At 46.0% G+C, this 57,671-nt stretch carries 41 protein-coding genes and 1 pseudogene; 32 read left to right on the top strand and 10 right to left on the bottom strand.

The window, feature by feature from the left end:
• Positions 1-470 precede the first annotated feature (470 nt).
• From rplM to ispF, 8 genes and pseudogenes are all read left to right on the top strand, one after another.
• Positions 471-932, top strand: a complete 462-nt coding sequence (gene rplM / locus NQ518_RS11595; RefSeq protein ID WP_004347914.1) for a 50S ribosomal protein L13 — start codon at positions 471-473, stop codon at positions 930-932.
• Positions 933-941: 9 nt separating this feature from the next.
• A complete protein-coding gene (gene rpsI / locus NQ518_RS11590) occupies positions 942-1,328 on the top strand; it encodes a 30S ribosomal protein S9 (RefSeq protein WP_004347912.1) in 387 nt (128 codons plus the stop codon).
• A gap of 269 nt (positions 1,329-1,597) precedes the next feature.
• Positions 1,598-2,488, top strand: coding sequence for a 30S ribosomal protein S2 (gene rpsB / locus NQ518_RS11585; protein WP_004347911.1), 891 nt, complete (start codon positions 1,598-1,600; stop codon positions 2,486-2,488).
• Positions 2,489-2,614: 126 nt separating this feature from the next.
• Complete coding sequence (gene tsf, locus NQ518_RS11580) at positions 2,615-3,607, top strand: translation elongation factor Ts (protein ID WP_227961765.1); 993 nt, start codon at positions 2,615-2,617, stop codon at positions 3,605-3,607.
• A 169-nt stretch (positions 3,608-3,776) separates the two neighbouring features.
• Positions 3,777-4,394 (top strand): fumarylacetoacetate hydrolase family protein, encoded by a 618-nt coding sequence (locus tag NQ518_RS11575; RefSeq protein ID WP_227961767.1) that lies wholly within the window; start codon positions 3,777-3,779, stop codon positions 4,392-4,394.
• 17 nt (positions 4,395-4,411) lie between these two features.
• Positions 4,412-7,457 (top strand): annotated as a pseudogene (gene porU, locus NQ518_RS11570) (type IX secretion system sortase PorU).
• Positions 7,458-7,505: 48 nt separating this feature from the next.
• Positions 7,506-8,684, top strand: coding sequence for a type IX secretion system outer membrane channel protein PorV (porV, locus tag NQ518_RS11565; RefSeq protein ID WP_374211117.1), 1,179 nt, complete (start codon positions 7,506-7,508; stop codon positions 8,682-8,684).
• Positions 8,685-8,894: 210 nt separating this feature from the next.
• Complete coding sequence (gene ispF, locus NQ518_RS11560; RefSeq protein WP_227206971.1) at positions 8,895-9,380, top strand: 2-C-methyl-D-erythritol 2,4-cyclodiphosphate synthase; 486 nt, start codon at positions 8,895-8,897, stop codon at positions 9,378-9,380.
• A gap of 134 nt (positions 9,381-9,514) precedes the next feature.
• Here ispF and NQ518_RS11555 read toward each other — a convergent pair whose 3' ends face one another.
• A complete protein-coding gene (locus NQ518_RS11555) occupies positions 9,515-10,081 on the bottom strand; it encodes an RNA polymerase sigma-70 factor (protein WP_227961769.1) in 567 nt (188 codons plus the stop codon).
• Between the two features lie 739 nt (positions 10,082-10,820).
• On the opposite strand from NQ518_RS11555, the gene NQ518_RS11550 reads away from it, so the two are divergent.
• The 5 genes from NQ518_RS11550 (at position 10,821) to NQ518_RS11530 (ending at position 19,237) form a co-directional block, all read left to right on the top strand.
• On the top strand, positions 10,821-11,843 hold the full coding sequence (locus NQ518_RS11550) for a FecR family protein (RefSeq protein WP_227961771.1): 1,023 nt from the start codon (positions 10,821-10,823) through the stop codon (positions 11,841-11,843).
• 149 nt (positions 11,844-11,992) lie between these two features.
• Positions 11,993-15,286, top strand: a complete 3,294-nt coding sequence (locus tag NQ518_RS11545; protein ID WP_227961772.1) for a SusC/RagA family TonB-linked outer membrane protein — start codon at positions 11,993-11,995, stop codon at positions 15,284-15,286.
• A gap of 6 nt (positions 15,287-15,292) precedes the next feature.
• The gene (locus NQ518_RS11540; RefSeq protein WP_227961774.1) at positions 15,293-16,924 is read left to right on the top strand and encodes a RagB/SusD family nutrient uptake outer membrane protein; all 1,632 of its coding nucleotides are present in this window, start codon (positions 15,293-15,295) and stop codon (positions 16,922-16,924) included.
• Positions 16,925-16,945: 21 nt separating this feature from the next.
• Positions 16,946-18,064, top strand: coding sequence for a glycoside hydrolase family 18 (locus tag NQ518_RS11535; protein WP_227961777.1), 1,119 nt, complete (start codon positions 16,946-16,948; stop codon positions 18,062-18,064).
• Positions 18,065-18,094: 30 nt separating this feature from the next.
• Positions 18,095-19,237 (top strand): DUF1735 and LamG domain-containing protein, encoded by a 1,143-nt coding sequence (locus NQ518_RS11530; RefSeq protein ID WP_227961779.1) that lies wholly within the window; start codon positions 18,095-18,097, stop codon positions 19,235-19,237.
• Positions 19,238-19,784: 547 nt separating this feature from the next.
• Here the strand turns inward: NQ518_RS11530 and NQ518_RS11525 are convergent.
• Positions 19,785-20,177, bottom strand: a complete 393-nt coding sequence (locus tag NQ518_RS11525) for a hypothetical protein (RefSeq protein ID WP_227206986.1) — start codon at positions 20,175-20,177, stop codon at positions 19,785-19,787.
• 370 nt (positions 20,178-20,547) lie between these two features.
• Here NQ518_RS11525 and NQ518_RS11520 point away from each other — a divergent pair, with 370 nt between their 5' ends.
• The 9 genes from NQ518_RS11520 (at position 20,548) to NQ518_RS11480 (ending at position 31,036) form a co-directional block, all read left to right on the top strand.
• Positions 20,548-21,435: an NAD kinase gene (locus tag NQ518_RS11520; RefSeq protein ID WP_227961781.1), complete on the top strand. Its 888-nt coding sequence runs from the start codon at positions 20,548-20,550 to the stop codon at positions 21,433-21,435.
• 19 nt (positions 21,436-21,454) lie between these two features.
• A complete protein-coding gene (locus NQ518_RS11515) occupies positions 21,455-23,125 on the top strand; it encodes an ABC transporter ATP-binding protein (protein WP_227961783.1) in 1,671 nt (556 codons plus the stop codon).
• Between the two features lie 6 nt (positions 23,126-23,131).
• Positions 23,132-23,686: a TlpA family protein disulfide reductase gene (locus tag NQ518_RS11510; RefSeq protein WP_227961785.1), complete on the top strand. Its 555-nt coding sequence runs from the start codon at positions 23,132-23,134 to the stop codon at positions 23,684-23,686.
• The gene (locus tag NQ518_RS11505; protein ID WP_008123530.1) at positions 23,683-24,402 is read left to right on the top strand and encodes an ABC transporter ATP-binding protein; all 720 of its coding nucleotides are present in this window, start codon (positions 23,683-23,685) and stop codon (positions 24,400-24,402) included. Before NQ518_RS11510 ends, NQ518_RS11505 begins: the two co-directional genes overlap by 4 nt.
• A 19-nt stretch (positions 24,403-24,421) precedes the next feature.
• Positions 24,422-25,684, top strand: a complete 1,263-nt coding sequence (locus NQ518_RS11500) for an ABC transporter permease (RefSeq protein WP_227961787.1) — start codon at positions 24,422-24,424, stop codon at positions 25,682-25,684.
• A gap of 3 nt (positions 25,685-25,687) precedes the next feature.
• Positions 25,688-26,932, top strand: coding sequence for an ABC transporter permease (locus NQ518_RS11495; RefSeq protein WP_227961788.1), 1,245 nt, complete (start codon positions 25,688-25,690; stop codon positions 26,930-26,932).
• 93 nt (positions 26,933-27,025) lie between these two features.
• Entirely contained in the window at positions 27,026-28,129 is a 1,104-nt protein-coding gene (locus NQ518_RS11490; protein WP_227961790.1) for an efflux RND transporter periplasmic adaptor subunit, read from the top strand.
• Positions 28,130-28,718: 589 nt separating this feature from the next.
• Positions 28,719-29,990, top strand: coding sequence for a glycosyltransferase family 4 protein (locus tag NQ518_RS11485; protein ID WP_227961792.1), 1,272 nt, complete (start codon positions 28,719-28,721; stop codon positions 29,988-29,990).
• Positions 29,991-30,259: 269 nt separating this feature from the next.
• Positions 30,260-31,036: a glycosyltransferase family 2 protein gene (locus NQ518_RS11480; protein WP_227207002.1), complete on the top strand. Its 777-nt coding sequence runs from the start codon at positions 30,260-30,262 to the stop codon at positions 31,034-31,036.
• Between the two features lie 654 nt (positions 31,037-31,690).
• On the opposite strand, the gene NQ518_RS11475 is transcribed toward NQ518_RS11480, so the two are convergent.
• The 6 genes from NQ518_RS11475 to NQ518_RS11450 form a co-directional block, all read right to left on the bottom strand.
• Positions 31,691-33,163: an alpha-amylase gene (locus NQ518_RS11475; protein ID WP_227205210.1), complete on the bottom strand. Its 1,473-nt coding sequence runs from the start codon at positions 33,161-33,163 to the stop codon at positions 31,691-31,693.
• Between the two features lie 489 nt (positions 33,164-33,652).
• Positions 33,653-34,603 (bottom strand): M23 family metallopeptidase, encoded by a 951-nt coding sequence (locus tag NQ518_RS11470; RefSeq protein WP_227205212.1) that lies wholly within the window; start codon positions 34,601-34,603, stop codon positions 33,653-33,655.
• Positions 34,604-34,796: 193 nt separating this feature from the next.
• On the bottom strand, positions 34,797-36,899 hold the full coding sequence (gene recG, locus NQ518_RS11465; protein ID WP_227205214.1) for an ATP-dependent DNA helicase RecG: 2,103 nt from the start codon (positions 36,897-36,899) through the stop codon (positions 34,797-34,799).
• Between the two features lie 20 nt (positions 36,900-36,919).
• Positions 36,920-37,681: a 2-C-methyl-D-erythritol 4-phosphate cytidylyltransferase gene (locus tag NQ518_RS11460; RefSeq protein ID WP_227205216.1), complete on the bottom strand. Its 762-nt coding sequence runs from the start codon at positions 37,679-37,681 to the stop codon at positions 36,920-36,922.
• Positions 37,682-37,746: 65 nt separating this feature from the next.
• The gene (locus NQ518_RS11455) at positions 37,747-38,313 is read right to left on the bottom strand and encodes a DJ-1 family glyoxalase III (protein ID WP_227205218.1); all 567 of its coding nucleotides are present in this window, start codon (positions 38,311-38,313) and stop codon (positions 37,747-37,749) included.
• Between the two features lie 932 nt (positions 38,314-39,245).
• Positions 39,246-40,286: a porin gene (locus tag NQ518_RS11450; RefSeq protein WP_227205220.1), complete on the bottom strand. Its 1,041-nt coding sequence runs from the start codon at positions 40,284-40,286 to the stop codon at positions 39,246-39,248.
• A gap of 231 nt (positions 40,287-40,517) precedes the next feature.
• Between NQ518_RS11450 and NQ518_RS11445 the strand changes: the two genes are divergently transcribed.
• The 7 genes from NQ518_RS11445 (at position 40,518) to miaB (ending at position 50,374) form a co-directional block, all read left to right on the top strand.
• Positions 40,518-41,408, top strand: a complete 891-nt coding sequence (locus NQ518_RS11445) for a leucine-rich repeat domain-containing protein (protein WP_227961794.1) — start codon at positions 40,518-40,520, stop codon at positions 41,406-41,408.
• A gap of 53 nt (positions 41,409-41,461) precedes the next feature.
• On the top strand, positions 41,462-43,519 hold the full coding sequence (locus NQ518_RS11440; RefSeq protein ID WP_227961796.1) for an RNA degradosome polyphosphate kinase: 2,058 nt from the start codon (positions 41,462-41,464) through the stop codon (positions 43,517-43,519).
• A 47-nt stretch (positions 43,520-43,566) separates the two neighbouring features.
• Positions 43,567-44,466: a Ppx/GppA phosphatase family protein gene (locus NQ518_RS11435; protein ID WP_040563452.1), complete on the top strand. Its 900-nt coding sequence runs from the start codon at positions 43,567-43,569 to the stop codon at positions 44,464-44,466.
• A 221-nt stretch (positions 44,467-44,687) separates the two neighbouring features.
• A complete protein-coding gene (rnr, locus tag NQ518_RS11430) occupies positions 44,688-46,883 on the top strand; it encodes a ribonuclease R (RefSeq protein WP_227961798.1) in 2,196 nt (731 codons plus the stop codon).
• 91 nt (positions 46,884-46,974) lie between these two features.
• Positions 46,975-48,360: a Gfo/Idh/MocA family protein gene (locus tag NQ518_RS11425; protein ID WP_227205328.1), complete on the top strand. Its 1,386-nt coding sequence runs from the start codon at positions 46,975-46,977 to the stop codon at positions 48,358-48,360.
• Between the two features lie 41 nt (positions 48,361-48,401).
• Positions 48,402-48,869 (top strand): PH domain-containing protein, encoded by a 468-nt coding sequence (locus tag NQ518_RS11420; RefSeq protein ID WP_227205228.1) that lies wholly within the window; start codon positions 48,402-48,404, stop codon positions 48,867-48,869.
• Between the two features lie 155 nt (positions 48,870-49,024).
• Complete coding sequence (gene miaB, locus NQ518_RS11415; RefSeq protein WP_227205230.1) at positions 49,025-50,374, top strand: tRNA (N6-isopentenyl adenosine(37)-C2)-methylthiotransferase MiaB; 1,350 nt, start codon at positions 49,025-49,027, stop codon at positions 50,372-50,374.
• A gap of 423 nt (positions 50,375-50,797) precedes the next feature.
• Here miaB and cysS read toward each other — a convergent pair whose 3' ends face one another.
• Positions 50,798-52,288, bottom strand: coding sequence for a cysteine--tRNA ligase (gene cysS, locus NQ518_RS11410; RefSeq protein WP_227205232.1), 1,491 nt, complete (start codon positions 52,286-52,288; stop codon positions 50,798-50,800).
• Positions 52,289-52,658: 370 nt separating this feature from the next.
• A complete protein-coding gene (locus NQ518_RS11405; protein ID WP_227205234.1) occupies positions 52,659-53,453 on the bottom strand; it encodes a Cof-type HAD-IIB family hydrolase in 795 nt (264 codons plus the stop codon).
• A gap of 265 nt (positions 53,454-53,718) precedes the next feature.
• Here NQ518_RS11405 and pncB point away from each other — a divergent pair, with 265 nt between their 5' ends.
• From pncB to NQ518_RS11390, 3 genes are all read left to right on the top strand, one after another.
• Positions 53,719-54,939 (top strand): nicotinate phosphoribosyltransferase, encoded by a 1,221-nt coding sequence (gene pncB, locus NQ518_RS11400; protein WP_102696193.1) that lies wholly within the window; start codon positions 53,719-53,721, stop codon positions 54,937-54,939.
• 564 nt (positions 54,940-55,503) lie between these two features.
• Positions 55,504-56,523 (top strand): NAD-dependent epimerase/dehydratase family protein, encoded by a 1,020-nt coding sequence (locus NQ518_RS11395; RefSeq protein ID WP_227205236.1) that lies wholly within the window; start codon positions 55,504-55,506, stop codon positions 56,521-56,523.
• 13 nt (positions 56,524-56,536) lie between these two features.
• The gene (locus NQ518_RS11390; protein WP_227205238.1) at positions 56,537-57,499 is read left to right on the top strand and encodes a phosphatase PAP2 family protein; all 963 of its coding nucleotides are present in this window, start codon (positions 56,537-56,539) and stop codon (positions 57,497-57,499) included.
• Positions 57,500-57,671 lie beyond the last annotated feature (172 nt).

The following is a 57,671-nucleotide window of genomic DNA, read 5'->3' as shown; positions in this document are numbered from 1 at the left end:
GACTAATTTCGTCGTTTCGGGGGTTAAAAACACTTTTTTCAGGCTAAACAGCTCTTTGTTTTCATCCGCCAAGCCTATTGTTTTTCTCCAGAATGAAAATTCAGAAGGGTTGCTTTTGGGCCTTTTTTTGGTAAAAATAATTGAAGTTTTCTGTCTGTACCCCCTTCGTTTCACTTTATTCTTGGGTATTCTACCAATTTCTCCAATAAGACGATTTTAACCCAAGTGGATAGCGTTAATAAATCGTAATATAATTAATAAATTATAAAATAATAGCTGTTGAGAGAGTCTAATGTTGGCTATGTTTATAGATATGTGTATTTTTGCAGACCGATTATTTCGGGGATGAACTTAGAGTCCCCTGTGCGGATGTGTTAATAGTGGTGCTTTTGGCCGAGCATCACGGTTAGTGAATCGTTCGTACATGAGTGAAATAAAAACGTTTTTTAGTAGTAAAATTTAAATTTTTAATGGACACATTAAGTTACAAGACTATTTCCGTCAACAGGGAAACAGCTCAAAAAGAGTGGGTCGTAGTAGACGCAACCGACCAGATTGTTGGTCGCCTTTGCTCAAAGGTCGCTAAGTTGCTGCGTGGCAAGTACAAGCCAACTTTCACTCCTCATGTTGATTGTGGAGACAATGTCATCATCATCAATGCCGAGAAAATTAAGTTCTCTGGCAAGAAAGAAACAGACAAACTTTATACACGTTATACCGGTTATCCTGGTGGACAGCGTTTCAACACCCCTGCTGAGCTTCGTACTCGCAAGAATGGTGTTGACAAGATTGTTCGTCATGCCGTGAAAGGTATGCTGCCAAAGGGTCCGTTGGGACGTTCTTTGCTGAGCAACCTGTATGTATTCGAAGGCGCTGAGCACGACAAGGCTGCACAGAAGCCTAAGGCTATCGATATTAACCAGTATAAATAATAAGGAAAGATGGAAGTAATCAATGCAATAGGCCGCCGCAAGAGCGCCATCGCTCGCGTATACCTCACTGAAGGTACCGGCAAAATAACGATTAACAAAAAAGATATTGAAACCTATTTCCCATCAGCTATCTTGCGTTACGTGGTTAAACAGCCATTGGAAACACTTGAGGTTGAAGGAAAATATGACATCAAGGCCAACCTTGATGGTGGCGGATTCACAGGTCAGAGCCAGGCACTTCGCCTCGCCATTGCCCGTGCACTCGTCAAGTTGAATGCTGAAGATAAGAAGGTGTTGAAGGACAATGGATTCTTGACACGTGACAGCCGTGCTGTTGAGCGTAAGAAGCCAGGACAGCCCAAGGCCCGTCGTCGCTTCCAGTTCAGTAAGCGTTAATGAGGAGAGTAGTTGACAAGTTCACGAGTAGACAAGTTGACGAGGTGATACTTCTAAACTTGTAAACGATTAACTCGTACACTTACAAGCTATCCACTCGTAAACTTGTAAACTGTACACTTGTAAACTTGTAAACTTGTAAACTATCAACTCGTAAACTGATCACCCGTTTAGTATCTAAATCCTCGAGATTTCCCATGCGTGGCGAACTACTCGAAGATTGGTTCTAATCAACTAAAAAGAAAGTAAACAATTTAAAGAAAAGAAAAATGTCAAGAACAAATTTTGACCAATTATTGCAGGCAGGTAGCCACTTCGGACACCTCCGTCGCAAATGGAATCCAGCCATGGCTCCTTATATCTTCATGGAGCGCAATGGCATTCACATCATCGACCTGAACAAAACGGTTGCAAAGATAGACGAAGCAGCCGAAGCTTTGAAACAGATTGCGAAGTCTGGTAGGAAGGTTTTGTTTGTCGCTACTAAAAAACAAGCTAAGGACATCGTAGCCGAGAAGGCTGCATCTGTAAACATGCCATACGTGAACGAGCGTTGGGCTGGTGGTACACTCACCAACTTCCCAACCATTCGTAAGGCTGTGAAGAAAATGACAAACATCGACAAGTTGATGGCTGATGGCACATTCGAAAACATCTCCAAGCGTGAGTTGCTTCAGATTACACGCCAACGCGCCAAGTTGGAGAAGAACTTGGGTTCTATTGCCGACCTTACACGCTTGCCTTCTGCACTGTTCGTTGTAGACGTATGCAAGGAACACATCGCCGTGAAGGAAGCCAATCGCTTGGGCATCCCCGTGTTCGCTATCGTTGACACCAACTCAGATCCTAAGAACATCGACTTCGTGATTCCCGCAAATGATGATGCAAAAGATTCTGTAGAAGTAATCTTGACTGCTTGCTGCCAAGCCATCGCTGAGGGTTTGGAGGAGCGCAAGGCTGAAAAGGCTGATGAGAAGGCTGCTGCAGAGCAACAAGAGGAAGCTGCAGAGGCTAAGCCAAAGCGTGCTCGCAAAGCTCGCAAGCAGACCGAAGAGGCTGAGAAGGCTGAAGGAACAGAGGAAGTAGCTGAAAAGGCTGAGCCTGCAAAGGAAGAAAACAAGGAAGCTGAAGCTAAAGAAGAAGCTCCTGCTGCTGAATAATCATATTGAATAGAGAAGAACGAAGGGGGAAAGGTATGTTCTTTACATATCTGGTGGTCTCTTCATTCTTCTCTGTCATTTTTTATAAAAGAATAATATTAACCCAATAAATAAGATTTTTATATTATGGCTGTAACAATTGCTGATATACAAAAGCTTCGTAAAATGACCGGCGCTGGTTTGGCTGATTGCAAGAAAGCGTTGACCGAAGCTGCTGGTGACATGGACAAGGCTGTTGAGTTGGTTCGTGAACGCGGACTGGCTATCGCTGCCAAGCGTTCTGATCGTGAGACCTCAAACGGTTGTGTGCTTGTGAAAGTTGACAAAGACTTCGCTGCAATGATTGCTTTGAAGTGCGAAACCGACTTCGTGGCTAACGGCAAGGACTTCATCGAGTGTACACAAAACATCCTCGACGCTGCCGTTGCTGCTAAGGCCAAGACCATCGATGAAATCCTTACTTTGAAGCTCGCAGATGGAAAAGATGTTGCCACAACTGTTAAACTTCGTTCTGGTATCACAGGCGAGAAGATGGAGTTAGATGGCTATCGTTTCCTCGAAGGAGAAAATATCGAGGCATACAACCACATGAACAAAAACATCTTGTGCACGATGGTTCAGACCAACAAACCTGCTGAAGAGCAGGCTCACAACATCGCCATGCAGGTTGCTGCGATGAACCCTGTGGCCTTGAATGAAGAAAGTGTTTCGCAAGAAGTGAAAGATGCTGAGTACAAGGTGGCTGTAGAGAAGACCAAAGAAGAGCAGATTGAGAAGGCTGTCACAGCAGCATTGAAGAAAGCTGGCTTCAACTTGTATATCGCTGAGAGCGAGGAACACATGGAGGAAGGCCTCCGCAAGGGTGAGATTACCGCTGAGCAAGCAGAAGAGATTCGTAAGATTAAGGCTGAAACAGCAGCTGACAAGAAGGAGAATCTGCAAGAAAACATGATTCAGAATATAGCTAAAGGCCGTATGAACAAGTTCTTCAAGGAAAACTGCTTGTTGAACCAAGAATATATCCAGGACAGCAAAATCACTGTTTCTGAATATCTGAAACAGGCTGACAAGGATTTGGAAATCGTCGACTTCAAGCGTTTTAGCTTGCGTGCTGATTAAGAAATAGCTTCCAAGGAAGGAAGTTTTTTGACATAGAAAAGTCCGGTTGAATACCTCTCAATCGGGCTTTTTGCGTTTATCTTCGCTACTTATTCTAATTTGTAGTATCTTTGCAGCATACCCCAGTGTAGCTGGAGATGTTGGAGAATCAATAGAAAAAATCAAAGGGATGAAGATATTTGCCGTTGGAATGAATTACGCACAGCACAATAAAGAGCTGTTGGGAACGTTATCAAAACCAGAGAATCCTGTGATTTTCATGAAGCCTGACTCGGCTTTGCTCAAAGATCATAAGCCGTTCTTCATTCCCGATGACTTGGGGAGGATAGAATACGAGGCCGAAGTGGTCGTGCGGATCTGTCGATTAGGAAAGACTATCTCTGAGCGATTTGCCCATCGTTATTATGATGCTGTTACCTTAGGCATAGACTTCACCGCCCGTGAGCTGCAACAAAAATTACGCTTAGCAGGGCAGCCTTGGGAGCTATCCAAAGGATTTGATGGTGCGGCAGCCTTGGGTGACTGGGTAGATGTAGGCAAGTTTCGCGACGTGCAGACGCTCAATTACCATCTTGATATCAATGGAAAGACAGTGCTAGAAGGGTTCACGGGCGACATGTTGTATAAGATTGATGAGCTGATTGCTTATATCAGTCGGTATTTCACCTTGAAGACTGGCGATATCTTGTACACCGGTACACCTGCGGGAACGGGAGTGGTGAAGGTAAACGACCATTTGGAAGGGTATCTGGCAGACCGGAAAGTGCTTGAAATGAATTGTAAATAAACACAGAATTAGAACGCGTGTTGAGAGGAATCAAATTTCTTGTTATTAGTTTTTTGTCGCTTTTGTGCTTGAGTGTTTCTGCTCAAGAGCGTTTCTTTAACTTGACGGCAGCTGACGTGAAGATAGATTCACGGTTGCCTCATTTCTCCTATTCCTTTGCGCTGGGCGATCAATACGTTGACTCTTCCTATGCCGTTTCTATTCTCTACCCCGAATTCATAGACATGACGTCGGCCGATATTGCACGATACAGACAGCTTTCTGATGCGCCCTTGCTAGCTATGCCACCTATCCGACAGCGGTTGGCTTTGGATAGAAAGAAAGGTTCTTTGGAGGTAGACTTCTGCCCTTTGGTGTTTCGTGACGGCAAATATCAAATCTTGGTCAGCTTCATGCTGCGATTAGAAGCCCAGCCACGCAAACAATCGCTGCGACATGCCGCAGTTCAGACAAGAGCAGGCGGTACAAGTCGTTATGCGGCTCACTCGGTATTGGCATCAGGCAAGTGGGCAAAGATACGTGTACCCGCATCGGGCGTGTACCGATTGACGGATGACTTGATTCGTAAAGCCGGCTTTACAGATATTAATAAGGTGAATAATAGATCATGACAGTGGAAATGAGGCGGGTGCGGTGTATGAGATTGATAGAAAAGGCACGACTGATTCGGTCAAGATATCCACAAACTCCGGTGGTCCAATTCGCTTAGATTATATTTCTTTTACATGGCAGAAGCCTCTGCCGGCACCACAACTCAAAGGAACCTCCTTCCCTGTCCCTGAATATGTTTACAACATTACAAACCAAGACTTGCATGGAGATGGCTTCGCCGACATGGTCATCATCATTCCTACCAGTCAAAAACTTCGCACGCAGGCCGAACGTTTGAAGGCTTTCCACGAACAAAACGATGGCATGCGAGTACGCATCGTGCCGGCTGATGAACTTTACAACGAGTTCTCGAGCGGCACTCCTGATGCCAATGCCTACCGCAGATACCTCAAGATGTTGTACGATCGGGCACAAACCGAAGCTGACATGCCTAAATATCTGTTGCTGTTTGGCGATTGTGTCTGGGATAACCGAATGCTGACGGCCAACTGTCGCAACCTCAATCCTGACGATTACCTGCTTTGTTTTGAAAGCGAAAATTCGTTCAACGCCCTTCATTGCTATGTAGACGATGGCTTTTTTTGCGCTTTGGACGACGGAGAAGGTTTGAATACCAATTTCTCTGATAAGCAAGATGTCGCCGTGGGTCGTTTTCCTGTGAAGACAGAAGCCGAGGCCAAAGTGATGGTTGATAAAGTTATCAACTATGTGAAAAACCAAAATGGCGGCGCATGGCAAAACACTTTGGTGTTCATGGGCGATGATGGCGAGAACAATCTGCACATGGATGACATCAATGCCACGGCCGATACCATCTCAACACAATATCCCGGCTATTTGGTTAAGAAAATCATGTGGGATGCATACGTTCGCGAAACTTCGTCTACCGGACATGCCTACCCAGAGGTAACTCGACTGATTAAGCAGCAACAGGCGGCTGGAGCCCTCATCATGGATTACGGTGGACATGGGTCAGAAATACAGATTTCCCATGAAAAGGTATTGAATTTAAGTGATTTCCAGTCGTTCAATAATCCTAATCTTCCCTTGTGGGTCACTGCTTCGTGTGACATCATGCCTTTTGATGGCGTGGTTCCAACCATTGGTGAGGCAGCTGTACTCAATCCAAAGGGCGGCGCTTTGGCTTTCTTTGGCACAACTCGTACCGTTTGGGCTTATTACAACGCCCAGATCAACACCTCTTTCCTGCGGCATGTGTTGAGCAAGGACCGTGCTGGGAAACCGATTACGATAGGTGAAGCTCAACGCTTGGCCAAGAATGAGATGATTGATACCGGACGCGACTTGACCGACAACAAACTGCAATATTCATTGTTGGGCGATCCAGCCGTGGCACTTCATCAGCCCACCTTCAAGGTGGTTGTCGATTCTATCAATGGCTCGCCCGTGTCAATCGATGTCAAAACTTCTCTCAAGGCTGGCGGAATAGCTAAAGTGACGGGGCATGTAGAGCACGCTGCCGACTTCAATGGAACGGTAACTGTAACCGTTCGGGATAGTCAGGAAAAAATTGTTGGCCGAATGAACGATGCGGCTGACATCACCAGTCCATTTACCTATTACGATCGCACCAAGACATTGTTCAACGGATCTGGCAACGTTGTAGGCGGAAGGTTTACGTTGACCTTTGCCATTCCGCAAGACATTAATTACACGGATGGCACAGGACTAATGAATTTGTATGCCTTGAGTGATGATCATCAGTTGAAGGCGCACGGTACCAGCGAGGCGTTCACGATTGGTGGCACGGCCGATGTGGCCAACGATTCCATTGGGCCGTCTATTTACTGTTACCTCAACTCGCCGTCGTTCACCAATGGCGATAAGGTGAACAGCACGCCTTATTTCGTTGCGAAAATAACCGATGAGAACGGAATCAATAGCGCCGGAAGCGGCATTGGGCACGACTTGCAGTTGATTATCGATGGAGAAATGTCAAAAACGTATAACCTCAACGATCATTTCGTGTACGACTTTGGCAGTTATACCACCGGAACCACGCATTACAACATCCCCGAATTGGCTCCTGGTCCGCACAAGTTGCAATTCAGAGCATGGGATGTTCTGAACAATTCTTCGACCGCAGAACTGACATTCCATGTCGTCAAGGGCATGCAACCCAATCTGTTTTCGGTCGATTGCACGAACAATCCCGCACGCACCACTACGACCTTCATCATCAACCACGACAGGGTAGGCACACAGGTGGATGTGGAAATTGACGTGTTTGACATGAGTGGCCGCCAACTATGGAAGCATCAGGAACGTGGCGTGAGTACTAATGATGCTTATACTGTTGACTGGGACTTGATAGTTGATAGTGGGGCACGCTTGCAAACCGGCGTTTATCTCTATCGTGTGTTGCTCTCCTCTGAGGGCAGTCAGAAGGTTTCCAAAGCGAAGAAACTCATCGTGATAGGCAATAATTAACCATCCCGTGCGTTTTTAATCAATAACAGAAAAGAGTTACTGAACAGAATGAAAACATTTCCAAGAATATTTTGCATGTTGCTGTTTGTCTGCTTCGTCCTTTCATTGTCGGCACAAGACAAACGAAACATGTTTAATCCAGTCCACTCATCGGTCACCTCACAAATGATTGCACCCGATGCTCGCTCAGCCGGTATGGGTGATGTGGGTGCGGCTACCGACCCCGACGTGGTTTCGCAATATTGGAACCCAGCCAAATATCCCTTCACCATCAGTCGTGCCGGTGTGGCACTCAACTACACGCCATGGCTCCGACAGTTGGTCAACGACATCGATTTAGCCTATTTGGCAGGCTACTATCGCATTGGTGACTATAGTGCCGTGTCTGGTTCGCTGCGCTATTTCTCACTGGGCGAGGTGACAACCAATGTTGACAGAGATGGCAAAGGGGGTGGGATGACCATCAACCCATACGAAATGTCATTGGATGTAGCCTACTCGTTGATGTTGAGTGAGCGTTTTTCATTAGGCGCAGCCGTGCGTTGGATTTATTCTGACTTAACTTACGACTTTAAGGATGAAACCACTCCTGGCTCGGCTTTCGCCGCAGACATCTCGGCCTATTATCAAAATTATATCAACCTTGGGGAACGTGAAAGCCAGTTGGGCATCGGTCTCAACATCTCAAACATCGGTAGTAAGATAACTTTTGGTGGCAGCGACAACAGTGAGTTCATTCCCACCAACATGCGATTGGGTGCTTCTCTGATGATTCCCATCGATGAATATAACCGATTTACCTTGGCAGCCGATGCCAACAAATTGTTGGTACCCACCTACCCAAAACAGAATGAGGGCGAGAGTACGGAGGACTATCAGGAGCGTGTGCAGAAAGAATATTATGACGTGTCGAGCATCAGCGGCATCTTCAAAAGCTTCAGCGATGCCCCCAATGGTGCGAAAGAAGAGTTGCAGGAAATACAATGGAGCGTAGGTGCCGAGTATGTTTATCACGATCAGTTCGCCTTGCGGGCAGGCTATCATCATCAAGCGGAGAATAAAGGTAACCTAAAATACTTTACGGTGGGTGCCGGTTTCAAGATGAGTGTGTTCTCGTTGGATGCAGGTTACGTGATTGCCATGGCGAAGAGTAACCCGCTTGATCAGACCCTTCGCTTCTCATTGAACTTTGATATGGATGGGATTAAAGACTTGTTTAAGAGATAAACAGCCTCTCCCCCAACCCCTCCCCAAAGGGGAGGGGAGTGATTAGCAGGGCTATCAACTTGTAAACTAGTAATCTAGGAGCCTAGAAAATCTAGAACATCTAGGAAATCTAGGAAAACTAGATAAACTAGAAAAACTAGACAACTAGAAATCTAGATAACTTGTCAACTCGTAAACTCGTAAACTTGTCAACTAAAAAACTTCTACCTTATGTTTCCTATTTTTCGTGTTGGTTTTGGCTATGATGTCCACAAATTAGTGGAAGGGCGCGACCTTTGGCTCGGTGGCATCAAGATAGAGCATTCGATGGGACTGTTGGGACACAGCGATGCCGATGTCTTGATTCATGCCATTTGCGATGCTTTGCTTGGAGCAGCCAACATGCGTGACATCGGTTACCACTTCCCCGACACCTCTGATGAAACCCTCAACATGGACAGCAAGGTGATTTTGCAGAAAACCATGGCACTCATCGCCACCAAAGGGTATCGACTCGGTAATGTTGATGCCACCGTTTGTGCCGAACAGCCCAAGATTAATCCCCATATACCCGCCATGAAGAGTTGTTTGGCCAAGCTGATGCAAACCGATGAAGACAACATCTCCATCAAGGCTACCACCAGCGAGCGCATGGGTTTTGTGGGTCGTCAGGAGGGAATGGCTGCATACGCTACCGTGTTGATAGTGAAGGCATAAGCGTTGGCATCATTGGTCAACGCTTCTATGAGGCAAGTGGTTGTGCGGTTTAGCTGGGCTATGAGTGCTTGCAGTTCTTAGCAGCATCCATGAGCAAGGGCGTGCCTGATGGGGATGAACACCTTTGTTTCTCTTTACGAAACAAGGAAATGAAACACGACCGCCACCGTCACAACTCGCCTGATTTGCGCCAGTGCAGCCGAAATATGCGTTTCGACGGTGCGTTTACTGATGTGCAAGGCTTGTGCGATTTCCTGATTTGTCATGCCTTGCAATCGGCTCATGGTGAATACTCTGCGCCGCTGATCGGGCATTTTGCTGATAACATTTTCGAGAATCGCCTTGAGTTCTTCACTGAAAATCATTTCTTCCAAAGAATTTTCTTCGGGTATACCCGCCTCCGGGTAAGCTCTTAAATTGTGTTCATGCACTTTCTGTTTGAGGGCATTCAGTGTGCAGTTGCGTGCCATAGCGAACAAATAGGCATCCCAATTGTCAACAATACCTATTTTATCGCGTTGAATCCACAATTTAAGAAAGATATCCTGCGCAATGTCTTCAGCCTCATTTTCGTCTTTGATGATGGCATAAACGAAATTTCTCACCTTGGCATAATAACGTGTAAATAGCATATCGTATGCTTTTAAGCATTCGATATCCTGGGGGTTGGTTTGCCCTACCGTTATTATTTTCTTAGACATTGAAAGGTGATTATAAGTATTCTTTTGCGCAAATATACGATAAAAAACAACATCTTAAAAAATATTACATTGATTTTACAAACCCTTCGTGTTGAAAAGCAACTGCTTGGCCGGCGTGATGAGTTGCTGCCAAACGAGCCGTCGGTAATAGTGTAAATCTTCGTGTGTTGCCTAAATTCCGCATGAAAAGTTAATTTTTTATCACAAAAACATCCGTAAAAACGGGCAGTTCAAACTTTCAATCTAGAAAAAATTAATAGGCAAACGGCATGCAAAAAATGAGTTGAACGGGTAAGAAAATTCAACTTTTGGCGCAAAAGCAATGAGTTTTCTGCTCAACCTACATGACTTTGATGAGCAATCTACATGCACTAACCTGTAAAAAGCATGCAAATAACATCCTTAACGCAATGCTTTTGCCCTAAAAAGGTATGAAATGCAAGTCCAAAACGGCCGCAAAAATTCATAATATGTTGAGTAGTAGATCAATACAAAATTTACAAATGCTTGGCGAATTTGTGCCCCAATAAGCAACTGTTTACAAATACGCAAAATATGAAGAGGTTCTTTGTCAAAATAAAATCAAATGAGTTACTAGGATGATGTTCAGCTTTTATCTTCACAAGAAGCACCCTTTTGTGGTACCGAAAGGCTGTAGTTTATCGGCAAACAGATGTTTAACATCTTTTAACTGCGTGTGTTGACCGTTATTATTGTCTATTGAGTAAAACCCTAAATCATGAACAAGGAAACCGCATACAAAATCATTAGATATTTTTCAGATGGACTCATTCCGTCTCGCTATCGCCAACAAATGATGGCGTGGCTCATTGACGAGGCCGACAGAGAGGTGAAAAACGAAGCCTTGAAGCGCGTTTGGGATGAAACCGATGACGTGATGAATGCCGACGCCATGTCGCAATCGGTTCTGCGAAATCAAGCTCTTCGTTCTCATTACGGCCATCAGGAGCGTGCTCGCCAAATACGTTTGAAGGTATTGAAGTATGCGGCTGTTATCTTCTTACCCATTGCTTTATGTTTGGGTACGTGGCTGATGGCTTCTAACCAGATGGCTTCTCAAGCCATGCTCACCGAATGTCATGTGGAAAACGGGCAAACTAAAGTCTTGCGTTTGTCCGATGGAACCCAGGTACGCCTCAACGCAGGTTCTTCTTTGTTTTATCCCCAACGCTTTAATCGTTTTTTTTCTCGGCGTGATGTCTACTTAGACGGAGAGGCACATTTTGACGTTGCTAAAAATAGCAGTCAGCCTTTTATCGTACATGTGGGCAATTTGAAGGTAAAGGTACTGGGAACCCATTTTAACGTGAAGGCCTACCCTGCCGAAGAACTGGTTACCACAACCTTGGAACAAGGAAAGGTGAAAGTTTATGAAGACAAAATCGCCATGACGCTGTTGCCCAATGAACAGGCGGTGTACAATCGCATCAGTGGTAAAATGACGAAGCGTAGCGTGGACAGCGGGAAGTACAATCAATGGATGAACGGTAGATTGTTGTTCGACCAAACGCCTTTGAAAGTGATTATTGCTGATTTGCAGCGTCGATACAATGTCTGTATCAAGGCCACTCCGGCTGTTGATTTGTCACAGCAATTCACCATGGCTTTCAGGGCTGATGAAGGCATTGACGACGTGATGAAAGTGCTGACGACAATATCTGGAAACTTAGATTATATTCATCAACAACATACAATTACACTTAATGTGAAGAAAGGAGGACACAAAGCAGGCAATATGTAATAATAACATGTGAATATTGAGGCCGCATCGGGGTGATGGCATGAAGAGCAATCACGGATGCGCACGATTAAAGAATCTATATTAAAACTATCAATTTATTTTATTTACACAAAGTAATGAAACCTAAGGCTAAAAAAACACTGTTAACGATGATGCCATTCAGCAAAACTTTTTTGGTTGGCGCATTGTTATTTATTTCATCAGCAGGGTTCGCACAAAATCAAGTCATCAAGTTGCAGCAACGCAAAGCAACGCTGAAGACTCTGATTACTGCTATTGAAAAACAGACCAACAAATCAGTGGACTATGGACAAAATGTCATCAATTTGAAGAAGGTAGTCCAAGTAAGTTCTAACAAGATGAAGTTGTCCGATCTTTTACAAGAACTTTTCAAGGGCACCAATGTCGATTACACCATTACCGACCACCACATCTTGATTAGTGAGAAACCCAAAGCTAAAGTAAGCACTTCTGCGCAAGACCAGGCTACCATCAAGGTGACAGGACAAGTGACAGATGCGAATGGCGAATCGCTCCCAGGTGTTACGGTGAGAGTGAAGGGCAGCAAGACTGCAACTGCAACCGATATTGATGGAAACTATAGCCTCAATGTTCGTAGCAATGACATACTTGAATTCTCGTATGTTGGATTTGCTACTCGCGAATTCAAAGCTTCTGATATCACCTCTACTACCGTCTTAAACGAAAGTTCTAAACAACTGGGTGAAGTGGTAGTAACGGCTCTTGGTATCAAGCGCGAAGAGAAGGCTTTGAGCTACAATGTACAACAAGTAAAGAGTGAAGAACTGACTCGTAACAAGGATGCCAACTTTGTCAACTCGCTCAATGGTAAAGTGGCAGGTGTAAGCATTACCAAAAGTGCCAGTGGTGTGGGTGGTGCCACGCGTGTGGTTATGCGTGGTGCTAAATCTATTGAAGGCAGCAACAATGTGTTGTATGTAATAGATGGTATCCCCTTGTTCAACTTCAATGGAGGTTCAGATAGTGGTGTTTTAGGAGAGGGACGTGTCAGCAGTGAAGGCATTGCCGACTTTAATCCCGAAGATATTGAGAGTATCAACGTTTTGGCGGGTCCTTCTGCCGCTGCCTTGTATGGTAGTAATGCAGCGAATGGCGCTATCCTCATTACCACTAAAAAGGGTAAAGAAGGAAAAATGGAGATATCCTTCTCGTCAGCAGCCGATTTCAGCTCTCCCTTACTCATGCCTAAGTTCCAAAACACTTATGGCAACAAAGCAGGCTCTTACGAGAGCTGGGGTGAAAAGCTTGCAACGCCCAGTTCATACGACCCTGCAAAAGACTTCTTCCGCACAGGTACTAACTTTATCAACTCATTGACCCTAAACACAGGTAATGAGTATAATCAAACCTTTGCATCGGTAGCTTCAACTAATTCAAAGGGCATTGTGCCAAATAATACCTACGACCGATTGAACTTTACAGTTCGTAATTCTTCAAAACTCTTTGGTGGTAAGGTTCAATTAGACTTAGGCGCATCGTACATCAAGCAAAAAGACAACAATATGGTATCGCAAGGTGAGTATTGGAATCCTATTGTGGCTGCTTATCTGTTCCCACGTGGCGAGTCGTTTGATGCCATCAAAACGTTTGAGCGTTACGACAATACACGAAACTTCCCATTGCAGTATTGGCCAATATTAGATGGTAAATTTGCCAATCAAAACCCTTACTGGACAGCTTATCGTAATTTAGCTCCTGATGATAAAGACAGATATATGTTTAATGCAGGTCTCACTTATCACGTTTTAGATTGGTTGGATCTTGCTGGTCGTGTTCGTTTTGACAGAACTTTTATGACGAGCGAACGAAAGATTTATGCTTCTTCATACGATGTGTTTGCTAAGTCAAAGGGCGCATACGAATACTATAATTATAAAGATCATCAGACCTATGTTGACTTTATTGCCAGTATCAACAAACGTTTTGGCGATTTTAGCTTAGCTTCCAACATTGGTTACAGCTATTCAGATTATGGCTCACTCACCAGAGGCTATGGTGGTAACCTGACGTTGGTACCCAATAAGTTCTCTTTGACGAACATCGACCCTACCGATAGTAAGATTCGCGAGGAAGGTGGCGACAGCAAGGTGCGCAATGTGGCAGCCTTTGCCAGTGCTGAATTAGGCTACAAGAGCATGCTCTACCTTACTTTGACAGGCAGAAATGACTGGAATTCGCGCTTGGTTAATTCTTCCGAAGAGTCGTTCTTCTATCCATCGGTTGGTTTGTCAGGCATCATTTCTGAAATGGTAAAATTACCCAAAGCCATTTCTTACCTCAAAGTAAGAGGTTCGTTCACCGAAGTAGGTTCGCCAGTATCACGTTCGGGTATGACACCGGGAACCATCACAACACCTATTTTGGGCGGTAGTTTGAAATCAACCGACATTTATCCGTTTACCGATTATAAGGCAGAACGTACAAAGTCGTATGAGCTTGGTTTGACGGCACGCTTATTCAAAAAGCTATCCTTCGACTTCACTTGGTACAAATCGAACACCTACAACCAAACGTTTATCGGTGAATTGCCCGAAAGCTCTGGTTATAAAGCCGTATATCTACAAGCAGGAAATGTGGAGAACCGCGGTGTGGAGATGACCTTGGGTTATCACGACAACTTTGGCGAGTTGGGTTGGAACTCTTCGCTCACCTACTCGCACAACAACAACGAAATTATTGAGATGGTGAAGGATTATACTCACCCCATGAGTCCCAAACCTATTAACATTCCTCAAGTTTCCAAAGACAATGGTCGTGTTATCTTAAAGGTTGGAGGTTCTATCAACGATATCTACGCAAATAAGTTCTTGGCTAAAGATAATCAAGGCTTTATCAATGTCACCTCTTCAGGTGGCTTCAACGTAGAGAATGTAGAGCCCGTGTACCTCGGTAAGACCACACCAGATTTTACGATGGGTTGGAACAACTCATTTACTTATAAAGGTTTCGGACTAAGCTTCTTGATCAATGCACGTGTGGGTGGTGTTGTTACTTCTTCTACGCAAGCATTGCTCGATAAGTTTGGTGTGTCGCAAGCCTCTGCCGATGCACGTGATGCTGGTGGTGTGCTAATTCCAGAACAGGGGATGTTCGATGCCAAAAACTATTATAACTTGATAGGCACAGGCGAAACAGCCTTGGCTGGCTATTATACCTATAGTGCAACCAATGTTAGATTGCAAGAGTTAACTTTCAGTTACAAGTTTAATTCTCGTTGGTTCAATAATGTAGTGAAAGATTTAACACTCTCGTTTGTGGCTAACAATCCTTGGATGATTTATTGCAAGGCACCTTTCGATCCAGAGGTGACTCCTTCTACAGGAACTTATGGACAAGGAAACGATTACTTCATGCAGCCCAGTCTGAAGAGTTATGGATTTAGTGTAAAATTTAAATTCTAATCAACTATGAAATTTCTAAGATATAAACAATATATGATAGGTTTATTGGCTTTGTCACTGTTTGCTTCGTGCGACTTTGAGAAAATCAATACCAACGAGTTCGAGATGCTTCCCGAAGAAGGTAAAATGGACGGTATCTCTGTCGGTGGTCCTATAACAGCTTTGCAAAAGTGCGTAGTGCCTGTTGGCACACAAGACGATGGAACGAATGTTGCCAACGAATATCAAGTAGCTTATCATTTGGCTGCCGATTGTTGGAGTGGTTACTTTGCTCAAAACAACAACTGGAACAGCGGTCGTAACAACTTAACTTATTTCTTGATGGACGGTTGGGTATCGGCATCGTACACTTCGGCTTATACCAAAGTGATACCGTTGTGGCAAGACATCAAGATAAAGACCGAGAAAGATTTCCCAGAGGCTTATGCTTTGGCACAAATTCTTAAAGTATCTACTTGGCATAAGGCTACCGATATGTTCGGTCCAATTCCTTACAAAGAGGCAGGAAAAGGTCTTATTAGTGTGCCTTACAACAGTCAGGCAGACGTGTACAAATGTATGTTTGAAGATTTGACGAATGCCATTGGCGTGCTGACAAATGCTCTCGAGCATGGTACTACCAAATTGTTGCCCAATGCTGATGCCGTATATGGAGGCAATGTGAAGAAATGGATAGTTTATGCCAACTCTTTAATGCTTCGCTTGGCAATGCGTGTATATTATGCCGATGAGGCCATGTCAAAGAAGTATGTACTGCAAGCGGTGAACAATCCTTACGGTGTGATGCAGTCTAAGGACGATGAAGCCAAGATGGAAAAGGGTGCAGGACTTACCTTTATCAACAATATTGAGATTTTATCGAACCAATACAACGAGTGCCGCATGGGTTCTTCAATGCAGGCTTATTTAGGTGGATATGAAGATCCACGACTTCCTAAGTACTTTACAGAGTCTGAAGCTTATTACGCTCAGGAGTTGGGACAATACGGAAAATACCTGGCAGTGCCAACTGGTAATATAGCTTCGCAGAACGATGTGTTTAAAATGGCATCAAGACCTAATGTAACCAAGACAACCGCCACTTATTGGATGCGCGCATCTGAAGTGTATTTCCTTTTGGCGGAAGCAGCGTTACATGGCATTTCTGTCAACGGTACTGCTGAAGACTTGTATCGCAAGGGTATTGCCATGTCGTTCGAGGAGAATGGCATTCCTGCCAATGAGGTAGACAGCTATATGAACTCTGGTCGTACACCGATGGAGTATAGTCTGAACATGTGGCGTCCCAACGTAAATGTTTCTGAACCTTCTGTTACAAATGCTACCGTAAAATGGGGTGGCAGTAACGAAGAGAAGTTAGAGAAAATCATGATCCAAAAATGGATTGCATTATATCCTAACGGACAAGAAGCTTGGAGTGAATATCGTCGTACGGGCTATCCAAAGCTGCACAAGGTAATGGCGAATTACAGCAACGGTGAGGTTGATACCAATATCGGTATTCGCAGAATGCGTTACCCTGCCAATAGGGCTACATCTGATGAGGACAAGCAGAACTTGGACAAAGCGCGTCAGATGCTACGTGACGGACAGGATAAAGCTGGTACTCGCCTGTGGTGGGATAATAAGAATAAATAATATACTTAAAATCGAAAAATAATGAAACGTTTTAAATATCATCAACTATTTCTCGCTCTTGCGATAGGAATGTTCATGACCTCCTGTAGTGATATGGTAGAACCCGAAGCAAAAGAGTTTGACCATGTGGGTGGTTATAACACCATGAACAACGCAAAGAGCGAACAATATTATGCTGATTTAAGAGCTTATAAGAAAACGGCTAATAATTATGGTCGTCCTGTAGCATTTGGTTGGTATTCTAACTGGTCGCCAGCAGGCACTTACCGTAGAGGCTACCTTAGTTCAATGCCAGACAGTATGGACATTGTATCTATGTGGAGTGGTGCCCCAAACAGATTTGAAATCACACCTGCACAGAAGGCTGACAAAGAATTTGTGCAAAAAGTGAAAGGAACCAAACTGCTGGAGGTAACCCTACTTTCTTATATCGGAAAAGGTAGAACTCCTGATTATGTATACCACGAAGTAGAGAAAAAAGCAGAACAAGAAGGCTGGAACAAAGACGAAGCGCGGCTGAACGAGGCAAAGAAACAGGCACGTTGGAAGTTCTGGGGCTACAATGGTGTACGTGGTTCAGAGAGCCATAAACAGGCGTTGGCAAAGTTTGCGAAAGCACTCTGCGACTCGTTGGTAGCTAACGATTGGGATGGTTATGACATCGACTGGGAAATTGGAAGTGGTGTCTTTGACATGGATGGAACTTTAGAAACCAATGAAGACTTAATTTATTTGATTAAGGAAATGAATAAGTATATTGGTCCTAAGAGTGACCCGGAGGGCAATGGCCACAAACTAATTTGTATTGACGGACAATTCCATGGTCTAACCAAAGCCTTGGATGGCTATGTTGATTATTGGATTGCACAATCGTATGGCTGGGTGCCCAGTTTGGATTACTATGATTTCGATACCAAAAAACTGATTATCACAGAGAATTTTGAATCCAACTTTAGTAGTGGTGGTAAGCTATTGAAGCAGGCAGCCTTGATGCCAACCAACGGATGTAAAGGAGGTGTAGGTGCTTATCGTTTTGACAACGACTATGACAATACGCCTAATTACAAGTGGATGCGCCAAGCTATTCAGATTAACCAGAAGGTTTATAATGAATGGAAAGCTAACCAAAAGAAAAAGTAAGTTTAGAGAATCATCAAAAATGAGATAACAATGAAAAACAAACATATATGCCGTTCTCTTTTAATGGGAGGGTTAGCCCTCTTGTTAGGAGCATGCAATAATGAGAGCGAAAATGATTTGCTCGCTGAAAAGGTTTACTTCGAGAGCAGTGAATATCAGGTAACGATGAAAGAAGAAAAAGATGTGATGGATGTAAATATCACCTCTCGTCTTAGTAATCTTCTGTCGTCGGATGTGAATGTATCGTATGAGGTAGCAGAAGAGTCATTGGTAAAAGAGTATAATGCGAAGCATGGTACTGGCTATTTACCGTTCAATGCACAAAATGCGAAAATAAACACACCGCAAGCTGTGATTGAAGCAGGTGCTACGCACGCCAAACCTGTAGTGCTTACCCTGTCTGGATTGAATAGTCTTGAAGCAGGAAAGTCTTATATCTTGCCTGTTCGAGTGAAATCAAGTAGTGTTCCAACAGTTGCTGGTGAGGATATAGAATATGTTATTTTAGCAAAACCAATCTTAATTAACAAGGTAGGCACGTTTACAAGTCACTATATTTCTGTAAAATTCCCAGCAGGAACTTTCTTTAAATCGTTTACCTATGAGGCTTTAGTTTATTCTTCTGGCTGGGGATCTAATAATACCATCATGGGTTGCGAAGGTATCATGATATTACGCGTTGGTGACGAAGGCGGCGGCATTAGTAGAGGTATTTTGCAAATTGCAGGAAACCAGCATTATGAATCGCCTGACAAGCTGCCCGCTAACCAGTGGTGTCATGTCGCCATTACTTACGATCAGCCTTCTGGAAAAACAGTTCTGTACTTGAATGGTGCCAAATGGGCAGAGTCTACTTGGAACATTGCTGGCTTCGATCCTAATAAGGATGTCGGCTTTAACATTGGTAAACTGGCAGGATTCCCATGGGGAGAACGTCCATTCCGTGGTTATATGAGCGAAATGAGAGTATGGAGCGTGGCCCGTACCGAGAAGCAAATCAAACAATTCATGTTAGGAGTTGATCCTAAGTCTGATGGACTTGAATTGTATTATAAGCTTGATGGCTCTGAGAAAGTAGAGGGCAATATTATCAAGGACGCAGCCAAAAACTTGGATGGTAAGACAAACGGTATTAATATCACTACCTTAGATGAACCTATCTCCATCAAATAATTTTTGAGAGTGATATAAAATGTAAATAAAAGGAGGTGTGCGACCATGCGTACACCTCCTTTTATTTCTATGCCCCAAAGGCATTATAGTACTCATATAAGTGGGCTTAGTAAGCATCCTATATTCGTAGTTTGTGTGAAGAATTTTTCGCAGCTAACCTGCTTGTTGTGCCTTAGATGCGATTCATGTCAGACCGTTAAAAATATGTTGCTCGCCAATCTCAATGATATTGATCCCCAAACTCAATGCTATTGGACATCAAACTCAATGACTTTGGACACTAAACTCGATGCTATTGGATATCACCCCCAAAAACAATACTAAAATAGGAAATATAGAATTGAGGTTTTTAGTTGACGATTTAACGAGTTGTCTAGATTTACTAGTTTTGCTAGTTTTGCTAGTTTTGCTAGAAATACTAGTTTTCCTAGAATTCCTAGTTGGTTAGTTTACAAGTTGAAAGCCTCACTCCCTACCCCTCCCCGAGGGGAGAGAGGTTGGGGGTGAGGCTGTAGAGGGGTTGGGGGTGAGGCTGTTCGTTCCCAGTCTACCTGTTACAATCGGCTGTCCAGGTCTCCTTACCCTTTACATAAAGGATATGAAGTTTAGACTCGTCAATCTTGATTCCCTTCAAACCATCCGAGCCTATGCTCACGAAGGTGTTGTCATCTTTTTTCGAAAACTTGATGTTGGTCAGGTCGGGAATGCCGTTGTTGAAGTGAAACGAATACCTGTTCCCCAGTTTGACAACAGTCACTTTGCCGTCATTGGCTGAAATTTTCTTATCTGTTTTGAGGTTTACATACGATATTTTTCCTTTATAAACGTCTGTGAACACTTCGGCCTCTGCTGGATCAGTGTCATCACTACAAGCTGCAAATCCCACTGATAAAAGCAGGGCACATAAGAAAATGGATAATGTTTTTAATGTTGTTTTCATAACTTAATTGTTTTAATTGTCGTTACAAATATAGGGAAAATAGAGCAAAAGTTCAAAATAATTTACATTCTTTATCACAGAATACTCTGTATTTCTGACAAATTGGTGGTTTTAATCCCTGGAATTAGTTTTCAGTCAAATTTGTTCACATATAAAAAGTGAGGCGCACACCTGGTGAATGTATCTGAATATCGTTCATGAACCGTCAACTATGATGCCTCGAAAAAGATAATCTGTTTTCTACCGTTTCATCGCTTTTTTCAATATAAATATGTATTTTTGCAAGGTATAGCCTGTGCGGCTTTGGGCATGTCAGTCATTACTTTTTACTTGACTGCTGTGTCAGGGACAGATAAAACGATACGCAATCATGTCAGAACAGAAATTAAGATTTGCCCTTTTTGGCAACGAATACCAACCTGAGAAAACAGCCTTCTTCCTGCGAATTATCGAGGAGTTGCAGGCATACGATGCTCACGTGAGCATTGATAGCACGTTTTACGACTTTTTAAGCCAAGATGTTCATTTCAAATCGGAGACCGTACAGCGGTTTGAAGGACAAAACTTCGATGCCGATTTTGTGATTTCCGTGGGTGGAGACGGCACCTTTCTCAAGGCTGCCCGACGTGTGGGCATCAAACAAATTCCGCTGATAGGGGTGAATACTGGCAGACTCGGTTTTCTTGCCAACATCCTTCCAAGTGAGTTAAAGGAAGCCGTTGCTGACATTTACGCCCACCATTACGAGTTAGAGAGGCATTCGGTCATTCAATTAGAAACCAACGGAGAACCCTTAGACATCAACCCTTACGCCCTCAACGACATTGCAATCCTGAAGCGTGACAATGCGGCGATGATTACCATCCGTGCTTGCGTGAACGATGACTACTTGGTAACCTACCAAGCCGATGGTTTAGTAATTGCGACACCTACGGGTAGTACGGCATACAACTTGTCAAATGGCGGCCCAATTATGGTGCCATCGACCAGCAATTTGTGTCTCACACCTGTGGCTCCACACAGTCTGAACATTCGTCCTATCGTGATTAACGACAACAATGTCATTACCCTCACGGTAGAATCGCGCTCACACAACTTCCTCGCTGCCATTGACGGTCGCTCCACAAAGTTAGGTGAGCATACGCAACTGACTATTCGAAAAGCTCCTTTTGCAACCCTTTTCGTCAAACGATTTGGTCAACGTTACTTCTCAACCCTGCGTGAAAAGATGATGTGGGGGGCAGACACAAGGGGATAACACATAGACACAGCAGCTTATGAACATCCGACAATGGTTTAAGATACCTACCCCCAAATATTCCGCCAGGGTTATTTTCAAATGGCTTTGGCGTGCTTGGCGTGGCAATCAGTTGCAAGCTATCCTCAATGCCGCCATTGGTTTGCTCTCCGTAGTGGTGAGCTTAGCACAAGTGTGGGCGGTACAGCATGCCATTGACGTGGCGTCTGGACACGCTGAAGGGTCTATCTACTGGTCTGTAGGGGTGATGGCACTGCTCATTCTTTGCGGATTCGCCCTGCGCATCTGTTCCATTTGGGTGCGCAACATCTTGGGCATCAAGGCGCAAAACCGTATGCAGCAACGCATGCTCGACCGTATTTTGCGGTCGGAATGGACGGGAAAAGAGTCGCATCACTCAGGCGATGTTCTCAATAGATTAGAGCAGGATGTAGGCACGGTGGTAAGTTTTCTAACCGAAACTATTCCTAATACCATTTCGGTAGTGGCAATGTTTGTGGGCGCTTTCCTGTATCTTTTTTCTATGGACAAAGTACTTGCCTTCGTCATCGTAGGCATTATTCCTGTGTTTGTGCTGTTAAGTAAGCTGTATATTGGACAGATGCGAAGGCTCACCCGACAGGTACGCGACTCGGATAGCAAGGTGCAAAGTGTGCTGCAAGAGACCATTCAGCACCGTATGCTCATCAAGACTTTGGAGAGCGACAGTGTGATGGTGGATCGATTGGAAAGCACACAGAGCGAACTTCGGCATCGGGTGGTAAAGCGAACGGCATTTAGTGTGGTATCAAACTTTATCTTGAACGCAGGATTCTCTGTGGGTTATCTCATTGCTTTCTTATGGGCAGCCTTGCGAATGGCTGACCAAACGCTGACTTTCGGAGGCATGACAGCGTTCTTGCAATTAGTAAATCGTATCCAAGGACCAGCGCGCGACCTCACTCGCTTAGCACCTGTGTTTGTCGGAGTCTTTACGGCCGCCGAGCGATTGATGGAACTTGAGGAGAATCCTTTGGAGGAACAAGGCGACCCTATCCCTCTAACGGCACCGTGTGGAGTGCGCTTGGAACACATTACCTACGCATACGACGATGGCGACAGTAATGTGATTGAGCAGTTAGATTTTGATTTTTACCCTGGTTCGTGCACGGCTGTCTTGGGCGAAACGGGCGCAGGAAAGACCACACTGATACGACTCATCTTGGCTCTGTTGCACCCCAATGAGGGGAAAGTCATCCTATACAATCAACAAGAGCAAAAGGAATTGTCGCCCCTGATGCGCTGCAACTTTGTGTATGTGCCACAAGGAAACACGCTGATGAGTGGCACGATTCGCGACAACTTGCGATTGGGCAAGCTCAACGCTACGGAAGAGGAAATAAAAGCGGCATTGGAAATGAGTTGCGCCTCGTTTGTTATGGAGCTTCCTGACGGCTTAGACACCGTTTGTACGGAAGCAGGAGGCGGATTAAGCGAAGGACAGGCACAGCGTATCAGCATTGCCCGAGCCTTGTTGCGCAACCGTCCAATCATGCTGTTCGATGAGGCTACCAGTGCTTTAGACCCCGAGACGGAGCGACAGCTCTTGCATAACATTCTCTCTAATCACGACAAAACCGTGATATTCATTACTCACAGACCTGCCGTAGTAGACTACTGCGACCAAACGTTACATCTACAAAAACAATAATTGATTATGAAAAGAATTGTATTTCTCACATTTTGCTTGTTCTGCACAGTTGCAACATTGTTGGCACAAGATGATGATGCCAAGTATGCCACTCAGCTTTTAGAGGTTGGAACGACAGCACCAACCCTTTCACTGCCCACCATCAACGGCGAGACCTTATCACTAAACGACTTCCGAGGGAAGTATGTAGTGTTGGAATTTTGGGCATCTTGGTGTCCCGATTGCCGAAAAATCACACCGAAAGTGGAAGAGTTGGGAGCAAAATATGCCGACCATGGCGTGGCTTTCATACACGTTTCGTTTGATACCAAGAAAGAGGCATGGACTCAGTATGTACAGCAAAATTGGAAAAACAAGCAAGCATACCATGTTTGTAACTTTGAGAAGATGAAAGAATCGAAAGTGGCAAAGGATTTTCACATCAAGTGGATTCCCTCCTTCTATCTTATCAATCCAGAAGGAAAGATTGTCATGAGAACGGTGATGGTGGAAAAAATCGAGAAAAAATTAGCCGAGCTGGTGCAACTTTCAAAGCCATGCTGTCGTCTAAAAGCCAAATGATACATCTCAAAGACATCAACAAGACCTATTTTGGCGCACAGCCCTTGCACGTTCTCAAGGGCATCACGCTTGACATAGAGGAAGGCGAATTTGTCTCTATCATGGGCGCATCGGGCTCGGGGAAGTCTACCTTATTAAATATATTAGGCATCCTCGACAATTATGACAGTGGCGAATATGTGCTGTCGGGTACGCTCATCAAGAACCTGAGCGAAAGGCGTGCCGCCGAATACCGCAACAAGATGATTGGCTTCATCTTTCAGTCGTTCAATCTCATTGGCTTCAAGACAGCGGTAGAAAACGTGGAGTTGCCCTTGTTCTACCAAGGAGTAAGTCGCAAAACACGCCGTCAGCAAGCCCTTGAATATCTTGACAGATTAGGATTGGCGCAATGGGCAGACCACTATCCTAACGAGATGTCGGGCGGACAGAAACAACGTGTTGCCATTGCCCGCGCGCTGATTACCAAACCACAGATTATCTTAGCCGACGAACCGACGGGAGCTTTGGACTCGAAAACCAGCGTGGAGGTGATGCAACTGCTCAAATCGCTCAACCAAGACGAACACATGACCATTGTCGTGGTAACGCACGAGAGCGGTGTCGCCAACGAGACAAACAAGATTATCCATATCAAGGACGGACTGATAGGACGCATTGAGGAGAATCTCGACCATAACTCAAGTCCGTTCGGGACAGGAGGTATCATGAAATAATGCTTAAAATAAGTCGAACATGAGAGACATCTTAACAGAAATATGGGCGACCGCACGACGCAATAAATTGCGCACTACCCTCACTGGATTTGCCGTTGCGTGGGGTATCTTCATGCTCATATTTCTGTTGGGAGCAGGCAACGGACTGATTAATGCCACGCAACAGAACTCGCATAGATACCTCAATACCTCCATGGTGATATTTGGTGGACAAACTTCAAAGGCACACAAAGGACTAAAGGAGGGGCGCAGGATAGAGTTGAACGACCGTGATATGGAAATCACCGAAGAGCGTTTCAGCGACAATGTGGAAGAGGTAGGTGCCGAACTTGACCATGGCAACACTACCATGAGCCATGGAAAAGAGTACACTGCCGCTAACATCAGTGGCGTATATCCCAACGATTACATCATCAACAAGCGTGATATGATCTATGGGAGATTTATTAATAAGATAGATATCAGAGACCGCAGGAAGTCGATTGTTATCAGTGATGACATGGCAAAGGAGCTTTCACCCACGGGAAACGTGGCAGATATGCTGGGAAAAATCGTGAGGATAGAAGACTTGGCGTTTCACATTGTGGGTATTTATCAAGTAGACAAAAGCATGATGGGTACCGATGCGTTCATCCCTTTCACTACCTATCGCACTATATATAATGTGGGTGACAAGACAGGCAACATCGTTTTCTCATTCAAAGGCTTGGAGACAGAACAGCAAAACGAAGCTTTCGAGCAGCGTTACCGTGCCAATCTCAACGGCAATCACGGTGCTGCGCCCGATGATGAGGAGGCGGTTTGGATATGGAACCGATTCACGCAAGCCATGCAGATGAACACAGGAATGGGCATGTTGCGCACGGCATTATGGATAGTGGGCATCTTTACCCTGCTCAGTGGCATCGTCGGAGTTTCCAACATCATGCTCATCACGGTGAAAGAACGCACCCACGAGTTCGGTATCCGCAAGGCTATCGGTGCCACACCATGGTCTATTCTGCGGCTCATCATCATTGAGAGCATCATCATCACCACCTTTTTCGGATACATCGGCATGGTGTTAGGCATTGCAGCCAATGAATACATGAATGCCACCATTGGCAACATGAAGGTTGATTCGGGCATGTTTACCACCACCATGTTTGTTAATCCCACCGTTGGACTTGACGTTTGTATCAACGCCACGCTACTGATGGTGGTGGCAGGCACTATCGCTGGACTCATACCTGCACGCAAGGCGGCACGCGTAAGACCCATTGAAGCACTAAGAGCAGAATAAGCCATGAAGTTTGATATCGACACATACAAAGAGATTATCGAGACACTCTCTCGCAACAAGAGCCGCTCTTTCCTCACTGGCTTTGGTGTTTTCTGGGGCATCTTCATGCTCATGGGACTCATCGGAGGTGGACAAGGGTTCAGAGAGTTGCTCAATCGAGTGTTCGAAGGCTTTGCTACCAACTCCTCAGTCATCTTCGCTCAACCCACTACCAAGCCATACGACGGCTATCGGAAGGGACGACAATGGACATTAGAATATAAAGATGTGGAGCGTATTAAGGCGAACGTTCGCGACTTAGACATCGTTACACCGGGATTGTCGCAATGGGGTGGAAACGCTGTGTTTGGCGACAAGAAGAGCAACTGCAACATCAAAGGCCTGATGGCGGATTACGCCAAGGTGGAAACACCGCACATGTACTACGGCAGATACCTCAACGAAATGGACATGCAGCAACGCAGGAAGGTGTGCATACTTGGCAAGAAAGTGTACAAGAACTTGTTTCCAGGCGGTGGAGACCCTTGCGGTCAGCTCATTAGAATAGACTCTATCTACTACAGTGTCGTAGGAGTAGACTACAGCGCAGGTAACATGAACATCAACGGGTCGGCAGAAGAGAGCGTCGTCATACCGCTCCCACTGATGCAACAAGCCTATAATTTGGGACAAACCGTACACGTTATTTGTGTTACAGGGCGTCCCGGGGTTAAAATGAGCAAAGTAGCACAACCCATGAGGGATGTCATCGCCCGTGCGCACCACATTGATCCGACCGATGAAAAGGGCATCACGGTGTTCAATACCGAAGTGATGTACGGCATGGTTGACAGTCTCTTTGCCGGTGTCAACTTCTTGGTATGGCTCATAGGCATCGGCACTTTGCTGGCTGGAGCTATCGGTGTGTCCAACATCATGATGGTAACGGTGCGCGAACGAACCACAGAAATCGGCATCAGGCGTGCCATTGGTGCCACGCCACGCACCATTTTGGGACAGATTATCGCAGAGAGCATCATCCTGATAGCGGTAGCTGGCATGAGTGGAATACTCTTTGCCGTCATCATTCTGCAGTTGGCAGAGATGGGTACCACCACTGATGGCTTTACTGCTGCACACTTCCAAGTAAACTTCTGGACTGCCGTGGGTGCTGTTATCATGCTGTCTATCCTTGGCGTTTTGGCAGGATTGGCACCTGCACTGAGAGCCATGTCCATCAAACCAGTGGATGCCATGCGAGACGAATAACCCGAACAAGAAAACAGATTATAAAACCTATTCATGATATACACTGCCGACCGCAGAACGAGTTGCGCATTGTGAACCATACATTACACCATTATGAAAAAGAATATCAAATTTATCGTTGCAGGCGTTATCGCCCTCATCTTCATCGGAACATTTGTTTTCCTATGGTTCAAGTCACGCCCTCAACCCGAGGTTTACGACGAGTTTACACCCAAGATATCGAACCTAAAGAAGGTAACTGTCATCACTGGCAAGATAGAACCTCGCAACGAGGTGAACGTGAAGCCGCAGATTTCGGGTATCATCACCGAGATTATGAAAGAAGCGGGCGAGATGGTGCAGGCTGGAGAGATTATCGCAAAGGTAAAAGTGGTGCCTGATATGAACCAATTGTCAAACGCACAGTCACGCGTTCGCTTGGCGCAAATCAACGTGAAGCAAGCGAAAGTGAACTACGACCGTGAGAAGAAGCTCTACGACAAAGGATTAGTAGCAGGCGATGAGTACGACAAGATACGGCAAGCCTACCAGCAATCCCAGGAGGAAGTGAAGGCTGCACAAGACAATTTAGAGGTGGTTCGCGACGGTGTGTCGAAGAATAATGCCAACACCAGCAGCACACTCATTCGCTCCACCATTAGCGGTTTGATTCTTGATGTACCTGTAAAAGTGGGCAACACGGTCATCTTGAGCAACACTTTCAACGACGGAACCACCATTGCCACGGTAGCCAACATGGGCGACCTTATCTTCCGAGGCAACATCGACGAGACGGAAGTGGGACAACTGTCTGTGGGCATGCCCATGAAGATTACTATCGGAGCCTTGCAGGACAACACCTTACAGGCGTCACTCGAATATGTTTCGCCCAAAGCCGTTGAGCAAAACGGCGCCAACCAATTTGAGATTAAAGCCGCCATTCGTAACATCCAGGGCAAGAAGATACGCAGTGGGTACAGTGCCAATGCCGAGATTGTGCTGGCAAGTGCGCAAAACGTGTTGACTGTTCCCGAGAGTGCCATCGAGTTTAGTGGAAAACAAACCTATGTGTATGTCGTCAAGGGAGATGAAGACAATAAGACTTACGAGCGACGAAAGGTTGAAACGGGCATGAGCGACGGTCTGAACATCGAGATAAAAAGCGGCTTGAACAAGAACGAAAAGGTGCGCGGACCCAAGAAAGTAAAGGAAGATTAAGATGAATCAACCGTGCCTTGCTATCTTATGCGCACGGTCTTGCAATGTCATTCGTTTGTAAGTGATGTTGAATGCTGCTACAAAAAGCTTTATAAAAAACGTAAGTAAAAAAAATACGCTGCAACTCTCAACGAGCTGCAGCGTATAGTATGTTTAACTAAAAATCTTTTCTCAGTAAATGAAAACCTCACGGCCTTCATTGTTACCTGTTAAACAATCTGTTTAATTTACCTTAAACCTAATAACTAAAAACCTAAATCTATTACTACTAACCTAAACAATCTATTAACCTTTTTGGTACTGCAAAGGTAGGCAGATTTACCACTCGTTCCAAATAAGTGAGCCATTTTAGTGTTCAAAATGCCTCTTTCTTGACCTATGTCAATATTTTGTGTCCGCACACAACGTACAAAATCAAGCTTCTTCTACCCTTTCGTTGTAACCAAACAGGTATCACTTTCGCCACGCACATACGATGAAAATGGGCAGAATGGCGCAAGTTCAAGGATGAAATAGGCTAAAAATAGGCGAAACACTTGTTGGTGTTTCCGATTTAGCGTACCTTTACATCAGAATCAAAACGACCTATATGCGCGTTCTTATAGTGAACACCAGCGAGAAAACGGGTGGCGCCGCAGTGGCTTCCAACCGATTGATGCAGGCCTTGAATCAGTCGGGTGTCAAGGCCAAGATGCTGGTCAAGGATAAAGAAACCGACCATCTCACCGTTACGCAGTTGCCCCATCAAGCACTGAAAAGGTTGCATTTTCTATGGGAACGCTGGTGTATATTTTGGCATTTGCATTTCAGTAAACGTCATTTATTCCATGTTGATGTAGCCAACGTGGGTACTGATATCACGTCGTTGCCCGAATTTCAAGAGGCTGATATCATTCATTTGGAGTGGATTAACCAAGGAATGTTGTCGCTGCGCAACATTCAAAAGATTCTCGAGAGTGGCAAACCAGTGGTTTGGACTATGCATGACATGTGGCCGGCAACGGGTATTTGTCACCTTACCCTGGCGTGCCAGAACTTTCAAACGCAGTGTGGCAACTGCATGTATCTGCCTCATCATGGCTCAGATGGCGACCTCTCGCACAGGGTGTGGAAACGAAAACAAAAGGTATATGCATCGGGCAACATCCATTTTGTGGCATGTAGCAACTGGCTTGCCGCACAGGCAAAGGCAAGCGGACTATTGCAAAACCATATGGTGACAACCATTCCGAATCCTATCGACACCCACCTCTTTACGCCTAACGATAAGGTAGCGGCTGCCAGGCGGTTGGGATTGCCCAGCGATCAACAGCTTGTTTTGTTCGCGTCACAGCGCATTACGAACGAAAATAAGGGCATTCAGTACCTCATCGAGGCCTGTCAACAATTGGTAGCTGCTCACCCTGAAATGAAAAACAAGGTGGGATTGGTGATGTTGGGCGGTCATGCGGAAGAGTTGAAAGACGCTTTTAGCTTGCCAACTTATTCGCTCGGATATGTCAACGACACGAAGAAAATAGTGGACGTGTACAATGCTGTGGACGTTTTTGTGCTGCCTTCGCTCTCAGAAAATCTTCCCAATACCATCATGGAGGCCATGTCGTGTGGTGTACCCTGTGTTGGTTTTGACGTGGGGGGCATTCCCGAGATGATTGATCATTTGCAAAACGGCTATGTGGCCCGCTACAAAGATGCCGCATCGTTGGCCGAAGGCATCGCGTGGATATTAGACAAAGATACCAATGGTGCCGAACTGAGCAGGCGGTGCATCCATAAAGTGCAAACTGCTTATGCGCAACAGCATGTGGCAAAGCGCTATCTGGAGGTTTACGGAGAGGCAATGGAGGAAGGCAGAAGGTAATGAGCTGGAGTTATTGGGAGTTAGTTGGTGTTAATTGGAGTTATCGGACATTAGACTTTCTGCACGGAAAAACTATTGTCTGTTAACTCCCGTTCACTCCCTCGTAACTCCCATTAACTCCCAAAACAAAAAGAGAGCGGAGTTATCAGGAGTTATTTGGAGTTAATGGTAGTTATCGGACATTAGACTTTCTCAATAAAAAAACTATCGTCTGTTAACTCCCGTTCACTCCTTCGTAACTCCCAGTAACTCCCTAAACAAAAAAAGATATGATAAAATTCAGTGTCATCACATGCACCTATCAGGCAGAAAAAGAATTGCAAAGAACGCTTGACAGTGTGCTGAAACAGAGATATAAAGAGGTAGAACACTTGATTGTTGATGGTGCTTCTACGGATCAAACGGTGAAAATGGCAAAGCGTTACGCCGCACTTTCTGCCGAGATGGAAACCGGACACGAGGTGGTGGTGGCTTCAGAACCAGACCATGGTTTGTATGATGCCATGAACAAAGGCTTGCAGAGGGCTACGGGCGACTATGTGTTGTTTCTCAATGCCGGCGACAGCTTTCCGACAAACGACACGCTGGAACTTGTGGCTGGTAGCGTGGGCGCATACGATGTCTTGCCCGCCGTGTTGTATGGTGATACCCATATTGTTGATGACAAGGGCGAGTTTGTGCGCCGTCGACGCTTGACGCCACCGCGCCATCTCACCTGGCGTTCGTTCTTACACGGCATGCTGGTGTGCCATCAGGCTTTTTATGCACGCACCGACATTGCCAAGGTTACGCCTTACCTGACGAAGTATCGCTATTCTGCCGATGTTGATTGGTGCATACGAATCATGAAAGAGGCCGCCCGTAGGCACTTGCCATTGCGCAATGTGCAGGCAGTGGTGGTAAATTTTCTGGATGGCGGCATGACCAATCAAAACCACCAAGCATCGCTCAAAGAGCGTTTTCACGTCATGGCGTCGCATTATGGCTACCTGCCAACCCTCGTGATGCACGGCTGGTTTGTGATTAGAAGTGCCTTCAAACGGTGAAATTGGGGTGAAGCTGCATGGTGACAGCTGGACAATTGGCAGCTCACTGGTAGTTTCATCGCCATGCTGACCTGACTACATAAGAACTCGTTTTGTTGATTTATTTCAAAATTTTCAAGTTTTGAAATAGAAAAAAATTATCCGCTGATGGTGACTTTTTGGTGGTCTATCAAGCTAAAAAGTCATACTTTACAGCATCAAATCAGGCAGTTTATCGTGTTATTTGTATGTTTTAGCCATGCTATTGGCATGCTATTGGAACGCAATAGCATGCATATTAGGTTTCAATAAGCATGCTTTTGGAGGGAAACCAATAACAAATTTGACGGATAAAGCGAGGTAAAACATATAACACATTATACATCAACTAATTATAAAAGTCGCTCATATTTTGCGTATTTGCCATCAACCTTGCGGTTGGTTGCAAATAAGCTCGTATTTCGAGGGCATGTAAAATTATTTCTTAGTTGCTCAATCAGGTTTTCCATATCAGCAGTTGGTGGGGTGTGATTTATCACGTTCCGCCGCTATCCGCGGATACAGGAAATGAAAATGGGAAATGGAAAAATGGGCATCACACTCCCAAAATTTCCCATTTCCCATAATCATGGATGCCCTCTATAGGTTAGATGGCTGATAAACCACCAGCAAAAACTATTCTGGAACCCACACCGAGACATTCCCAGCCGGACAGGTAAAGTTGCCCCAACCATTCTCATCAATCTGAATCTTGTGCTCGAATCTGCCCAACAAATCGTAGAATTTCTGCCCAGCATAAGCCTTGCCTACTTCCATGGGTTTCTCGTATTGGTCCTTGTTGCTCATCACCACGGCACATCCCCGGTTATATCCATCACCCTCGCGTGTCCAACCAAGGCAGTTGGCGTCTTCAAAATAATCGCGCTGCGTGCCATAAGCATTTTCTTTTCGGGCTTTCAACAGACCGTCAATGCCATCAACCTTATCCAAGAAAATCTCATAATCGTTGCCATCCTGCCCCTTATCCGTATAATGTGCACCAAACAAATCGGGATAAAACACGCAAGGATAACCGTCTTGTCGTAACAAAATGAGAGCATAAGCCAAAGGCTTGAACCATGCTTCTACCGGTGCTTCCAACGCCTGAAGAGGTTGGGTGTCGTGATTGTCGACCACAGTAACTGCCTTGTCGGGGCGGGCTGACAACAGGGTTTCATCAAAGATGCGTCGCAAATCGTAATCACCGCCACTGTTGGAGGCAATATGGAAGTTTTGCTGCAGCGATGCATCGAACAGGCTCATGCATCCATCCGTAGCCTTCAGATAATCGAGCATCAAGGGAAGCAAACCTGGTGTCCAGTATTCACCCACGGCAAAAATATCCTTTCCTGTATTCGAGCGCAATAAATTCAGCCACTCTTTATAGAATTCAGGCGATTGATGCTTCACGGCATCCAGTCGCACACCATCGAAAAACACTTGGTCGTGATACCATTTTGCCCAGTCGTTCAGTTCCTTGCGAACATAGGGATTTCGGTGCTCAATGTCGTTGTACATCAAATAGTCGTAGTTGCCTTTCTCTGAACCAACAACAGTTTCCCACCCATCGCCATGGTCGTTGATGATTTGGAAGATGCCTTTGTCTTGCCCTACCGCATAATCTACGCCGGAAAAACATGTGAAATCCCACTTAAATTTAGAATATTTGTCGCCACGACCCGGGAAAGTAAACTTGGTATAGCTTTCAATTTCGAAAGGGGCTGATATGTTTTTTTGACGGTTGTTGGGATCTACTTTCACCACATGAAAGTGTTCGGTTTCATCACCACCAGCCTTGTGATTGAGCACCACATCGACCATCACCGAGACATCCTTGCTCTGTAGGGTCTTGCAAGCATCGATGTATTCGTCCTTGGTACCATATTTCGTAGCAATAGTTCCTTTCTGATCAAATTCTCCTAGGTCAAACAAGTCATAAGGATCGTAGCCAACAGAGTTGTCACCACCAGCTGCCTTGTATGCTGGGGGAAACCACACCATGGTGATTCCTAACTCTTGAAGCTGATCAGAAATCTCTTTCATGTGTTTGTAAAACACGCCGTTTCCTTCTGTGTACCAGTGGAAACCTTGCAAAATAGTTTGATTCATACCTTTATCTGTTTATGTAAAGCGTTTATTTAAAATGACGTGTTGGTTGGAAAAAGTCGTTGTTTGAACGGGCGCGATGTTGATTTGACCTTTTGCAAATGATGGGGTTTTAAACGTTTTCATTCACTCGGATGGGTTGTTTGGTTGGCATCCTATTTAAAAAGATGCACAAAAAAACCCTTCATGTGGATTGAAAAGCCGTCATAATGTCGTCGTTTTGTGGATTGTACCATACAAAGGTATACATAATACAGCAATGTTCTCGTACAAATTATATTAATTTAACCCGATTGATTCACTATTTTTTCGATGAATCTGTTAAGCAATAGAGGGCAATGTTTCCTGCGATGAAATAAAAAAAACAGCTCTTTCTTGCTAGAAAGAACTGTATTCGTTACGTTTTCTTGTGCTTTTATATCGGCCAGACGATATGACCATTTTTGCTCAAGTGAACGTTAAATTGTTGTTTGTCTGTATCGTATTCCGATGTTAAGAATATCTCAAGATGCTTCCTGGCTTAAGCTTCGCTGATTTACTGATATGACTCAGCCTACAAATCTGCTCAACCGTTACACCGCGTTTGCGCGCAATCGAGGAGAGAGTTTCGCCTGCCACCACCTTATGGTATTGTACCTGAGTAGGGTTGACCATGTCATTATCGTCCTTTTTGTAGGCTAATTCGCCACGAACCTCTTCAGGTGTATATCTTCCGTTTCTTACTACACCACGCAAACGGGTAGCTTCTGATGACTCACGTTGATAGGAAGAGTTTCTGAATGTGTAGAAATCGCCTGTGACATCTTGAGCCCGGAAGTCAAACAAGAGTGCGGGATTCAGAGCCACACCGCATAATCTCGTTTCGAAATGAAGATGAGATCCGGTACTTCTACCCGTGTTCCCTCCCAGTCCTATCACGTCGCCAGCTCGTACTTCTTGATTCTCTTGCACTAATTGTTTTGACAAGTGACCGTAGATAGTCTCCAATCCGTTGTTGTGTCGGATGACGATATAGTTGCCATATCCACGTGCCTCATAACGAACAATCCGCACTTTGCCACTGAAGGCAGCACGGATAGTGTCTCCAATGTACACCTTAATGTCCAAGCCTTTGTGTTGACGTCCCCAACGAGTACCGAAGTTACTCGTCACAACCCGGCTGGGTGTGGGCATGTGGAAGTGGCGAAGATCTATCTTGAATGAATCGGGAAGAGCTGTCGCACGGTGTGCATAACGGTTATTCCATTCGTCATACAGTTGGGCAGCAGGTGACTCTGTGTTTTCTTTTTCGATGATGCTATGCAGCAAAAGCGTATCTACGGCTTTCATCTTCCGGTCTACGGGAGCCTGTTTGGCAAGTAAATCTTGCGCTGTTGCTGATTGTGCGATTGCCCCAAAGACTGCAATAAAAGCAAATGTTTTTATCTTGTTTATAAATGCCATACAAATTTTGTTAGTTTTAGGTCTCCCAAAAGAGCTAATCAAAAATGTTTTTTAAAGATTTACCAGATGCTGTAAGAAATCCTTCAACTTTAAAAAATGGTTGTGCAAATATAACGATTATATTGCAAAGTTGTTACGTTATTAACAGAATTTATAACGACTTTAACTAACTTGTAATAAATACAAACAGCTACTAAGATATTGATGCCCAATTGATATTGGTCTTTCTCAGCTCGTTGAGCCTGTTCCAAAGCAGACTGTATTCCGTCTTTTCGCAAAGCGGGTCTGCCTCTATAATCTTCTGTGCTTCGTCACGAGCGAGTTGAATGATTTGTCCATCGCGTGCAATGTCAGCTATCTTGAGGTCGAAGGCGATGCCGCTTTGCTGCGTACCCTCCAGGTCTCCCGGTCCACGGAGCTTCAAATCGGCCTCTGCAATCTGAAAACCATCGCACGTTTCACACATGATGTCAATGCGTCTGCGGGTTTCTTTCGACAACTTGTGACTGGTTACCAAGATGCAATAACTCTGATCGGCACCTCGTCCCACACGTCCTCTGAGCTGATGAAGCTGTGAAAGACCAAACCGTTGGGCATCGAGAATCACCATGACCGAGGCGTTTGGCACGTCAACACCCACCTCTATCACCGTCGTAGCCACCAGAATTTGGGTTTCTCCACGACTGAACTTCTGCATTTCAGCATCCTTTTCTTTCGGCTTCATCTTGCCATGCACCTTGCTGAGTTTAAAGTCTGGGAAGATCGTACATAGCGATTCGAACCCTGCTTCCAGGTTTTTCAGATCAATTTTCTCGCTCTCAGTGATCAGCGGAAAGACGATATATACCTGTCGACCCTGTTGGATTTGCTTCCGTATGCCTTGGTACAGACTCGTCATCTGATTGTCATATTGATGAATAGTCTGTATGGGTTTACGCCCGGGAGGCAATTCATCGATGACACTTACGTCCAGATCGCCATAAATGGTCATGGCCAAAGTGCGTGGAATGGGTGTCGCCGTCATGACAAGGATATGGGGTGGTCGTTCGCTCTTGCCCCACAATTTGGCTCTTTGTGCCACGCCAAACCGGTGTTGCTCGTCGACTACGGCCATGCCCAAGTGTGAAAATCGCACGTTATCTTCGATAACTGCATGCGTTCCTACCAAGATATGAACCTCTCCAGTGAGCAATCCGTGGAACACTTCGTTGCGTTTTTTGCCTTTCACCATACCCGTGAGCAGTTCCACGCGCACATCCATTCCTCCCAAAAACTTCTTAATGGTGGTGAAATGTTGTTCGGCCAGAATCTCCGTTGGAGCCATCATGCACGCCTGATAACCGTTGTCAATGGCTATGAGCATGGACATCAGGGCCACCAGCGTCTTGCCCGAACCCACGTCACCCTGCACCAACCGGTTCATTTGTCGGCCGGTTGTCATGTCCTTACGTATCTCATGCATCACCCGTTTCTGTGCGTTTGTCAACTCAAAAGGCAGGTTATTCTTGTAAAAGTGATGAAACTGCGGTCCCACATGGTTGAAAACGTAGCCCTTGTACTTGCGTTTTCGGTCGTTGGCATAGCGCAGAATGTTGAGTTGAACGTAAAACAATTCCTCAAACTTGAGCCGTAGTTGGGCGCGCTGCACGTCATCAAGACTCTTTGGATAATGAATCTTTGCCATGGCTTCGGCGCGTGAAATAAGATGCAGAGGCCCCGTGATGTATGGAGGAAGCGTTTCGGGTAGGTCGTTCTCGCCGAGCTTATCAACCAGCGTCTTGGTGAGTTTCTCAATGGCATGCGACTGCAATCCCGACTTTTTCATGCGCTCTGTGGTCATGTAATAGGGTTGCATGCCCATTTCAGACAGCTGGATGTCGGCAACTTTGTCGATGTCAGGATGCGCAAACTGATATCTCCCGCCATAGATGGTTGGCCTACCAAAAACGATGTATTCTTCGTTTACCTTATAATTCTTGTAAACATACTGTGTGCCTTGAAACCAAACAAGGTCGGCAATGCCAGTGCCATCACTGAAATGAGCCACCACCCGCTTCTTCCTCGGGCTCATGGTGAACTCTTCAAAGCTCAGAATCTTGCCTTTGAGTTGTACGAAAGGCAGGTCGCCTTGCAAGTCGATGATGCGGTAGATGCGGCTTCTGTCAACGTATTTGTAAGGATAATACTCGAGCAAATCGCCCCAGGTAGCGATGTTGGCCTCTTTCTCCAATATCGCCTTACGCTTGGGTCCAACCCCTGGTAGGTATTTGATGTCTTGCTCGAGTATGGATGACATGGTTTCAATGAAATAAGCATTTACCCTCTATGGTCAGCGTCCGTTGGCTCTTGTGCAGACTGCTTGCCGCCGCACTTCCCTATTTCCCCAGCGTTAGCGTTGGGCGTTTGGCCGTGCTGAAGCATGGCTTCGGCCAAAACGAGGTCAAAGGGAGTGGTGATTTTGATGTTCTCCCGGTTGCCGTCTACCATGCTGACGCTGTGCCCGAGCGCCTCAATCACCGAGGCATCGTCGGTGAACGACTCCTGGTCAGGTTGCCCGAAAGCTTGCTTGGCCAATGCGATTTCAAAGACTTGAGGCGTCTGTACAATGCGATACTCGCTGCGCAGCACGTTCTTTCCGCCTCCTTGTCCGTCAATGTGGCGCAGGGTGTCGGTCACGGGTAGTGTGGGGATGACGGCCTTTTCGGCTCGGGCTGTCTCAAAACAACGCTCGATAACTTCGACCGACACGAACGGACGAACACCATCATGGAAGCCTACCACGCCATCGGCATCATCGGGAATGGCCGCCAAACCGTTCTGACAGGATTCATAGCGCGTGCTTCCTCCATCTGCAATGGTGTGCGCGAGGTCAAAGTGGTGGCGCTCACACAATGCTCTCCATTGCGCCTGTTGTTCGCGAGGCAACACCACGATGACGTTCAGCTCTTTGCTGTATTGGTAAAAACGCTCGATGGTGCGCATCAGAACAGGTTTCCCACCAATGGGCAGAAACTGTTTCGGCGTGTCGCTTCCCATGCGAAGGCCTTTCCCTCCGGCAACAATGATGATGTAGTTCATGAGTTCATGAGTTCGTAAGTTTATGAGTTGCTGAGTTTATGAGTTTATGAGTTGGTGAGTTTTCCTCACCGCCCCATCAAATGATCGTATAGCATCTGTTGCTGCAACTCCTTGGTCTTCGCTTCACCCACGAACATCTTCAGGATTTCGTACGCGTATGGGAACGTCGCAGCGGGACCCTCTCCCGTGATGATGTTGCCGTCGATGGTGAACAATTCGGCCGTGTATTCAGCACCTTCGAGGTACTTCTCGAAACCTGGATAGCATGTCGCCTTGCGTCCTTTCAGCAGTCCTAAGCTGCCTAAAACCATCGGTGCGGCACAGATGGCACCAATATGTTTGCCTTTGGCGTTATGGGCCAGCAGTGCTTCTCTCACACCCGCATGCTCATTCAGGTTGGTTGCGCCGGGCATACCACCGGGAAGCATCAGCATGTCGGCATCGTCAAAGTTGTGCATGTCTTCAAATTTCACGTCGGCTTTGATGGTTACGCCATGAGAAGATTCCACCCACTCGGAGCCTGTAACGCTCACTGTCTGAACTTCAACGCCGGCTCTGCGGAAAATGTCTACGGGTGCCAAGGCTTCAACTTCTTCGAAACCATTGGCCAAAAATTCATATACTTTTGCCATATCTGTGATGTTTTGGAGCCTTTCGGCCCTTTTGTAAGTTTTTTAATAATTGTCATTGCAAATATAATAAAAATATTTCAATGCAGCGCATCACACGTCTTGTCATTTGGGAATGATTGACGCAGGTTAACGTTGTTTTAGATTCATCATCCTTTCTTTCAAACACGCAGCGACATCTCCATGCGCCGTTGTAAAATAGGGGTTCATACAACGATTGGCACCAGCGCAAAAAACGATACGTTTTGCCTGGCACATGCTGACTGAAAATATCCAACTTTTTTTACCAAAAAACGGCCCAAAAACGACCCTTCGCAATTCTCATTCTGGAGAAAAACAATAGGCTTGGCGGATGAAAACAAGGAGCTTTTTTGTCTCGAAATAGTAGTTTTCGCTCTAAAAACGATGATATTACCCGCCAATATGCACAACTTTTCACCCTTAGAACCATGCAATTGAACGGCAAAAGCATAGCAATTGCACCGCAAAAGACATGCTATTGGCTTGAGGGAGCGTGAAAACAAGTCGAAAGTAGACGGCTCATAGCTACAAAAACCTGATTATCAACATGCTATAAAAACCGTTTCATTTTCGGCTTATTTGCAACCCGATGTGGGGTTGGTTGTAAATACGCCAAGCATGGAGAGCCTCTTTGTCAAGATAATTCACAACATTTGTTCGTCATGATTTCATTTAGGCAACAGGTAACAAGTGGGCAATTAAAGCGACTCTGTATGTGAAACAGATAGACATCAGGTGGATAGTACCTAAATAGTGGTAGTCTTTGTCAACTAAGATGGATACAAAAACACACAACGGTTAACGCAACACAAAATTCAGAGAGAGCTACCTTCTTTTCTTCGTGACGCACAAACAATCCCCCACATGGGCAACCGCACGAGTAGGAATATCATCTACTCTTTTAACAAATGAACCTAAAATCGCGTCATCACCTCAATAACAAACTTATCTTTCTCCGATATTTTGGCCAGGTTATCGTGCTCATAGAAATATTTTTCGTAGTTCACACGGAGGTCAGAGATGAAGGGCTTGTCGATACTCAGTGTCACCCCACCGGTCAAGCGGGAGCGTTTGTAGTCGTTGACGATCAACACGCCCGTCTCATCCCTCACGCCATTGGCATACCGGAAACCGTCACTGTGGTCGGTCATGTAATCAAAGCGCACCAGCGGAGATATCTTAGAGAAGAAACACCGCTTCAACGGAATGTCATAGTTGACGAAAGCGTCGACCGAATGCACGGCATCGAAAGCTCCTTTAGCATAATGTTTGTAGAGGTACTCCACTTCAGCGTGCCAGCCATTTGCGTGGTAATACATGCCTGCATCGTACATCATGACGGTAAGATGGTCGGGATTGATTTTCTGAGTACTGAGGGTGATGTTCCATCCGCCAGGGATGAAAGCCTGCAACTTGGTGGAGAAATTGACTTGATGGGTCCAGAAATCTTTCTGGTCGGTTAGTCCTGAACCATTAAAGACACCACCCTCGATACGCATGGGGATGCCCAACTTGAAATTATAGCCCACCGTCAGGCCCACGTCGCGCACATTGCCAACTTGCTTAGCGATGAACGAACGATTGGCAAAATATTGCTCGTGAGGCGAACGATGCGCGTCAATGGTGAAGGGCACACGCATCTGTCCGATGGTGAACTGCACGCTATCAAGGGGAACCAGCCGCGTGTAAGCATCAAGCATCTTAATCTTTCCCTCGTCAGAGAGGTCAATCTCGGCCTTATAAGACACCCGGGGAGCCACCTTTCCCGTCAGACTGAAGCGCGCTGTACGCACCTCGAAGCGGCCCTTTTGATCATCGGGCTGGTATTCAAATTTACCACGAATGGTTCCTTCTATTTTGGGTTTGTAGTCCACATTGTCACTTTGCTGAGCCTGAACAACGACTGACTGTACCAGCAAGAAAAAGACGACAAGCAGGGGTTGGATATGTTTCATGTTTTGTCTAGCATGTGATTTTGGGTACAAAATTAACGTTCGGATGTTTCATTTTTAATACATATTTATTACAATTGCATGATGCAACGCTACAGATTTGTAACCTAACGGATTTGATTACAACCTGAATGACTACTAATTCATGCGTAAATGTAACAGAATTGTAAAAAACAATACAACCATATTTCGCTTTTATATGGTATTTTTGCACAAAACTAATTGACAACTTGTATGAAGGAGAATAAAAAACTAATCAAAGACGCCCTGAAGAAACACCTGGATCGGGAGGACAAATTCGAGAATCTGGTTTTGAACCTTGCCCTCAAGAAGATGGCCGGAGCCAAGAAAGATGACGAAGGCGTATACTATTCAAAGAAGCAAAAACGTGTCATCATGGCCACAAAAACGCTGGAAGGCACGTACGATATCCCCGAAGGGACTGAGATAATCGACGATAACGCCTTCTGGGGATGCGCCTTCCTGGAGCAAGTTAACATCCCAGAAACCGTCACACACATTGGCAACGAGGCTTTTTCACGATGCATGTCCTTGAAAAAGCTGGTGATTCCGGCCTCTGTTGAGAGCCTCGGCAACAATCCTTTCGTAGGCCTCAACAGCGAAAACATCGTGTGCAAGTCAGAACATTTCGTCATTGAGAACAAACTGATGTTCACTGCCGACCGCAAGAAGCTCGTCGCCTGTTTGACCGATGCGGCGATGGTCATCATTCCGAAAGGCGTAGTAGAGATACAAGACTTTGCCTTTTCTCGTCGCCGCAGGTTGAAGAAAGTTATCATACCCGACACGGTAGAGGTCATTGGCAGTGACGCTTTCTCCGATTGCGACGTCTTGGAAAAGGTCACCCTTCCAGCTTCGGTCAGAATGGTTGAACCACATGCCTTCGCTGAATGTGACCGACTGAAGAAGCTGACATTCTTAGGAACCGTAGAACACATCGCGCGTACATCCGTTTCCAATTGTGACGCTCTGAAGAAAATCATCGTCCCAGAAGGTTCCTCGGCTCAATACATCAAGCAGTTGCATATCCCCCTGGAACTGGAAGACATCGTGATAGAAAACACAGAACGTAAAGACCAGCAGAAACAAGTGCCGCAATCCTAACGAACGCTCACCTTCATCAAAATCGACAAAATAACAGTTACTACCCCCGAAAAATGGCACAAAGCACAAAAAAGAAGCATCGTTACATCGAGAGAGATGTCAGCTGGATGTATTTCAATCACCGCATCTTGCAAGAAGCACAAAAGGAAACCGTGCCTCTGTTGGAGCGTTTGTCGTTCCTTGGCATTTATTCCAACAACCTGGACGAATTCTTCCGAGTAAGGATGGCATCGCTCAATAAGATTTTGGAAAGCACGAATGTCTCGGCAGCGACAGCGAAAATGATCAAAAAAACCATCAAGCACATCAACAAACTCAATGAAGAATACAACATTGAGTATGGCAACGCCATCAAAGATGTGTTCGCCGGACTGGAAAAGCACAACATGCGCATGCTTGACGAGACGCAGCTTAACGAGGAGCAGAAGGCTTTCTTGAAAGCGTTTTATTACGACAAGCTCAACGGTTCGACCAATCCCATTTGGCTTTCAGAAATTGATGATCTCGGCATTTTGGAAGACAACCGCATCTATCTCGCCGTGAAAAGGACTGAAGAGATGAGCCGCAAGACAAAATTTGCCATCATCAAAATACCCGACAGGATATACGGACGCTTCCTGAAAATTCCCTCTTCAGACAATTGTGAGAACTTCATGTACCTGGATGACGTCGTTAGATACTGCTTGCCCCTCATCTTCATCGGACTGAAAGGGTCTACCTACGAGGCTTATTCTTTCAAGTTTACCAAGGATGCGGAAATGGAGGTAGACAACGAAGCCGATTACGGTGCCATGGAACGCATCGCCATAGGGGTGAACAGTAGGAAACGAGGAGAGGCCATACGCATGGTATATGACAAGGACATGCCTGCCGACTTGAAAAAGAAGGTGATGAAACGTCTGCACGTGAAAGAGCTGGACACCTTGCTGGCAGCAGGTAGATATCAGAATCATAAAGACTTGATGGGCTTTCCGACACTGGGTTATGAGAAGCTGAGTTATCCCAAATGGCCGCAAATACTCAAGCCGGAATTCCTGTCAGAAGAAAGTATCTTCGACCTCATCAGGCAGAAAGACCGTTTCATCCATGTTCCCTACCACTCGTTCAACGGCTACATTCGCATGTTGAGAGAAGCAGCCTTGCGCCCGGAAGTCAAGGAAATCAAGACCACGCTCTATCGCTTGGCCAAAGATTCCAAGGTGGTGAAGGCCTTGATTTGCGCAGCACAAAACGGCAAGAAGGTGACGGCCGTGGTTGAGTTGCTGGCTCGGTTCGACGAAGAAAGCAACATCAAGTGGAGCAAGCGCATGCAGGAAGAAGGCGTGAACGTCATCTTTGGCGTGGAAGGTTTGAAGATTCATTCCAAACTCTTGCACATCACGACCACCAAGGGCAATCTGGCTTGTATCGGCACCGGCAACTTTCACGAGGGAAACGCCAAGACCTATACCGACTACCTCATGATGACGGCTCGGCCACGCATCGTCAATGAGGTGGAAAAGGTGTTCGACTTCATTGACAGACCCTTCTCACAAGTACGCTTCAGGGAACTCATGGTGTCGCCCAACTCGATGAAGACACGCATCATCCGCATGCTCGACAACGAAATCAAGAATGCCTTGGCTGGGCAAGAGGCATGGGTCAAGATTAAAATCAACCACATCACCGACCCTGACATCGTCAACAAGCTCTACGCTGCCTCGCAAGCTGGCGTGAAAATAGACTTGCTCTTACGAGGCAACTGCTCACTGGTGCCAGGCATCAAGGGCATGAGCGAGAACATCAAGGCCGTGGGCATCATTGACAGATACCTGGAACATTCGCGTATCTTGATATTCTGCAACGGCGGAAAACCAAAATATTATCTGGGATCGGCCGACTGGATGCCACGCAATCTCATCAACCGCATCGAAGTGATGACACCTGTTTACGACCAAGACCTGCAACAAGACTTGCTGCGCACCGTTGAGTATGGCATGCGTGACACGACCAACGGACGAATTATCGACGGATTGGGGACCAACGAAATACAACCCATCGCAGAAGGAGAGCAACCTTTCCGTTCACAGCAAGCCTTATTCGAGGCGTATCAAACCGAACAACAAGCATGACGAAAAACAAAGAAACAACCCCAGAACCCATCCAACAAAAAGAAAAAATGGAAGCAAAAACATTCGCAGCAATTGACATTGGATCGAACGGTGCGCGCCTGTTAATCAAGCGTTTTGATGACAGTGCGCCCCAATTTGAGCGCTTTAAACGGGTGATGTTCATCCGCATTCCCCTGCGATTAGGCAAAGACGTGTTTACATTAGGCAAGATTTCGAAAGACCGCGCCACGATGATGATGCGCATGATGAAAGGCTTCAAACAGTTCATGCTGCTCTACCAGGTGGATCAATACCGTGCCTGTGCCACCGCAGCCATGCGCGATGCAGACAATGGGAAGAAGGTAATGAAAGAGATTGAGCGTGAGACGGGCATCAAACTGGAGATTATTCGGGGCGAGGAAGAAGCACGACTGCTTTGCAACAACATCATTGAACAAACCAATAGTCAAACGGGTAATTTCGCATACGTAGACGTGGGAGGCGGCAGTACCGAGATTTCATTGCTGCATGATGGTGCACTGGCCGAGAGTCATTCATTCGATATGGGTACCCTGCGCATGCTCAGTGGCAAGGTAACCAACGCCACCAAGCATCAGATGCGGGGCATGTTGGACGAGTATGCCGAACATTTTCCTGACACGCAGATTATTGGTTCGGGCGGCAACATCAACAAACTTTTCAGGCTGACGCACGGCAAGAACGACGAAAAGCAAATGAAAGTGGAGGAATTGAAGGAAATATACGAGGCACTTTCTAAGCTCAGCGAAGAAGAAAGGAAAGAAAAGTACGGTTTGAAAGACGACCGAGCCGATGTTATCATACCTGCTGCGGAAATCTTCCTGATGGTGGCCAAGGCCTTGAAATGTGACACCATCTATGTACCCAACATCAGTTTGGCCGATAGCATTGTCGACGGTTTATACCGTGAGTACTGCCAAACAAAGTAGAAAATCATGCGATGCAGACTATAACGGGGCTTGGTACCAGTGGGGTATCAGCCCCCGTTCGTTTGTCATCAATGTGCGGTTGAGGTGCAAATGATTATTCGACAGCACATTCTCGGAATAACTTCGAAACATTATTTTAATGCAAAATAATCGTAATAAATACATGTTGTGTCAATTATTTTTTGTTAATTTGCAATAAGTATCATAAAACACGGAACAAGATGGGAAAAGAAAAAAAAGGTGGCAAACGCATGTCCAAAAAGCAATTGGCTGAAAAGCTGGAAGGGTTCTTTACAACACAACCGGAAAAAACATTTAGTTATAAAGAGATATTCCGTACGCTCAAGCTGAACACGCATCCGCTAAAGATGCTCGCCATCGACCTGATGGAAGAGATGGCTTGGGACGATTTCTTGACAAAGGTGTCTGACCATTCATACCGCCTCAACCAAATGGGACAGGTGGTGGAAGGGATTTTTCGGCGCAAAGGTAATGGGAAAAACTCGTTCATCCCCGATGGAAGCGACAAACCCATCTTTGTTTCAGAGCGCAACTCGATGTCGGCACTCAATGGTGACCGCGTGAAAGTGTCGCTCATGGCGCGCCGTCAAAAGCACATCAAAGAAGCACAGGTCATCGAAATACTACAACGTTCGCGCGATCAGTTCGTCGGTAAACTGCGAGTTGAAAAGAACATCGCCTTCCTGGTGACACAGGAGAACTTGTTCGCCAACGACATCTTGATTCCAAGAAACAAGCTGAAGGGCGGTCAAACCAACGACAAGGTGGTGGTGAAAGTGAGCAAATGGCCCGATGAGAATCATAAAAACATCATAGGAGAGGTTATCGACGTGCTGGGCAAGACTGGCGATAACGATGCGGAGATGCACACCATCTTGGCGCAATACGGCTTGCCTTACAAGTATCCAAAGGCAGTTGAAGAGGCTGCGGAGCGAATCAGTGGCGAGATTACCCCACAGGATTTGGCTGAAAGAGAAGACTTTCGACAGGTGTTCACTTGCACGATTGACCCTAAAGATGCCAAGGATTTCGACGATGCCTTGTCTATTCGTGAGGTAAGCAAAGGCATTTGGGAGGTTGGTATCCACATTGCTGACGTAACACACTATGTTACCGAAAATTCCATCATCGACAAAGAGGCGCAGAAACGTGCCACATCCGTGTATCTGGTAGACCGCACCATCCCGATGTTGCCCGAACGATTGTGCAACTTCATCTGCTCCCTTCGCCCCAATGAAGAGAAACTTTGCTACAGCGTCATCGTGGAGATGGACGTCGATGGATTCATTCGGAGCCAGCGTATCGTGCATACTGTCATCAAGAGCAATCGCAGATATGCCTACGAAGAGGTGCAACAATTGCTTGAAGACAATGGTGTGGTAGACGGAACGGGGCAGCCTGCACCGGCACCACACAAGGGTGGATACAAGGGAGAGCATGCTAAGGAGCTGATTATGCTGGACGCCTTGGCCAAGAAGTTGCGTGAGGAACGCTTCAAGAACGGTGCGGTGAAGTTTGATTCTGAAGAACTTCATTTCGATGTTGATGAGAAGGGTAAGCCCGTACGCTGCTATTTTAAACGTTCAAAAGATGCCAACAAGCTGATTGAAGAGTTTATGTTGTTGGCCAACCGCACCGTGGCCGAGAGCGTAGGAAAGGTGAAAAAGAGTGCTAAAGCCAAGACTTTGCCTTACCGTGTACACGACAATCCCGACCCACAGAAGCTGGAAAACCTAAAAGATTTTATCGTGAAATTCGGCTATAAGATGAAAACGGCAGGGACAAAGGGACAAACTGCCCGCAGTCTTAATCGTCTGATGGAAGCCGTTGACGGCACGGATGAACAGAAACTCATACAGACCGTCGCTCTCAGAGCGATGATGAAGGCGAAGTACACCATTTATAATATAGGACACTTTGGCTTGGCTTTCGACTATTACACACACTTCACGTCGCCCATCCGGCGTTATCCAGACATGATGGTTCACCGCCTGTTGACACGATATGCAAAGGGTGGCCGCAGCGCCAACAAGGACTATTACGAGCGTTTGTGCGAGCATAGTTCTGACATGGAGCAGGTGGCAGCCAATGCCGAGCGTGACTCCATCAAGTACAAGATGGTGGAATTCATGGGTGAGCATATCGGTGAAGAGTTTGATGCGCACATCAGTGGCATCCAAAGCTATGGTATCTATTGCGAAATCGACGAGAATCATTGCGAGGGAATGGTACCCATGCACGATTTGGATGACGACTATTACGACTTTGATGAGAAGAATTATTGTCTCGTTGGCCGTCGACACCATCACAAATACCAGCTGGGAGATCCCATCAGAATTAAGGTGGCACAGGCCAATCTGGAGAAGAGACAACTCGACTTCACACTGGTCAACTAATCATTTATCCATCAAATCGAAGAAAAAAGTAGACTTATCAATTTTGTTTAACTAATTTAATCATTCAATGAATCTCACCAATAAAGTACCAATGCAGTTGCTTGCATGGCTGTTGTGCTTTCTTCTGGTTTCCCCAACTCATGTAGATGCGAAGAACATCAAGGTCATAGAGACCAACATACCCCAACGTCCTGCCGAACAAAAGGACGTGCTACTGCTCACCACACCTAAGTTACAAACGGTTCGCGTGGGCTTTGTTGGATTGGGAATGCGCGGGGTTAGTGCCGTAGAACGATGGAGCCAGATTCCTGGAACGGACATCGTGGCGCTCTGTGACGTAGAGGCCGACCGTGTAGAGCTTAGCCAGAAGAGGCTTGATAAGCACGGACGACACCACGCTGTGGCCTATAGTGGCAGTATAGATGCATACAAGAAGATGTGCGAACGCAAGGACATCGACATCATCTACATCGCAACCGACTGGGTTCATCATGTGCCAATAGCACTTTATGCCATGAACCATGGAAAGCATGTGGCCATTGAGGTGCCTGCTGCAACCAATTTGAAAGAAATCTGGGCATTGATCAATACGGCTGAACGCACACGGAAGCATTGCATGATGTTGGAAAACTGCGTGTACGACTTCTTTGAGTTGTCCACCCTCAACATGGCACAACAAGGTCTCTTCGGTGAGGTTTTGCATGTAGAAGGTGCCTACATCCACAACTTAGAGGACTTTTGGGGCGAGTATTGGCACAACTGGCGAATTGATTTCAATCGCAAGAATCGAGGGGATGTTTATCCTACTCACGGCATTGGCCCTGACTGTCAGGTGCTAAATATTCATCGTGGAGATCGCATGGAATATCTCGTTGCCATGGATACCAAAGCGACTATCGGCCCAAAACTCGTTGAAAAGCAGACCGGAAAACCTTGTAACGACTTCCAAAACGGCGACCAAACCTCAACATTGATTCGCACTGTCAAGGGGAAAACCATGCTCATTCAGCACAATGTCATGACACCACGTCCCTACAACCGCATGTATCAGGTGGTTGGAACCGATGGTTATGCCAGCAAATATCCTATTGGCGAACTGGCTTTCAGGCCCAAACAGTTGGCTACCAACGAGAAGATTAGTCACGAAAACCTCACGGCTCATGCTGCAGTAGCAGAGAAAGTTCGTGACGAGTTGCTGCAACAATACACGCCACAGTTTGTCAAAGACCTTCAAGAGAAAGCCAAGAAGGTGGGTGGACACGGCGGCATGGACTACATCATGGACTATCGTTTGGTTTATTGTCTACAGAATGGACTTCCGCTCGACATGGATGTGTACGACTTAGCCGAATGGTGCTGTCTGGGAGAACTCACCAGATTGTCTATCGAAAACAATTCGGCACCAGTCGCCATACCCGACTTTACGCGTGGAGCTTGGAAGCGTATTAACGGCTTTCAATATCATTTTGCTCCATAAAAACCCCTCAAAAAGCCTCGCTAAGAATTGATTTTTATAATATGGGATATATCGATAAAAGTTTGATGGAGGGCGAACGTGTTGTTTACCGCCCACGACTACACTCGGCTATTTACTGGCGTTCGGCATCGTTGGCCGTCCTTGGGATTCTCTTGTTGGTCTTTCCAACGGAGGGAACTCTTTTCCATCTTCAAATCGCAGCTTGCCTGTTGCTCGTGCTATTCGCCGTTCTGGGTTCTATATCAGCAAATGGAGGACGGCAGTATGCACTGACCAACAAGCGCATTATCGCAAAAAAAGGTATCATTGAGCGCAACTCTTTGGAGTTGATGCTCCGCAAATGCGAAGGCGTGCAAATCAAACAATCCATGTTAGGGCGCATCTTCAACTACGGTACCGTCTATGTAACAACCGGAGAAGCAACCAACAGTTTCGAGTATATCCAAGACCCCATCGTGTTCAGCACGAAGATTCATCAGATGATAGACGCACTGAAAGCATCTGAATAAAGGCTCCCTGCATGGCATCTGTACGCTTACTGATGTCGTGCATGCCACTAAGGAGGGGCATAAACCCATGCCATTAGGTGGATGTCCCGCTTTTTATGCGTTTCAATCAGCATGTGGAAGATTTTTTGTACCTTTGTAGCCCAAAACCATAGACAATGAAGAAGCTTTACATCGAGACATACGGATGCCAAATGAACGTGGCCGACAGCGAGGTTGTTGCATCGGTCATGCAGATGGCGGGGTATGAGATATGCGACAAGGAGGACGAGGCTGATGCCATTTTTCTGAATACCTGCAGCGTCAGAGAGAATGCTGAAAACAAGATATATAACCGACTTGACTCGCTTCACGCAGAGCGAAAGACGGGCAGAAACCTGATATTAGGCGTGTTGGGCTGTATGGCCGAACGGGTGAAAGACGATTTGTTGAATAACCATCACACCGACTTGGTGTGTGGACCCGATTCGTATTTGAACCTTCCCGACATGATTGCGCAAGCTGAAACGGGCAACAAAGCAATCGATATAGAACTCTCAAAGACCGAAACCTATAAGGATGTGGTTCCTCAACGGCTTCTTTTAGGCAAGATAGGAGGCTTCGTAAGCATCATGAGGGGATGCAACAACTTCTGCCACTACTGCATCGTACCCTACACAAGAGGTAGAGAAAGGTCGAGAGACGTGGAGAGTATCTTGCGCGAAGTGCGCGACCTGCGCGACAAGCACTACAAGGAAATTACGCTGTTGGGGCAAAACGTCAACTCTTATTGTTTTACCATTCCCGAACATTTGTCGGCAACAGGCGAAACAATTCCGGCAGAAACCATTGATTTTCCAAAGCTCTTGCGCCGTGTGGCACACGAAGTTCCCGGCGTACGCATTCGCTTTACCTCGTCGCACCCTAAGGACATGAGCGACGATACGCTGCGCGTGATTGCCGAAGAGCCTAATGTTTGCAAGCACATTCACCTCCCAGTGCAGAGCGGTAGCAATAAGATATTGAAGCTGATGAACCGCAAATACACCGTTGAATGGTACATGGACCGCATCAATGCCATTCGCCGCATCATTCCCGATTGCGGCGTTTCTACCGATATGTTCGTGGGCTATCATGGCGAAACAGAAGAAGATCACCAACAATCGCTGGCCTTGATGCGTGCCGTTGGTTACGACTCGGCTTTCATGTTCAAATATTCCGAGCGTCCCGGCACCTATGCGTCTAAGCATTTACCAGACAACGTGTCCGAAGAAGAGAAGATACGACGCCTGAACGAGATGATACATCTACAAACAGAACTAAGCGCCGTCTCTAACAAAAAGGACGAAGGCAAGGTTTTTGACGTGCTGGTAGAGGGCTTCAGCAAACGCAGCAGGGAGCAGCTTTGCGGCAGAACGGAGCAAAACAAGATGGTGGTGTTCGACAAAGTAAATCACCATATCGGTGAAACCGTGCGTGTGCGCATCGTCGGCAGCACATCAGCGACGTTGTTTGGAGAGGCCCTGTAAACTACCAATCGCTACATTTTTTATTCCTTATTGAGAATAAAAAAACATACAAATATCATATACGAAACCGCCCTACGATGAAGTTGAAAGTATAAAATATTTACTTATGAAAAGAAAAATATATCTGGTATTAGAAGTCATTTTCACTTCTCTTTGTTGTTTTCTTTTGTATTTTATAGGTTCACTCTTGCTAGACCACCTATTAGATATAGAGTTTTCACTTAAAAACACGCTTATTTCTTCTACGGGGTTTGCACTACTTTGGGCTTGCATCAGCGCATATAAAATAGCCAAAAATGGTTATTACCTTAGACGACCTCGTAAGAACAATACTCCCCAACAGGAAAAACTATAATAAATGAATCGGCATGACACACTACATGAGGTGTCATGCCGATTTTGTAAGGTTGCCCCAACGACAAACTATCTATTCAGCTTCCACGTCACCCCGTCTTTGGTGTCTTTCACCTCAAACCCATTTTCTGCTAAAGCGTCGCGTATTTGGTCGCTTGTAGCCCAGTCTTTCTCAGCCTTGGCCTTAGCTCTGAGTGCCAGAACCATGTCAACCACCTTGCCGTAAGCCGCCTCGCGCGCATCGTTGTTACTTCCCTTCTCGCTCTTAAGACCAAGCAAGTCGAAGGCGAATAGCCGCATCACATCCTTCAGTTCGGTAAGGTCTTCCGCATTGATGCTGCCTTTGTGGTCGAGCAGGGAGTTGATAGTGTGACACGCTTCAAACAAGTTACTGATGACGGTTGGTGTCTGCAAGTCATCATTCATCGCCTCATGGCACTTCTGGCGTAAAGTCACAACCAGTTGATGGGTAGCCTCATCCGATGTGGATGCTGCCTGAATGCGCTCCAAGTCGTTGATGCCGTTCATCAAACGTTCCAACCCTTTCTCACTTGCCTGTAAGGCTTTGTTCGAGAAGTCGACGGTACTGCGGTAGTGGGCCGACAGGATGAAGAACCGAATGGTCATGGGCGAATACGCTTGCGTCAAACGTTCATGCGTGCCATGGAAGAACTGTTCGAGGGTAATGAAGTTGCCCAAACTCTTTCCCATCTTCTTTCCGTTAATGGTAATCATGTTGTTGTGCATCCAATAGCGCACCATCTGGTCGCCCTGACTGGCTACGGCTTGTGCAATCTCGCACTCGTGATGCGGGAAAACCAAGTCCATTCCGCCGCCGTGAATATCAAAGTGATTGCCCAGATACTTACGTCCCATGGCCGTACACTCACAGTGCCAACCGGGGAACCCATCGCTCCACGGACTGGGCCAGCGCATGATATGTTCGGGCATGGCACGCTTCCACAGTGCAAAATCCACTTGGTTGCGCTTCTCGTCTACACCATCCAACTCACGACTGTTATTGATGACGTCGTCTAAGTTGCGCCCCGACAGGATGCCGTAGTGATGGTCTTTGTTGTACTTCTCTATGTCGAAATACACCGAACCGTTGCTCTCGTAAGCGTAACCATTCGCCATGATTTGTTTCACCAGCTCTTCTTGCTCTATGATGTGTCCCGTGGCATGTGGCTCAATGCTGGGACGCAGCACGTTCAGCGCATCCATGGCCGCATGATATCGGTTGGTATAAAGCTGTGCTATCTCCATCGGTTCGAGCTGTTCCAAGCGGGCCTTCTTCTCTATCTTGTCATCCCCCTCATCGGCATCGTGTTCCAAATGACCTACGTCCGTGATGTTACGCACATAGCGCACCTTATACCCCAAGTGCTTGAGATAACGAAAAAGAATGTCGAACGTAATGGCCGGGCGCGCATGTCCCAAGTGAGGATCACCATAAACTGTTGGGCCACACACATACATACCCACGTTGGGGGCATGCAGTGGTTTGAAAAGTTCCTTCTTGCGGGTCAACGTATTGTAGACAAAAAGTTTTTGTTCCATAAGTCAATCGTGTTGATATCTATTTGCAAAGTTACGACATTTCAGCAAAAGAGCAAAAGAGTGTGAAACAAAAAGACGGAAAAAGAAAAGCCGAGTCCGTTCAACTTTGCATGCTGATGCAAACGAACAGGCAAACAGCAGCATGCTAGCCGCCGCCGTTTGGCTCACAGCTTTCAAGGCTGGTTCTATAAATTAGCTTTGTTAGATTTTGAGCTTATTTTTGAGGTCAAAATGCAAGAGAGTGAAGGAGTGTAGCGAGCTACACGACTGAACGAACTTACATTTTGAACCAAAAAGAAGCCAAAAGATAACAAAACGTATTTCATAAACATTTAATGACTATGTGCGGTGGTAATTTATAGAACCAGCCTTAAATCACGCCGTACCGTTCGAGTGCGTTCTTCACACCATCTTCGTCCACCGACGTGGTGACGTAGTCGGCCACTTTCTTCAATTCAGGCACACTATTGCCCATCGCCACGCCAACGGCGGCTTGCTCAATGATGGAAATGTCATTGCCGCCATCGCCAAACGCCATCGTCTCTTCCATCGAGAAGTCCAGGTGACGGGCCATGGCATGCAGTCCCTGCCCCTTGTCGGCCCATCGTGAAGTGACGTCAGTAAACTCCGGATGCCAACGGCCGGAGAGGCATCCAGTAAGTTTTTGCATGAGTGCTTCTTCTTGCTGCGGCGTGATGAACGGACTCATTTGCAGGATGGGTTCTTTAAGAATCTCATCGATAGTGACCCCTTGCTCAAAGGCTTTCACTTGCAGCATGTCCACGAAGATGCGTCGAAACTTCTCGTCCGGCTGGTAAATACACAGGTTCTTAGTACCCACCAGCACGCAAGAAAAACGTTGTCGGGTGGCTTCTTCCACCATCGTTTCAACGTCGTTCGCGGGGATGGCGTGCAAACAAACGTCCTCGTTGTGGGCAAAACAATAGGCTCCATTGGCCGTGATGTAGCCGTCTATCAAATGTTCGATGTCGCCCAAAACGGTGATGAGCGGTGTTGGACGACCCGTAGAGATATATATTTCCACGCCGTTTGCCTTTGCTCTTTCCAGAGATTCTGTGGTTGAGGCGGGAATCTTGTGGGTTTTAAAACTCACCAACGTACCGTCGATGTCAAAAAATAAAGCTTTTATTTTGGGTTGTTTCATCAAAAATCAATATTGAACAGTGGGAAAATAGATCACGACACATACCCTTATAGTATATCTATGACAATTCACTTGCAAAGGTACTGCTTTCCGAAAACTATCCGAAAAATATTTCGTTAACATTCAATAATCGACCAACTTACATGATTATTGCAAGGAAAAACGTATCTTTGCCAAAGATAGGCTGCGCCTCAACAAAGCAAACAAGTTTCCTTTGTCTTCGGCTTGCGCTATTTTTTCCAAAAACACAACATAAGAAAAAACGATGAAACAGATTATCAGTCACCTCACCGACAACGATGCTTATACCTTCAGTTGTCAATATTACGTCCTGCAGAAGTATCCTCGCGCAGAGGTTGAGTACACTTTCTTTGACCGCAACGACACCGTTTACCCAAAGGGATTCACCGCTTTGGTGGAAGAACAGCTGGGCTACATGCCACAAGTGATGATTACATCGGAGGAGATTGAGTTCATGAAGAAAAAGATGTATTACCTTCCAAAATGGTATTTCACCTTCCTTCGTGGCTATCGCTTCAATCCTCACGAGGTCACCGTGTCGCAGGATGAGCAGGGGCATTTGGACATTACGGTGCGTGGCAAGTGGTATTCGGCCATCATGTGGGAAATGCCTATCCTCGCCATCGTATCTGAGTTGATGCACAACCTGCGTGGAGAACGTGACGCATACGACCCGAAACGCGAGGCTGAGCGCACCCGACAGAAAGCGATTGAAATTCTTAAGAATGGCCTGGTGCTGGGAGATATGGGCACGCGGCGGCGCTTCTCGTTCGATCATCACGACATGGTGTTGCGCGTGATGAAGGAGGTGTACGAGCAAGGTGGCTACGATGACGACGACGGACACCACCGCTGGTCGGGCAGATTCACGGGAACCAGCAATGTTTACCTGGCCATGAAGCACCATCTCACGCCCATTGGCACCATGAGCCATCAGCTCATCCAGTTCGAGGAGAACGTCAGTGGTGTCTTTGAATGCAACTTCAACGTAATGAAAAAGTTCAGTGACGTGTACGATGGCGATAATGGCATCTATCTGTACGACTGCTTCGGCGACAAAGTGTTTTTCAACAATCTATCCAAACGCATGGCGATGATGTTCGTAGGACTGCGCGTGGACAGTGGCGATGAGAATGAACAGACCGACAAAATCATTGAGAAATATGAGAGTCTGGGCATCAACCCGGCAACCAAACAGGTGGTGTACAGCAACGGACTGGACATTGAGAAGGCCATCCGGATACACAAATATGTCGATGGACGCATGCAAGACAGTTATGGCGTGGGTACCTTTCTGACCTGTGACGTAGCGAATGCCGAACCCATGAACATCGTCGTGAAACTTACGCGCAGCAGAATCACCGAGAAACGCGAATGGCACGATTGCGTTAAGCTGTCGTGCGACAAGGGCAAAACCACAGGGGATGCTGAAAAGTGCGCCTATCTCTTGCGGCAGATAGGATAGCCTTTCTTGCTTGACGAATAAAGAAACCCATATAAAATGAGGTATGTCAAATGGCTGACACACCTTTTTTGTTTTGCGGCAGATGACAACTGAAACCATCAATACAGGTTCACTTGAGAAAACCCAGCAGGTAAACCTCAAACAACTGGCTATCAAAAGATTATAACAAAGAAACAAGTTTGTCAAAGATATGAAAATACATGGGTGTCCAATCTCATTGAGTTTGGCCGCTAAAGTCAATGGGTTTGAACTCCAAAGTCAATGAGTTTGGCAGGTAAAGTCAATGCGTTTAAAATGCAGGGGAATATCATGTTTTTTTCAGCTGAATGGTTATGCATTTGCAAATTCACTTTTTTCGTCCAAACGACTGCGTTCATTGCGTGCGAACAAGGTGATCCCTTTCACTCTTGACATGGGTTGTTGAAACAAATGCAGATACTTGTTTTTAACAGTCATCAATCTTTCTTCCAAGAGAGAGCCGTGGCACAACAAGCCGTTTTTTATCCGAACAAGCTGATTATTCGGAAAAATTGTCTATTTTTGCAGCGTAATTACAACTTTTCAATGAGCATTCTAATCACTGGTGCATCGGGTTTCGTCGGCAGTCATCTTGTTGATGAAGCCTTACAACGGGGTATGGAGGTTTGGGCGGCTGTCAGGCCATCCAGTTCACGTCGATACCTCCAGGATGAGCGCATTCACTTCATCGAGTTGGACTTTTCGTCGGAAGAGAAATTGGTTCAACAGCTCGAGGGGCAAGCTTTCGACTATGTTGTTCATGCCGCTGGCGTCACCAAATGTGTTCATCCGGACGATTTTCACCGTGTCAACACCGAAGGAACCCAGCACTTGGTGAACGCCATTCTAAAGCTGAAGATGCCCATCAAGCGATTCATCTACATCAGTACGCTGGGTGTGTTTGGCGCCATCAGAGAACAGAAACCGTTTACCGAAATCAACGAGCACGACACTCCCCTACCCAATACGGCGTATGGCAAAAGCAAACTGGAGGCCGAACGCTACCTCGATTCCATTGGAAACGACTTTCCATACATCATTCTTCGGCCAACAGGCATCTACGGTCCACGCGAAAAAGACTATTTCCTGATGGTTAAAAGTATTGCACGTCATCTGGATTTCGCAGCTGGCTTCAGTCGGCAAGACATCACCTTCGTGTACATCCTCGATGTGGTTCAGGCCGTATTTCTGGCCATCGACCGCGGCATGAGTGGTCGCAAATACTTCCTCACCGACGGAGGTGTATACCAATCTGACACTTTCAGCGACCTCATCCGCCAAGAGTTGGGCAATCCTTGGTGCGTGCGCCTGAAAGCACCGCTATGGCTCTTGCGCATCATCACAGCGTGTGGTGAACTTGTAGGCAGAAAAACGGGAAAGCCCATTGCGCTGAACAATGATAAATATAACATTCTACGGCAACGGAACTGGCGCTGCAACATCGAGCCAACCATGGACGAGCTGGGGTATCATCCACACTACAAATTGGAACAAGGTGTGAAAGAAACCGTGAAGTGGTATTGCGAGAATCACTGGCTTTCCAGCAAAGCAGCCCCTAAAAACTAATGAACGCATACTGATGAAATATTTCTTTTCTGAACTATTCTCCATCGAGAAGAAACCCAAGCGCGGGCTCTTACCTATCGAGTGGGCCATGTTTGCCTACATGGGGTTCACCTTTCTGATGATATTCTTCACCTACACCAAGCTGGTCAACCCACATTCGATGATTATCGGGCGCATACAAGTGGGCGCCATGACATTGGCTTTGTGGGGAGTATACCGTCTGCTGTCTTGCCGTCTGACGCTCTCCGCCCGCATCTTCGCACAGATGGGACTGCTGGCATGGTGGTATCCAGACACCTACGAACTGAACCGAGTGCTGCCCAATCTTGACCATATTTTTGCCAGTTGCGAGCAAGCCATCTTTGGCATGCAGCCGGCATTGGTCTTTTCCCAGGCGTTTTCGTCGCCCATTTTCAGTGAACTGATTGATCTTGGCTATGCCTCTTTCTATCCGATGATAGCCCTTACCGCTCTTTTTTACTTTGTGTGCCGGCAGAAAGAATTTCAGCGTTGCACTTGGGTCCTCGTCGCATCATTTTTCGCTTACTATGCCATTTATGATTTATTGCCCGTCGTTGGACCTACATTTTACTTCAAGGCCATCGGACTGGAGAATGCGGCAAGAGGAATATTCCCAAGCGTGAACGACTATTTCAACTATCATCAAGAATGCCTGGTTAGTCCGGGTTATCAAGAAGGACTGTTCTATCACTTGGTGGAAGATGCCAAAGCGGCAGGCGAACGACCCACGGCAGCCTTTCCAAGTTCACACGTAGGCATCGCCACGGTATGCATGTTGTTGATTGGACACACGCGTAACCGCAAGCTACTCTGGCTGTTGGTGCCCTTCTATGTGTTTCTTTGCCTCGCCACGGTGTACATCCAGGCCCACTATGTGATAGACGCCATTGCCGGATTCATATCGGGTGTTGCCTTTTACTTTCTTTTCATGTTCTTGGGAAAAAAAGTAAAGTGACGAGTGGAACATGACTTCTTGAATGATAACATTGCACGACCGAATTTCGAACGCCATTCTTTTACCCTCTAACGTTAATGTAGTTGGGCTTCAAGGTATTGAATGGAAACATGGCGGCATTACAAGTTAAACCAAAATTAAAGTATATTAAAAACGGGATGAGAGGAATCTT

This window comes from Hoylesella buccalis ATCC 35310, assembly GCF_025151385.1.
In the GTDB taxonomy this organism is placed as follows: domain Bacteria; phylum Bacteroidota; class Bacteroidia; order Bacteroidales; family Bacteroidaceae; genus Prevotella; species Prevotella buccalis.
This window is presented reverse-complemented; position numbering and strand designations above follow the sequence as displayed.

Coding starts and splice junctions, on each gene's coding strand:
- NQ518_RS11520 (WP_227961781.1), top strand. CDS start 20,548: ATGTCAGAACAGAAATTAAGATTTGCCCTTTTTGGCAACGAATACCAA.
- NQ518_RS11450 (WP_227205220.1), bottom strand. CDS start 40,286: ATGAAACATATCCAACCCCTGCTTGTCGTCTTTTTCTTGCTGGTACAG.
- NQ518_RS11505 (WP_008123530.1), top strand. CDS start 23,683: ATGATACATCTCAAAGACATCAACAAGACCTATTTTGGCGCACAGCCC.
- rnr (WP_227961798.1), top strand. CDS start 44,688: ATGGGAAAAGAAAAAAAAGGTGGCAAACGCATGTCCAAAAAGCAATTG.
- NQ518_RS11480 (WP_227207002.1), top strand. CDS start 30,260: ATGATAAAATTCAGTGTCATCACATGCACCTATCAGGCAGAAAAAGAA.
- pncB (WP_102696193.1), top strand. CDS start 53,719: ATGAAACAGATTATCAGTCACCTCACCGACAACGATGCTTATACCTTC.
- NQ518_RS11510 (WP_227961785.1), top strand. CDS start 23,132: ATGAAAAGAATTGTATTTCTCACATTTTGCTTGTTCTGCACAGTTGCA.
- NQ518_RS11525 (WP_227206986.1), bottom strand. CDS start 20,177: ATGAAAACAACATTAAAAACATTATCCATTTTCTTATGTGCCCTGCTT.
- NQ518_RS11490 (WP_227961790.1), top strand. CDS start 27,026: ATGAAAAAGAATATCAAATTTATCGTTGCAGGCGTTATCGCCCTCATC.
- NQ518_RS11425 (WP_227205328.1), top strand. CDS start 46,975: ATGCAGTTGCTTGCATGGCTGTTGTGCTTTCTTCTGGTTTCCCCAACT.
- cysS (WP_227205232.1), bottom strand. CDS start 52,288: ATGGAACAAAAACTTTTTGTCTACAATACGTTGACCCGCAAGAAGGAA.
- NQ518_RS11435 (WP_040563452.1), top strand. CDS start 43,567: ATGGAAGCAAAAACATTCGCAGCAATTGACATTGGATCGAACGGTGCG.
- NQ518_RS11495 (WP_227961788.1), top strand. CDS start 25,688: ATGAAGTTTGATATCGACACATACAAAGAGATTATCGAGACACTCTCT.
- NQ518_RS11460 (WP_227205216.1), bottom strand. CDS start 37,681: ATGAACTACATCATCATTGTTGCCGGAGGGAAAGGCCTTCGCATGGGA.
- NQ518_RS11530 (WP_227961779.1), top strand. CDS start 18,095: ATGAAAAACAAACATATATGCCGTTCTCTTTTAATGGGAGGGTTAGCC.
- NQ518_RS11540 (WP_227961774.1), top strand. CDS start 15,293: ATGAAATTTCTAAGATATAAACAATATATGATAGGTTTATTGGCTTTG.
- NQ518_RS11475 (WP_227205210.1), bottom strand. CDS start 33,163: ATGAATCAAACTATTTTGCAAGGTTTCCACTGGTACACAGAAGGAAAC.
- NQ518_RS11545 (WP_227961772.1), top strand. CDS start 11,993: ATGATGCCATTCAGCAAAACTTTTTTGGTTGGCGCATTGTTATTTATT.
- NQ518_RS11445 (WP_227961794.1), top strand. CDS start 40,518: ATGAAGGAGAATAAAAAACTAATCAAAGACGCCCTGAAGAAACACCTG.
- NQ518_RS11515 (WP_227961783.1), top strand. CDS start 21,455: ATGAACATCCGACAATGGTTTAAGATACCTACCCCCAAATATTCCGCC.
- NQ518_RS11390 (WP_227205238.1), top strand. CDS start 56,537: ATGAAATATTTCTTTTCTGAACTATTCTCCATCGAGAAGAAACCCAAG.
- rplM (WP_004347914.1), top strand. CDS start 471: ATGGACACATTAAGTTACAAGACTATTTCCGTCAACAGGGAAACAGCT.
- rpsI (WP_004347912.1), top strand. CDS start 942: ATGGAAGTAATCAATGCAATAGGCCGCCGCAAGAGCGCCATCGCTCGC.
- miaB (WP_227205230.1), top strand. CDS start 49,025: ATGAAGAAGCTTTACATCGAGACATACGGATGCCAAATGAACGTGGCC.
- NQ518_RS11535 (WP_227961777.1), top strand. CDS start 16,946: ATGAAACGTTTTAAATATCATCAACTATTTCTCGCTCTTGCGATAGGA.
- NQ518_RS11575 (WP_227961767.1), top strand. CDS start 3,777: ATGAAGATATTTGCCGTTGGAATGAATTACGCACAGCACAATAAAGAG.
- NQ518_RS11500 (WP_227961787.1), top strand. CDS start 24,422: ATGAGAGACATCTTAACAGAAATATGGGCGACCGCACGACGCAATAAA.
- NQ518_RS11420 (WP_227205228.1), top strand. CDS start 48,402: ATGGGATATATCGATAAAAGTTTGATGGAGGGCGAACGTGTTGTTTAC.
- NQ518_RS11405 (WP_227205234.1), bottom strand. CDS start 53,453: ATGAAACAACCCAAAATAAAAGCTTTATTTTTTGACATCGACGGTACG.
- NQ518_RS11470 (WP_227205212.1), bottom strand. CDS start 34,603: ATGGCATTTATAAACAAGATAAAAACATTTGCTTTTATTGCAGTCTTT.
- NQ518_RS11550 (WP_227961771.1), top strand. CDS start 10,821: ATGAACAAGGAAACCGCATACAAAATCATTAGATATTTTTCAGATGGA.
- ispF (WP_227206971.1), top strand. CDS start 8,895: ATGTTTCCTATTTTTCGTGTTGGTTTTGGCTATGATGTCCACAAATTA.
- tsf (WP_227961765.1), top strand. CDS start 2,615: ATGGCTGTAACAATTGCTGATATACAAAAGCTTCGTAAAATGACCGGC.
- recG (WP_227205214.1), bottom strand. CDS start 36,899: ATGTCATCCATACTCGAGCAAGACATCAAATACCTACCAGGGGTTGGA.
- porV (WP_374211117.1), top strand. CDS start 7,506: ATGAAAACATTTCCAAGAATATTTTGCATGTTGCTGTTTGTCTGCTTC.
- NQ518_RS11440 (WP_227961796.1), top strand. CDS start 41,462: ATGGCACAAAGCACAAAAAAGAAGCATCGTTACATCGAGAGAGATGTC.
- NQ518_RS11395 (WP_227205236.1), top strand. CDS start 55,504: ATGAGCATTCTAATCACTGGTGCATCGGGTTTCGTCGGCAGTCATCTT.
- rpsB (WP_004347911.1), top strand. CDS start 1,598: ATGTCAAGAACAAATTTTGACCAATTATTGCAGGCAGGTAGCCACTTC.
- NQ518_RS11485 (WP_227961792.1), top strand. CDS start 28,719: ATGCGCGTTCTTATAGTGAACACCAGCGAGAAAACGGGTGGCGCCGCA.
- NQ518_RS11455 (WP_227205218.1), bottom strand. CDS start 38,313: ATGGCAAAAGTATATGAATTTTTGGCCAATGGTTTCGAAGAAGTTGAA.
- NQ518_RS11555 (WP_227961769.1), bottom strand. CDS start 10,081: ATGTCTAAGAAAATAATAACGGTAGGGCAAACCAACCCCCAGGATATC.